Below are 57,671 nucleotides of genomic sequence, written 5' to 3'. Positions count from 1 at the left end.
TTGATGTCTTGTAATGTTATGTTCATGCTGAAGGCCTTGTTTAAATGAGGGATCATCGACGTTGGACAAGTAACTGTCCCGTCGATATCAATACCAAAACGTTTTCCCATGTTGATGATCCTGCTCCTGTCTTTGCATTATTGTCTTTATATTATCAAAAGAACCGTGATTTCTAAAGACTCGAGGTCGACAATCAGTTTTTTGCCTGAAAACACAGGAAAAATGCAGACAAACATTAACATAATGAAACAGTGTAAAGTCGCAAACAATATGAATGCTCCATTATGAAAGCGAGGGATGAACATGGCGGAAAAGCAACGACAAAATAAAGGTGCAAAAACCAATCGTAATAAATCCGATCTGGGGACCAGTTATAACGATACAAATTTTCGTGAAGAAACAGCAGCTGAGGTCGCTGCTCCAGTCCGTATTGACCGGAACGTCAATAAGAATAAATCAAACGGGGGGAATTCGGGTGAAGTAGCTGCAAGCGGCCGGGGTATTGGCTATGCAGCCCTTGCGCTGTCTATTTTATCCCTGTTTGTAATGCCAATCCTGTTTGGGGCGGCCGGGATTATTCTCGGCTTTGTTGCGCTCAGAAGAGGGGCGGCCAACCTCGGCGGTTGGGCGATTGGAATAGGCGCAATCGCCATTATAGTAGGGATGTTTGTCCTGCCGTTTTTCTAAAGCTTTTCAAAGATAACGGAGCAATTGAAAAGCAAAAGACCCGGCGAATTTTTCCGCCGGGTCTTTTACCATTATGGTTGGACAACTTCTTGTTGTTCCAGAGCTCTCGCTGCAAAATATTCTTCTGCAATCTTATCAATTTCTTTCTTTAGTTCCTCGACCATAGTCTCTTCCGGAACCTTTCTGACGATCTTTCCTTTACGGAACAGAAGTCCTTCGCCTCTTGCTCCGGCGATGCCGATATCGGCTTCACGGGCTTCCCCCGGGCCGTTTACCGCACAGCCCAGCACGGCGACTTTAATCGGTGCTTTAATTTTTTGGATATACTCTTCGACTTCATTTGCAATACTGATTAAATCAATTTCAATCCTTCCGCATGTCGGGCACGAAATCAAAGTCGCTGCATTAGAGGACAGGCCAAAGCTTTTTAACAGCTCTCTGGCGACTTTCACTTCTTCAACCGGATCAGCACTTAAGGAAATACGCAGCGTGTTTCCGATCCCTTTGCTTAAAATAGCTCCAAGGCCCGCAGCACTTTTGACCGTTCCTGCGAACAGCGTTCCTGATTCGGTTATGCCGAGGTGCAGCGGGTAATCAAAAGCTTGTGCTGCCTTTTCATATGCCTCAATCGCGAGACCGACATCAGATGCTTTCATCGAAACGATGATATCGTGAAAATCAAGATCTTCAAGAATTTTTATGTGGTGCAGAGCACTCTCGACCATACCGTCCGCAGTCGGATAACCATATTTTTCCACGATTTTACGTTCGAGGGATCCGGCATTTACACCGATGCGGATCGGAATTCCTTTTTCTTTAGCCGCTTTAACAACAGCCTCCACTTTTTCACGTTTTCCGATGTTTCCCGGATTGATTCTAATCTTATCAGCTCCGCCTTCAATTGCCTTTAAGGCGAGCTTGTAATCAAAATGGATGTCGACAACAAGCGGGATGTTGATTCGTTTTTTAATTTCCGGTATCGCATTCGCAGCGCGCTCATCCGGGCAAGCCACCCTGACAATCTGGCAGCCTGCCTCTTCCAAACGGAGTATTTCGGCAACTGTCGCTTCGACGTCGTGCGTTTTTGTTGTTGTCATGCTTTGTATAAATAATTCATTGCTCCCGCCAATCGTTAGGTTACCAACTTTAACGGGGCGCGTTTTTGTGCGATGTATAAGTCCACTCAATCGAGATTCTCTCCTTTAAACATTGGATTCATAAGCTGTGTTATAACCAATATGCTTCCATTGTATCAATGAACTGCTGAATTTGACAAGGATATGACACCTGCGGGAATTAATATTCCGGGAACTTGTAGTCTTCGCCAATTTGAATTTCTGTTGGTTTCAATCCTTCATTAAGGCTCTGGAAATCGGTAATTACTTGCTCAATCGAGACGGGGACTGCTTTATCTATATTTTTTTCAATAATCGACAAAACTGTGTCGCCCGGCTTAACGCTTGATTCGAAATAAGCTAGCTGAGTTTCCATTTTCGCCTCGATTTTTTTCTCCTTAACACCCGGCAGAGTGCCTGAGCTAAGATCAAAGTAGATAACATATATGACCAAAACTACACAGATGAATCCGGCAATCCGTTTCATATTAAGCGGCCTCCAGTCGAAATGGGAGTTTGTCCAATATATATGTCACCGCTTAAGAAAATAGAACAGATTCTTTAACTTATTACATTGTGAAATTTACTCATGTTATTATAATTGTCTATGTGATGGGATAAACTTCTCACTTTCTTCACAACCTAGAAAGGATTTTTAGGAGGTGAGAAATATGTCAAATCAAAATCAAAACCAAAACAACAACGGAAATAATATGGCACAGAATGTTGCTAATAGAGTTAAAAACAGTGCTGATGTAGTCTTTGATGCAGCTCAAAATACGATCGAAGCAACAGAGAATGTTACGATGAACGCTGTTGATCAAACAGCTAACGTGATCGACCGAGCAACAAACGGTGTAAGCAAAGCGATCGGTAATCAACAAAATAGAAACCAAAATAGGCAACAAAACAACGAGTAGCTGTAATATATTACATTACCCATCTGGATCTCGCCTGTGGGATAATGCCAGATTTGAAAAAATAAGCGGGGCCTTTGGCCGCGTTTATTTTTTTACATTGTAATGGTAATGTTTCGTTAATTCGGATAATTCATCTGATAAAGTCATTAGTTTCTCACCCGCAGAATGGCTAAGCTTTACTTTTTCCATTTGCTGCTTTGAAGCTGACATCATTTCTTCTGCACTGGCAACAGTTTGCTGTGACACGAAAACGAAGCTTTCCGATGCTTGCTCCATTTTAGGCAGCGTATCGTTCAACCCTGACAGTAATGCTTGTACATTAGCAATCATTTCATTAACCGCTTCAATCTCCAGCATTAAGCTGTCAAAAGTCTGTCTGCTCACAGAGGCATTATTTAAGTGACTTTCAAGTCCTGTCAGCATTTTCTCGAATTCGTCTGAAGCTTTCAGGGAAACAGTTTCCATTTGATGAATCGTTGTCGTAATTTCGTCAGCAGCCCGTGACGACTGGTCTGCTAACTTTCTGACCTCACCCGCAACGACAGCGAAGCCTTTTCCCGACTCACCCGCCCTGGCTGCTTCAATGGCAGCATTTAGTGATAACAGTTTGGTTTGTTCGGCGATTTCTTGAATTAAGTTGATTACTTTCGCAATCGACGAGGAATGGTTCTTAACCGCGTGAATCGTTTCAGTAACTCCGCGAAACTCACCAGCAAATCCTGTTATAGACTCAGCCATCGCGGCAACACTCTTTTCTCCATGGACAGCTGAACGGTTCATCGCGGCCGCTTTATCGGTAATATGCTCAATGTTCATAAAAATATTGCTGATCGACCTTTTCATTTCATGGAACGTGTGAACACTTTCTTCTGAGCTTCCGGCTGTTTGTTCGGCTCCTGCTTTGACAACCTGAATCGCCTCCACTAACTGACGATTTTGACTGATCACATCGCTGGATATTTCCCTGAGCTCATTACCTGTTATCGACAGGTTGTTTGTTGTGCCGGAAATATTAAATAGCAAGTCCCTCATTTGCAAGACCATCGCCTGAACGCTTTTAATTAAAGAATTGATTTCGGGTGTCGACGGCTTCGCCTCTATTTGTAGATCCAAATTGCCATTTCTGATTTCCTTCATCACTTCGTGCAGGTTGGATAAAGGCTTTGTCAAACTTCTGACAAGAAGAGTGATAATAACCGAGGTCACCACAAGGCTGATCAGAACGGTAATAACCATATATGTAGCCATTTCATTGATATTTTTTAAGTATAATTTCTGCGGAATGACGATCACATAAATCCCATTTAGCTCCTGTATATTATGAAAAGAGATCGTATATAGCTCGCGATTAATCTCGCGGTGAAGAATCCCTTTTTGCTGCGAGCGAATGTCGGTCAGGACCGAATCGGGAAAAACGAGCTTAGAGTTCCGGCTAACCTGAAACGGTTCAACACCTTTTTGATTTATTAAAAAATAATCCCCTTTTAAATCGTCCTGGGCCATATCGGCATCCTGCGATTTAATGACTTGATCCATTTTTTCGCTGAATTTCTCTTCCTTGCCAACGTAAATCAACATTAAGTTCTTCGCCATTTCACTAATGGTGGCTGCTTCTTTTTCAAGGCGCTGCTCCATCAATTGCACTGTCGTTTCTTTTGATTTTACAAAGGAAATATAAGCAATGCTTGATATCGTGACAAGCAATAGGCTGAGGATGATCGCCAGCAATCTTGCCTGTAAAGACAGTCTGGAAAGCATTCCGCCCCAGATTTCGCCACTTGCCATTTTTATCTGTTTAATCCCAAGCCGATCCAATTAAATGCCCCCTCCCAAATTAAATGCAACTTTAGTATGAAGGAGGTTTGTTAAGGGATTGTTAAGATTTATTATATTTAATCTTAATTTGGATCGTTTTGCCTGCAACTTTATTCCTAAACATTTTTTAAAATGGATTGCAATGTTTTCCGCAGATATTTATTGCAAAAAAAATAAACGAGGCTGAATAGGCCCCGTTTACTCTTTTACGGTAGGTTTCGGTATTTCTTTTATTGCCAAATAGAGCATCAGCAGCGATACGAACCAGTGGATTAAAAATCCGCCTGGAACCTGGGTTTGCAGTGCTCCCATAATGGCAAAAAATATCGTTGGCAATGTAACGCTGTATGCAGCCATTCTCCACAAATGGCGGTATTGCAAATTCCTGCCTGCAAGGTTTTTTAACATTAACCCAAAGAAGGCAAGGATCGATATTTCAACAAATTTAATTGCGCTTGAAAATAAATAAATGACGACAATCATTACGGGAACAAGGATCCCCATCATTGAATCGAGATTGGTAAGTAACTGGGTTACGTCATTCTTTGTTAGATTTAAACCGAGCATTGAGTACGGGTGAACCTGATCTTGGCCGCCGGCTACTAATACCAGTTCATTTTGTAGAAGCGCAACAGCATTATCCTCGTTGCTCAAGTCTTTCTCACTTACTGCGCCCGTTGGATCGACGATGATCGTAAAACCGTCTTTATTGATTGTAACCGGACGATTCTCTTCGGAGGAAAGCTGGCCGTTCTCAATAGCGAAATCGGGCATATCCTCTTCGATCGATTCGCGGGCAGTATTCACTCCGTCAATTAATGCCGTGCTAAGAAAGTACGACGATGGAATAATCGACAAGAGGGTAAGAAAGAAAATATACAAGATCGTTTTGCCAATTCCCTGAAATCGAAATAATGCTATGTCTTTTGGAGAATACAAGCTTTTTAAAAATTGTTTAAATATATTCATTTAACTACACACCCCTACCTAAGTCTTGCTTTCTTATTGTAGCTTTATCACTTTTTAAGCACAAGCTTTGTTGCTCCTTGGGTTCGAAAATATTACACGAATCACACCAAAAACGATCAGGCAAGGTTTGTCGAAAAAAATAATAGTATATATAATAGCCATAAGTGTTTTATTATAACTGAGAAAATTTACAAAGTATTAAGCAAACCGAAAAACGAATTAATTGTCTTAATAAACGAGGACGTTTCAGTAAGAGAGGAATAGTACTGTGTGAATTTTAAATAATTGTTCGTTTTTCGATTAAAGAAAAGCTTTATAAAAATAAAAAAGTTGAAGGATGAATGGTATGGAATACGTCTATTGGGCGGCCGTTATATTAATGTTTATTGTTGCTTTTGCCGGGTTGGTTTTTCCGATCATCCCGAGCGCTTTGTTCTTGCTGGGCGGTTTCTTGCTTTATGGCTTGTTTTTCTCTTTTGAACCGTTGGGCTGGCTGTTCTGGATCATACAAGGTTTGTTTGTGATTCTATTATTTGGGGCCGATTATATCGCCAATTTAATAGGTGTAAAGAAATATGGAGGTTCGAAAGCAGGCGTATGGGGAAGTACGATCGGGCTCTTGATCGGGCCATTTGTTATTCCGGTGCTGGGAATTCTGATCGGCCCATTTCTTGGCGCGATTATTGCCGAACTGCTGATTAACAAGAAGGACATCAAATCAGCGACAAAAATCGGATTTGGCTCGGTGATCGGTTTTGTCAGCAGTGTTGTGACAAAAGCGCTGATCCAGGCCGTCATGATCATTTATTTTTTGATTTTAGTTCTGTAAAAAGGGAGGACATTTGCAAAGTGACCTATATGGAGTTTGGAAATGTCCTTTTAAGGAACCGATAGAAATAACCGCTGAAAAGCGCTAAGTCTAGACTGGCTGTCATTAATTTAAGCCGCAAATTTCAAACGGACAGTTTTGGCAGTCAACTTCCTGTCGCAAATAATTTAAGTCCTTGACTACAAATTTTTGCTGGTCATAGGAAATCACATCAAGCTCCCGCAATTCCTTCAGCATTCTTTGGATGACTTCCCTTGTACCGTATGTTAAATTGGCGAGCTCCTGGTGGGTAAGCGGAATATCGATGAGGATGCCTTCATCAGTCATCACGCCATAGCTGTTGCAAAGGCGGATCATGATCGAATAAAGGCCGCCCTTTTTTCCGTGCATAATTAAGTCCTGGCACTTCATCTGCGCTTTTAAGTAGCGGGTGCTCAGCCATACTGTCAGGGCATTTAACGCCCGGTGGTCATGTGCAATATAATGTTCAAAGTGCTCACGCTTGATCATCAGCATTTCGCAATCGCTCATCGTTTTGGCAAAGAAATGATATCGATCGGAATTCTTAAATAATTGATATTCAATGAGAAGTTCTTCTCCATTCAGGATTTTAAGAATAAATTCTTTTCCTTTTAAGTGAATTCTCCCCAGAGCAACAGTGCCTTCCAAAAGAATATAAATATGCTGGACAGGATCTTTTTCCTGAAAAAGAATTGTGCCAGCTTTCACTTTCTGAACCGTTTCTTTATCGACAAAATGTTGCAGCAGTAAACTATAAAGTGATAGATTGATCTCTCCCATGTATGCCACTCCTTTTAGTCCTTACACCTTTGATTTAAAAGAAGTATTTATAACATGTCAATATGGTTTTTCCAATTAATGGCTGTTATTTTTGGGACAAGCAACTTATATCATTGACAGGAAAGGGATTACTTGAAAAATGACAACTTTTCGAAACAATGACCCGGGTACCCAGTCGCCCCGGTTCGTTCAATAAGGAATGAGGTCAATTATCCCAAAATACACTTTTAACAATGAAAATAGTGGAAATATTATAAGCATTTTATTTGAAACGCTTACCGAACTTTGGTAATCTTATGCTGAAGTGCTTAAGATCAAATCTTGAACACTAACTTTACGATACATAAGGAGGAAATAATGATGGCTTTTGAATTACCGCAATTACCTTATGCTTACGATGCATTGGAACCAAACATCGACAAAGAAACGATGAACATTCATCACACAAAGCACCATAACACATATGTGACAAACTTAAATAACGCTTTAGAAGGAAACGAAGAGCTACTTTCAAAAACTGTAGAAGAGGTTATTTCCAATTTGGACGCAGTTCCTGAAACTGTTCGCACAGCTGTGCGCAATAATGGCGGTGGACATGCAAACCATACGTTATTCTGGCAAATCCTTTCTCCAAACGGCGGCGGAGAGCCGACTGGCGATTTGGCAGATGCAATCAACAGCAAGTTCGGCAGCCTTGAAGCGTTCAAAGAAGAATTTTCAAAAGCAGCTACAACTCGTTTTGGCTCAGGTTGGGCATGGCTTGCAGTCAACAATGGCGAACTGGAAGTATCAAGCACTCCAAATCAGGATAATCCGTTAATGGAAGGCAAGACGCCGGTTCTTGGACTTGATGTTTGGGAACATTCTTACTACCTTAAATATCAAAACCGCCGTCCAGAATACATCAATGCATTCTGGAATGTTGTAAATTGGGATGAAGTATCCAAGCGTTATAGCGCGGCGAAATAAATTTATAAATGAAGACCCCTGTCAGAGATTGTCCGGCAGGGGTTTTTATATGTATTAAAAATACTTGGCCGGTTTATGATCATAACTCATGATCGACGCGAAGAATTAAAGGAAAGACTCCGTGCTTTAACAGCAAACTCAGAATCAAAAGCATTCAGTCCTCATCCATATCCCTTTTTCGCTAGAAAGTGCATACACGAGTTGATTTTGTTGAAAACTACCCCTGTGATACAAAGGGGAGTTTTTTTATGAACTTGAAAAAATTGATCGGAGATGTCGAGCTTACAAGAGATTTAAGTTTATTGCTGTTGATTGGCGGCCTTTATTCATTGAGTGTTGCCCTTTCCAATACATTTGTTAACATTTATCTTTGGAAACAATCCGGTGAGTTTATGGATTTGGGATTATATAATTTATCGGTCGTCGTGCTTCAGCCGATCACTTTCATTTTGGCGGGCCGATGGGCGAAGAAAATTGACAGGGTAATTGTTTTGCGGATTGGCGTTATTTTTTTAGCCTCATTTTATTTAGCGGTCCTGTTTATAGGAACAGACGCGTCGAGCTTTTTACTGCTCCTCGGGGGGCTGCTCGGGATCGGCTATGGTTTTTACTGGCTCGCCTTTAATGTGCTAACCTTTGAAATTACCGAACCGGAAACGCGGGATTTCTTTAATGGTTTTCTCGGAATCTTGAACTCGATTGGCGGGATGATCGGACCGATTGCTGCAGGTTTTATTATTTCGCGGCTTGAGAATTTTACCGGCTATTCAATCGTCTTTGGTTTATCTTTAACATTGTTTTCAGCAGCCGTGTTTTTTAGCTTCTTTTTAAAAAGAAGGCCTGCGCAGGGGCGCTACTGGTTTCAGCGCATCCTTTCCGAACGAAACTATAATCGGAATTGGCGGCTGATTACAAATGCACATTTTTTTCAAGGGTTGCGTGAAGGCACATTTGTTTTTATCGTTTCTGTGTTTGTGTTTATTTCAACAGGAAGTGAAATGGCACTCGGAGCTTTTGGGTTGATTAATTCAGGGATTGCCTTTATTACATACTATATCGTTTCAAGGATGATTAAAAAGAGAAACCGGAAACAGGCGATTTTGATTGGCGGTTTGATTTTATATGGATCGATCTTCCTGATTGTCTTCGAACCTACATTTAAAAAGATGCTGGTTTACGCAGCGGTCATCGCGATTGCCTATCCGCTTCTTCTTGTTCCATATGTGTCGCTCACCTATGATGTGATTGGCAGGGGGTGGAAAGCTGCGGAAATGAGAATCGAATATATTGTTGTCCGCGAGCTCTTTTTAAATTCGGGAAGGATCGTGTCAATTTCTTTATTTCTGCTCGCAATTACCTTTTTTAACAGCGAAAAAAGCATTCCTATTCTGCTGCTCATCCTTGGAGCCGGCCATTCCCTCATCTACTTATGTGTCCGCAATATTCATTTTTCTTCACCTTGACGGGGAATTCGACAAATTCTTCGTTTTTTTTCTGGAAAATGCGGTTAGTAATAGATAAATCGATCTTTTTCTTATAGAATAAAGAATAGAAAAATGTAATCCTTTTATAAGGGAAGTGTGGAGAGTTGAACAAAAAGAAAAAGAAGACGCACGTGCCGTTTCGGTTGAATATGTTGTTCTTCGCTGTGTTTTTGCTTTTTTCATTATTGATCTTGAGATTGGGCGTTGTCCAAATTGTATATGGTGACGATTATAAACGTGAGATTGAACGGACCGAGGATAAAATTATCAACAATTCGGTGCCGCGGGGGAAAATGTTTGACCGCAACGGAAAGGTGATTGTTGATAACACGCCGCTGAATGCGATCACGTATACGAAATATCAAGGAACAAAGCAGCAGGAGATTTTGAGAGTTGCCGAGAATCTGGCCCAGCTGATTGATAAAGATACAAAAAAAATACGAGAGCGGGATAGGAAAGATTTTTGGATTATGAAAAACCCTGACCGCGCTGCTGAAAAAATTACTGATAAAGAACAAGCATTATTTGAGGGAAAAGAGCTGACGGATAAGGATCTCTACAAACTGCAGCTCGAAAGAATTACCGAAGACGAAATTAATGAATTTTCCAATGAAGAACTTGAGGTGCTTGCGATCTACCGGGAATTAAGCTCGGGTTATGCACTGACACCGCAAATTGTCAAAAACGAGGGGGTAACCCCTGAAGAATTTGCAGTTGTCAGCGAGAACCTCGAACATTTACCTGGAGTTGATACCACGACTGACTGGGATCGTTATTATGCATTCGGCGATACGCTGAAGTCCGTGCTTGGGAAAGTATCCGATGCGGATAAAGGTTTGCCTGAGGAGCAGCTTGATTACTACCTGTCACGCGACTATAATCGGAATGACCGCGTCGGAATCAGCTATATCGAACAGCAATATGAGGATGTTTTGCACGGCCAAAAAGCGAAGGTTAAAAATATTACCGATAAAGCGGGCAATGTCCTTAAAACAGAAATCATTTCCGAGGGACAGCGCGGCAAAGACTTAGTCCTCTCCACTGATATGGATTTGCAGCTCGCAGTTGAGAAAGCGATCGAAGAAGAGCTTTGGGCTGCAAAAGGTCAAGCAGGGACCACCCTATTGGACCGGGCCTATGTTGTGATGATGGATCCGAATACGGGAGAAATCCTATCCATGGCAGGTAAACGAATTGTAAAAAATGAAGAAACGGGCCAGGATGAAATGCAGGATGATGCGCTCGGAAATATCACGACCACCTACAACGTTGGGTCTGCTGTCAAGGGTGCGACGATTTTGACAGGTTATCAAAACGAGGCAATTGCACCTGGAACACGCCACCATGATGCACCGATGTATATTAGAAGTACACCAGTAAAAAAATCGTGGACAAACATGGGTACTGTTGATGATCTCTTTGCGTTAAAAAGATCTTCGAACGTCTATATGTTCAAAACGGCGGTCACGATCGGCGGCGGCCAATATATTCCGCAGGGCCCGCTTAAGCTGAACACAAAGGCTTTTGACACAATCCGTGATTCATTCAGCCAGTTTGGCCTGGGCGTCAGAACCGGGATTGACCTGCCGAATGAAACGATTGGCTTTAAAGGAATGGACACAAGACCCGGTTTCCTGCTTGACCTCGTGATCGGCCAGTATGATACTTATTCCAATATGATGCTCGCCCAGTATGTTTCAACGATTGCCAATGGCGGCCACCGCCTTGAGCCGCATTTGGTGAAGCAAATCAGGGAGCCGGTTATGGAAAATAACCAGCTTGGCCCAGTCATGCAGGAAATCAAACCAAAGGTTCTTAATAAGCTGCCGATGAAAGAAGAGTGGATAGAGCGTGTCCAGGAAGGCTTCCGCCAGGTCGTCCAGGAACCGGGGGGTACAGCATACAGTTGGTTCCCGCTCGAATATTTGCCGGCTGGGAAAACGGGAACAGCTGAAGCTTTTTATGACGGGCCACTAAGAAAGAATTTTGGTAAAGAAGCTCCTGAAGTCATGAACTTAAGCTTTGTCGGTTACGCGCCACATGAAAACCCTGAGGTTGCCATCGCCGTGTTAGTGCCGTGGGCATTCCAGGGTGACAAAGACCATAAAGCCAACCTTAAAATAGGAAAAAAAGCATTTGATGCTTACTTTAACTTAAAGAAACAGCGTGTCGAACAAAATATGAACCAAGCAAACCCTGTCCAGCAAGTGGAAAACATTGAAGAGGTTCAGGCGGGCCAGGAAATAGCAAGGGAAGTAAATGAACAAAGTGTCGAAAATTAATATGGGAATACAAACAAAAAAACTGCTTTCGAAAACTGAAAGCAGTTTTTTTATTAGGGTATAATAAGTTAAATTTCACTGATTTCTGGTGTGTTTTTAATTTTGGCGATTTTAATTCAGCGATTTTGGGTATAGTAAAAAAAACTTTAAATATCCAGATCAGACAGCGCATGCAAATTATTAATTTTACCTGCTTTCGACATTTTTACACAGATTTCAGCTAAATTTACAAAACCTTTACAATGTGTTAAAACGCGATTAATAGTTTAGCTTTAATGTATTACATGTAGGACAAAACAACCATATCTCTTAGGGGGACCAAAAGAAATGAAAAAGTTTAAGTTCTTGGCACTATCAGCAGTGATGAGTACATTGCTCGCAGTTACTGCAGCATGTGGAAACGGAACTGAAGGGGACAATGAAAACACCGATTCAGGCACAGGTACTGAAAACGCACAATTATCAGGTGACATTAATATCGACGGATCTTCAACTGTATATCCAATCATGGAGGCAGTTGCTGAAGAATATCAAATGGAACAGCCGGATGTGAAAGTATCTGTAGGATTCTCCGGGACAGGCGGCGGATTTGAAAAGTTTATTGCCGGCCAAACCGATATGGCCAACGCATCCCGTCCAATTAAAGATGAAGAAAAAGCCCAATTAGAAGAAAAGGGCATTGAATTCACAGAATTTAAACTTGCGAACGACGGCCTTTCAGTGGTTGTAAACCCTGATAATGACTGGGTTGATAATTTAACGGTAGAAGAACTAAAAAAAATGTGGGTCAATGATGGTACAACAAAGAAATGGTCCGATATTCGTGAAGGATGGCCGGAAGAAGAAATTAAGTTTTATTCACCGGGAACAGACTCCGGAACTTATGATTATTGGAACGAAGTGATCCTTGAAGACGAAGAAATGGTTCAAGGCGCAACACAATCTGAAGACGACAATGTTCTCGTTCAAGGCGTTGGCAATGACAAGAATGCGATCGGATTCTTCGGTTACGCATACTATGTTGAAAATAAAGACAGCTTAAAAGTAGTACCGATTGATAATGGTGAAGGTCCGGTTGAACCGACAAATGAAACGGTTGAAAGCGGAGAATATGCACCACTTTCCCGCCCATTATTTACTTATGTAAGCAATGAAGCAGTAAAAGAAGAGCATGTGTACGATTACATGACATACTTACTTGAAAACGCTGGCGCGCTTTCAGAAGACGTTGGTTATGTAAGCCTTCCTGAAGAAGACTATACTGCAGGATTGGAAACACTTGAAGGATTGAAGTAATACTGGTTTTGACAAGATGGGAAGCCCTTCCTTGGTGCTTCTCATCTTGTCATGTGGATGAAAGGGGTTTTTTATTTTGGCTGGCAATAAAATGTCAACAGCACAGTCTCTCTCAGTACGCGAGCTGATTCAAGCAAAAAAGCAAAGAAAAGGCACGCTGACCATCATGGAAAAAGTAGTCCCGATTATTCTGTTGGGAACAGCGGTTATTTCTGTTTTAACAACCTTTGGTATCTTATTTACACTTATTTTTGAAACATTTGAGTTTTTCAGCCGTGTTTCAATCGCGGAATTTTTCACATCTACTAAGTGGTATCCGTTTTCGGAAACATCGGGGTCATACGGAATTTTACCGCTTGTTGCAGGTACGTTAAAAGTAACGGCAATCGCATCGCTTGTCGCAGTACCGATTGGCATCGCATCTGCCATTTACTTGAGTGAATATGCTTCAGACAAAACCCGACGGATTATCAAGCCGATTTTAGAAGTGCTGGCCGGTATTCCAACGATTGTATACGGTTTTTTTGCATTGACATTTGTAACGCCACTTTTGCGCAGTTTCATACCTGGACTGGATTTCTTCAACGCACTAAGTGCAGGGATTGTTGTCGGAATTATGATTACGCCGATGGTGACCTCTCTTTCGGAAGATGCAATGTCATCGGTGCCGAGAACGATGCGTGAAGGAGCGTTTGCACTTGGTTCTACTAAATTTGAAGTAGCAATAAAAGTCGTGTTGCCTGCAGCTGTTTCCGGCATTGTGGCTTCTGTTGTTTTAGCTCTTTCCCGTGCCATCGGTGAAACGATGATCGTGACATTGGCAGCCGGGTCAACTCCGAGCCTGGAATGGGATGTAACTTCATCCATTCAAACGATGACAGCCTATATTGCGCAGGTTAGCTCCGGAGATGCCGGTTTTGGGACGACGATCTATTACAGCATTTATGCAGTGGGTATGACTTTATTTGTTTTCACGCTCGCGATGAACCTGCTTGCACAGTTTATCTCTCGCCGCTTCAGGGAGGAATACTAATATGAAACTAGTGGATCAAAAAATTGTTGAAAAGAAAATGCCGGCTCGGATTATGCGAAATAATCTTTTCAAAGGAATCTTCTTCATTGCTACATGCTTTGGATTAGTGGTTCTGGCGATTCTACTATATCGGATATTCACTCAAGGAATTGGCTATCTGAACTTGGACTTTTTGCAGAACTTGCCTTCAAGAAGACCTGAACAAGCTGGAGTAAAAACAGCGTTAATCGGGACAATATGGCTGATGGGGGTCATTGCGCCTGTTTCTTTGTTTCTTGGGGTAGGAACGGCATTATATTTAGAAGAGTATGCCAAGAAAAATAAGTTTAATGCATTCGTTAAAGTAAATATTTCGAACTTGGCTGGTGTGCCATCGATCGTATTTGGTTTGCTTGGTTTGACCATTTTTGCGCGTGCGCTTGCTTTGGGTAATAGCGTACTTACAGCCGGGCTGACGATGAGCTTGCTTGTTTTGCCTGTTATTATTGTCGCATCCCAGGAAGCGATTCGCGCCGTGCCAAGAGAGCTTCGTGAAGCGTCTTATGGGATGGGAGCGACAAAATGGCAGACAATCGTCCGTGTTGTACTTCCGGCTGCGATTCCGGGGATTTTAACTGGGGGGATTCTCGCGCTTTCACGTGCGATTGGCGAAACCGCCCCATTGCTTGTAGTCGGAATTCCATTGTTTATTGCGTTCACACCAACATCGATTTTCGACACTTTTACCGTTCTGCCAATGCAGATATATAACTGGACGAGCCGTCCGCAGGAAGAGTTTCATGCCGTTGCCGCGGCGGGGATTCTGGTGCTTCTTGTCCTATTATTGTTAATGAATTCAATTGCGGTAATCATCCGCAATAAATTTCAAAAGAGATATTAAGACCTGGACGATAAAGTTACTTTTCTTTTTGGATGAAGGAGGAAATCATATGAGTACGACAAAAGAGAAGACAGTTGTAATGAATATGGGGAACGATCAAAGAAATAACGTGGAAAATGCCGAAAAATCCATCGTTTATAAGACTTCAGGTTTGAACCTCTGGTATGGTGAAAACCAGGCTTTAAAGAATATTGACCTTGATATTTTCGAAAATGAAGTAACAGCGATTATCGGCCCTTCCGGGTGTGGTAAATCCACATATATTAAAGTTCTAAACCGGATGATTGAGCTCATTCCTGGCGTGCGCACTTCAGGAACGATTTCTTACAGAGGGCGCAATATTCTTGATCGCGATTATAAAGTAGAGGAATTACGCACGCAGGTTGGCATGGTGTTCCAAAAGCCTAATCCTTTCCCAAAATCAATTTATGAAAATGTAGCATACGGACCGAGGATTCATGGTATTCGTGATAAAAAGATCCTTGATCAAATTGTTGAAACGAGCTTAAGAGGAGCAGCGATCTGGGACGAAGTAAAGGATCGCTTAAACCAGAATGCTTATGGTTTATCAGGCGGCCAGCAGCAGCGTTTATGTATCGCGCGCTGTCTTGCGATTGAGCCCGATGTCATTTTAATGGATGAACCAACATCAGCCCTTGACCCGATATCAACACTAAAGGTCGAAGAACTTGTGCAGGAGTTAAAGAAAAACTTCAGTATCATTATCGTAACGCATAATATGCAGCAAGCAGCACGTATTTCTGATAAAACGGCTTTCTTCCTGAATGGAGAGGTTGTTGAATTTTCTGATACGGATAAAATATTCTCAACTCCGGCGGATAAACGGACGGAAGATTATATTACTGGTCGATTCGGGTGATAAGAAAAATCGTGCGAAACATCGCGCGATTTTTCATAATATAACTATTGTCTGCGTTTAAAAAACTGAGCGTTTCGAGGTACACGACTTACTGTTTGGCGACAAACCAGGGGTGGGGCACGCTTAGTGGGCCCGGCATTTGTCTGCTTTGAACGACAGGCTCACAAGGCATTCGCACTTTTCTTATATCATGGCGTGATGAAGGGAGACAATCACATGGTTGTACGGGAAAAATTTCAGGAAGAACTGAATGATTTACAAAGCAAGCTTAATGAATTGGGGCAATTGGCAAGTGAGGCGTTAACAAGATCTCTTGAGGCTTTGGAAACAAAAAACATCGAGCTTGCGCTGGAAATTATGGAAGACGATACGAAAGCTGATATTTTGGAAGAGGAAATCAATGATCTTGCCATTTTGCTGATTGCCAAGCAGCAGCCGGTAGCGATTGATCTGCGCAGAATTATCGTAGCCATTAAGATTGCGACTGACATCGAAAGGATTGCGGATTTTGCTGTCAATATTGCTAAATCGACGATCAGGATTGGCAATGAGCCGCTCGTAAAACCAATCGAGCACATCAAGCAAATGCACAAGCTGAATTTAGAGATGTTACAGATTGCTTTAGAAGGTTATACGGAAGAAGATGTTGTAAAGGGCAAGAAGGTTGCCGAAATGGATGATCACGTTGATGATTTATATGGGGAAGCCATTAAGGACCTTCTCCAGCTAAGTATTCAAAAGCCTGAATTCTTACCGCAAATTACCCAGCTGTCATTTGTATGCCGCTATCTGGAAAGAGCTGCTGATCATACTACGAATATTGCCGAAAGCATTATTTATTTAGTTAGAGGACGCCGCTACGATTTGAATAGTTAATAAAAAAAGGAGCAAGCGCAAGCTTGCTCCTTTAATTTTTTGTAATCAATTTCCCGATCTCCTCATAATCCATGTCCGTATGTATTTCAAAGGTTCCGACCTGGATTTTCGTGCTGTAGCCGGAACGACTCATAAATAACTCGAATTCACTAGGGTTTTCGATAATGCTCTGCTCGGCAAGGAGGCTGGCAATTTCCGAAGAGGTCATGCCGCTGGTAACTTCAAGCTGATACTCAGGTGCAGATTGCTCGGGAATCTGTTCTGGTTGTTCTGTACTTGCCGCTTCTTGTCTCTCTTTTTCGATCGTCTCAGGCGGACTCGCTTCTGTTCGTTCTTTACCAGTCCGTTTCAGTTCCATAAAATGATTTTGCGATAAAACGACATAGCCTTCAGCTTCGAGCTTCTTGATCGATTGATCAACAGACTGGGCCTGTTGTCCATCAATAAAAAAATAATATGAACCGATGCAGCTTACTGTGAATAAAATTCCAACTGCAAATGATCTTACACTTCGCTTATTCATAACGCGTCCCCTTATCCTAATTCCTGAAGAATCGAATCTACTTCACTCGTCGATAGAGACGATTGCCTGGCAATTTGTTGAGTCGTTAAGCCTTGCTGGGCAAGAGAAATAACCTGATTTTTTAAAATCGCGTGGACTTCCCTTCTTTCCGGAACAAACGAAGGCTGCAAATCTTCATAAACAAGAAGTTCTTCCTCGAGAACAGCCAGTTTCTTTTTGATTTGGTAGATTTCCTGCATTTGCTGCAATGAAAATTCATCCAGTTCATCGCGGATCTCCTTGTGCGGATCTTTCAGAAATATCGAAACAATGATTAATAGTATTGAAAGGGCAAGCATCCCTAACATCAAATACTCCATTATATACACCTCAGTTGTGTTCATTTATATATGACAAAAATATTTTACCATTAGAAACAGCAAATTTCGATGTTATTCGCATCAATAATTTTTCAGAAAAAGGATTGTCGGAAAAAGAAGATTAAAAAACGGCCGTTGTCGGAACATGTGTTAGTCATGAAAGATTCCTAAAAAAAATTGCAGGTTTTACATCAGTTCCACTGCACTCATCCAGGTTTATACAAGATCCGACAAAATGCGTTTATTGTGGGCTTTTCCTTTCAATGCTAACATAAAAGTAATCCTTTTGGTCATCATTCAGAAGCGTTCATGAATATATTATCCGTTTTAGTCATAATGAAATGAGGTGCTGCAATGATTGAGGAAATTATAAAGCTTCGCAGGAACGGGCTTTCGTTTCGTAAAATAGCCCTCGAGCTGGGCTCAACTGTCGGTAGGGTCCAATACCAGTGGAAAAAATATATACATGAAGAACGTAAAGGTTTGCGGACTGGCATCGTATCCAGACCGGAGCAAATCGACGTCAGAGCTGGAAACGGCTTTTCAGGGCTGGGTGATTCTGCTCCTCTTACAACGCAAGACGAGCTTGTTTTGTGGAGCGTTTCTGCTGACAAAGTTTATGCCTTTTGGAGACTTTCTCGCTTTATAAAGAACCTCGTCCAACAATACTTTGATCAGGATTATCACGATCTTTCAACAGTGCTGCGCCTGTATGATATCACTTCAATTATTTTTAATGGACATAATGCACATGGACACCATGAAATCATGATCGCGGAAGATGTGCAAAACTGGACTTTTAAAGGGCTGAAACCAAATCGTTCTTACTGTATAGAACTTGGCGTGAAACTGTCTGGAACGAAATTTTTCCCTTTGTTGCGATCTAATTCGATTCATATGACAAGAACTTCGGCACAACAGAGCGGAAAATTATTGAAGGACATTACAACATTTATGGAAAAATATGATTCTCCTCCTAATTGGATTGAACATGTCAGCACCTACAGCTATTATGAGAAAACGATTAGAAAAGAGGAGAGGGAATGACAAAAGTGAATTTTCAGCTTGTCTTATACTCAGACTTTTCCTATCTAGATATTGAGAGTTGCTTAGAAGCACAGCAAGTACCAGCCTATAAGTTTTCTGCAGAACTAATTCGCTTTCTTGACTATTTGCAAACATGCAGCCATGATGCAGTATTCCAGCTAGCTTTACCAGCTGTTTATTATGAACTGGCCGATCAGCCTGTTTTTCGACAAGCGTTGACGGAATATTTAGAAAAAAATGACGAACATCAACATATTCTTAAAGCATGGGCAAACTGGGAATATCGGATATCTGTACCAATTCGTCAGCTGATAAAGGATGGAAAGCTTGAGTTACTTGCCAGCCCGGCGACAGGGGCATTGCTGCCATTTATTTCTACACCGGCCGGCATGAAGTCACAAATAAACGAGGGGCTTTCGATTCTCGAGGATTACTTCCATGTAAAGCCGAAAGGATTCTGGTTTCCGCAATGTGCACACACGCCGGGGCTGGATTTGTATTTACTGAATGAAGGGTTCCAGTTTAGTTATCTACATGAACATGCGATAAAGTATGGGGACCCGCTCCCGAAGGCCGCAGGAGCTGAGCCGGTTCAGACTCCAAGAGGACTGACGGTTTTTCCAATCAGTGAACTTATCATCGATGACCTGTCGATGGAGATCGGCAGGAAAGTAAACGAGTTGGCTTCTATCAGCAACCAGCCGATATTGTCAACCGCGTTCGAACTCACTTTTTTTACAAGCGATCTTGCCAACTATATCGGGCAAATTACCGATCTTGCCGATGAAAAAATCATTTGCTGGCAGCAGGCAGGTGTTGTTCAGAAAGAGCCTGAACAAATCCACCTGAGCACCTCGGCATTGCCTTTTGGCCAATCCGAACAGCTGGTGGAGGAAAGACTTCTTCCTTATTTTGAAGAAAGCTTTTTAATTGAAAAAGAGCTTGAACAAATAGCTGGTAAGATTGAGGGGACCAGCGATCAGAAAACGGTCATGAAACAAATGATTGTTGAATGGACTTTATTAACCGGGCAAATAGCAAGCAAGAAGCACTTCAATAAAGCAGATGCTGATAAGCATATTTTCAACTACAAGCAATTAAAATCAGCTCTTTTGACAGGGGCAATTGGCAATCGCTTCGAACTCCCAAAAGGGTTTCCGCCAGCTGTGTTAACCTCCCTATCTGTTGATACATGGATAAATGAAGTGAAACCGGAAAAAGGGCATCAAATGCGCAATCAAAAGTGTAAAATTCTCATGTTAACGTGGGAGTATCCCCCCAATATTGTCGGGGGCCTCGCAAGGCATGTGCATGGATTGTCGGTCAGCCTCGCAAAGCAGGATTACGAAGTGCATGTGATCACTGCAATGGCTGATGGTTTGGTCCGCTTCGAATTAATGGAAGGTGTATATGTCCACAGGGTAACAGCATATAACGAAAAAGACAGTGATTTCCTGGCGTGGATGGGAGGCTTAAATGTAGCAATCGCTTCAAAAGCAGCCGAACTCTCATCACTCTTCCATTTCGATGTTATTCATGCCCATGATTGGCTAACCGGCAGTGCTGCCGCCGCTCTGAAAAAGTTGCTGAAGCTTCCTTTAGTAGTGACGATCCATGCAACCGAGCATGGGCGCAACAATGGCATTTATACCGAAATGCAGCGGTCGATTCACAGAAAAGAAACAAAACTGCTTGATGTATCGGACCATGTTATTGTCTGCAGTGAATTTATGAAAGAAGAACTTGGCCTTATTTTTGGGACGAATTCGACAAAGATATCTGTCATTGCCAACGGGATCGAGAAAGCACCCCGTACAGACACTGATAGTTCAGGATTGAACGGGCTTCCAATCTGCCATGATAAAAAACTTATTTTCTCGATTGGGAGAATGGTGGCTGAAAAAGGATTTGAAACACTAATTGAAGCCGCCAGCAAAATGAGACACCTTGAGGAAGATATTTACTTTATTATTGCAGGCAAAGGTCCGATGCTTGAGGTTTATCGAAAAATGGTAAAAGATTATCAACTCGAAAATTTTGTGTATTTACTCGGTTTTATTAATGACGAGCAACGGAACGCGCTAATGGCAGAATGTTCGATCACCATCTTTCCGAGCCTGTACGAGCCGTTTGGGATTGTTGCCCTTGAAGCAATGAGCTTTGGAAAGCCGGTGATTGTTTCAGAAACAGGTGGTTTGAAAGGATTTGTCCAGCATGGTAAAACTGGCTTGCTGATGGATCCGGGCAGCTCTGAGAACCTGATCCAACAAGCAGAATGGCTTCTTGAAAATGAGCAAAAGGCATTTGAAATTGGCGAACAAGGCAGAAAAATGGTTGAAAGCTTATTTAGCTGGAACCGGATCGCCGAGGAAACAAAGCGAGTGTTTGACGAAGCCCTTTTAAACTTTAGAATCTAGTTGTTCATTGATCTGAAAGATATGATCACATTTCTAGTAAAAAAAATAAAAACATAAAAGGTGTAAACATGAAAACAAAAGATGGTCCATTCTTTCGAGGAAACGTGCCAGCAGAATATAGGGAAACGGAACAACTTAAAGCAAAGCCGGGGATTTGGGTAAACGGAAAGATGTATTGGGTAGATAGCGGTTATGAAAAGCTTATACCAGAACAATTGCTTTCAATTAAAATGAACAGACACCATCCCCACTCTAAAATTCGTTTTTATGATATGTATGTAACAAATCATTCTCTCGAGCCAACCGAAATCAAAGTTCTCATGATGCATTCTTATGAAAATGCAACAAAAGACCATGTTACATTTATTTCCCCCGTAAAAAAAGTAATTTTTCATCTGACCGAAGACCATGTTTTTTTAATAAACGGTCACTATAACGGTGAACCAATGGAGGAGTCGACTGTCCAGCCACTCTGGAATATTGGTTCAGAAGCTTTTTGGAGCTGCGCTGAAAAAGGACGGCTCCGCTATCAGCCGATGGCAAAAGGATTGGCAGTCAGCATTTTCTCCCTTTCTTTGAAATTGGCAGCTAGGCAGACAGTCACAGCCAATGCATGGATGATGAAAGGATCGTCACAGGACGAGCTGTTTTATTTCAATCAGGCAGTTTTAAAAAATAGACTAGCATTTCCCTGCAAATAATGCTATTATAGAAAAGTCGTATGCACGAACTAGTTACACATAGTTTGGAGGGAAATAACATGCGTGTAAACATTACATTAGCTTGCACAGAGACTGGTGATCGCAACTATATCACTACAAAAAATAAACGAAATAACCCGGACCGTCTTGAGCTAAAGAAATATAGCCCAAGATTGAAACGTGTTACTTTACACCGCGAAACAAAATAAGCAGTGGGAGTTATTCCTGCTGTTTTTTTGTATAAAAAAATCGACTTTTACGTTATAGAAAGTCAGCGGCGAGACTGAGCATTTTAAATTCAACGAGAAAACAGGGAGCCCATTTTTAATCCATGCTTCCTGATTAAAAAACCCGCTGTTATCGAGCGGGTTTTCTTTTTGTACAGCTTTATAAACAGGGGGTGTGTGTTCATGAACAGGAAAAATGAGATTCGGAAAATAGTAAAAGAGCAGCTCGCTATTCTGAACAAACCATTATATGAGGATAAATCGTATCGGATCGCGACACAGCTGTATCAAGATAGGAGCTGGCGGGCAGCGAAGACGATCGGTGTAACGATATCAAATTTTCCAGAGGTTGATACATATCAAATCATTCGAAAAGCTTGGGAGCTTGGCAAGCGTGTCGTTGTGCCGAAATGTATTCCGGCGCAAAAGCAATTAATCTTCCGCACGATCGAAAGCTTTACCGATCTGGAAACAGTGTTTTTCGGATTATACGAGCCTGTTGAGGAGCTGACAACTGCAGTTGATGCCGAAAGCATCGATTTATTAATTGTCCCGGGCCTTGCTTTCGACCGGTGCGGTTTTAGAATTGGCTTTGGCGGTGGTTATTATGATCGATTTTTAGCTGATTATCATGGCGAGGCAATATCACTCGCGTTTCAAGCGCAACTGTTCGAAGAACTTCCAGTTGAGGAACACGATATTCCGGTTGCAAAAATTATTACTGAGACAGCAGTAATTGTTGCCGATGAGTAATACAGTGATTTTAGCGTTGTTCGTTGTCGCGTCTGCTATCCTCGCTTATTTATCTCATTCATTATCAAAAAGCGGGGCAATAGCCTCTGTCCTGACCGGCATTGCCATTGCTGCGGGAACTGGTCTGGAAGGATTAATCTTGTTGGGGGTCTTTTTTGTCAGTTCAAGTTTATGGTCAAAATATCGGGCCGGAGAGAAAGCTTTTGCCGACAAACACGAAAAGGGTTCCAGGAGAGATTGGAAACAAGTACTTGCGAACGGAGGCATTCCGGCATGTTTGGCCTTGGTTCATTATTACACGCATGATCCAGTCTGGATCGTCGGTCTTTCAATCGCTTTTGCCGCCGCTAATGCCGATACATGGGCGTCTGAAATCGGCTCACTCAGTAAAACCCAGCCAGTGCTGATCAGGAATTTCCAGCGGGTTGAGAAAGGGACCTCAGGTGCTGTTACCGTTAAGGGGACGGTAGCTGCTTTGTGCGGCTCTCTGCTGATTGCCATTTTAGCTGCATGTTTATTTCAATTTAATTTTACCCTTGCCTTGTTGGTTTTCTTACTGGGGTTCACAGGGAATCTTATCGATACTCTCTTAGGCGCATATCTTCAAGCAGCTTATCAGTGTACTCACTGCCGCTCAGTGATCGAAAAAAACAGCCATTGCGGCAAACAGGCGCAGCTTATTAAGGGCTTTCGGCTATTTGATAATGACGCCGTCAACTTTTTATCATGTTTGATCGCGGCGGCAGCGGGAATGCTCTTATATTAGTGGGTTCGCAGCCAAATGGAGTAAAGACGCGTTTACACTGCCAGCAATTGGTGAAAATAGATTAAAGTACGATGTACAGTCCAGTTCATATCACTGTATACAGGTCATTGATAATTATGTAAACAAAGGGGTAATGGTATGCAAAAAGGAGTAAACCGGGTAGCGCTTATCGGAACTGGATCTGTCGGGTCCAGCTATGCTTTCGCTCTTTTGAATCAAGGGGTTACCGAAGAGCTTGTCTTAATTGATTTAAATAAGGAAAAATCTGAGGGGGATGCGATGGATCTTAACCACGGAATGGCATTTGCCCCATCCCCGACGAAAATATGGTATGGAGATTATTCGGATTGCCGCAACGCCGACCTGGTCGTTCTATGTGCCGGAGCAAACCAGAAGCCGGGAGAAACGAGGCTTGACCTTGTTGAAAAGAACACGCGGATTTTTCAATCGATTGTCGAACAGGTGATGAAGAATGGTTTTGACGGAATCTTTCTCGTCGCGACCAATCCGGTTGACATTTTAACCTATGCGGTTTGGAAATTTTCAGGGCTTCCAAAGGAACGGGTAATCGGGTCTGGAACGCTCCTGGATACTGCGCGCTTCCGTTTTCTGCTTGGCGAATATTTTCACGTTGATACCCGAAATGTTCATGCGTATATTATTGGTGAGCATGGTGACACAGAGCTTCCGGTCTGGAGCCATGCTGATATTGCAGGCAGATCTGTCTCCGATTGGATTGAGAGCCATGCCGAGATTCGCAGTGATGATTTAGAGGATTTATTTATCAATGTGCGTGATGCTGCATACCACATCATCCAGCGAAAGGGTGCCACTTATTATGGTATTGCGATGAGCCTGGTCCGGCTTACTAAGGCTATTTTACAAAATGAAAACTCTGTTTTAACGGTTTCCGCTTATTTGCACGGCGAATACGGGCATAAAGATATTTATATTGGCGTTCCGGCCGTTGTCAATCGAACCGGAATAAGAGAAATTGTTGAACTTGATTTGACCGAAGAGGAGAATGAGAAATTCACCCATTCTGTAGATGTGCTGAAAAAGGCAATGGACCCTGTCTATAAAAGGAAAAGTTAATTGAAGGGACCATTGGCCTTGTTCATGAATAGCCATGTTCTTCTATAGTGCCGGCGATTTCAGCGCGGATAAAAAAAGCGGTTATTCATCAAACTAGTGCAAGGAGGGATGTTTATGATCAGGATAATGTCTTCAATTTTTTTAATTGGAACCGCAGGTTATTTTGTGTTTAAAAATCGTTATAAGTTAGTCAATTCGGCGATGCGAAGTCCAATAGGCCGAAGGTTTTTCGTTGCTTCCCTGATGAGTATTCCGGGAGTCAAAAACAAAATGATGCAAACCGTATTCTCAGGACCTGCCGGCGGTAAATGAAAAGACCGATGCAGGTCTCTTTTCAGAAAAAAAGTAATCAGAATTGTTACACATACCCTTATGATTTTCTTAAAAACGGAATATACGATTTGTATTTATACGATAAAATAAGTTTTATCAGGGCCCGTGCTGAAACAAAGAAAGTAGGGGGAAAATTGAGCTTTCGGGAAGATTATTTATTTTGGAGACTCGCTCTTTATTTCATTTCCAAGCAACATTACCGGATCGTTCAGCTATCCAATGAGCAAACCGAGCTTTGGCTTGAAAAAACTGAACAAAAACAGGCGCAAATCATCAGACTGGTGAGATACAATCTTGATTGGGGAAATTGGCTGCAACGCGATATTGAATTAACGGCGACGAATGGGGAAAGGATTCGCAAGCAGCTTCGCCACCGTGAATTGAAGGTTGTTAATATTTATGTAACCCCATATCCCCCTGTAGATGATTATTCGTTTCATATTGAGAAGCCGTATTCACACCCGGATTTACCGAAGACCATGGTCTCAACCCATATCATCGACCGGGCGAACGGGCTTTCGGCACTCGAAGCTGTTGGACAATATTTTCACGATTCAATTTCATTCACTGCCAATGGGGAATATACGGAACAGGACGTCGAGGCGGTTAAGCAAGCGGCATTGACCGAGGCTGTAAATAAGGCCAAAAAAGAAAAAGCCGTTTTTGAGTACGGCAGACCGTTCTTCTCCTACATTTTTATCGCTATTCAAGTGATGATGTTCCTTATTCTTGAATTGAATGGAGGCAGTACAAACACTGCAACGCTTATCGAATATGGTGCGAAGTCCAATCCGCACATCATTGCAGGCGAATGGTGGCGGTTTTTCACACCGATTGTCCTTCATATCGGCATCCTTCATTTATTCATGAATACGCTCGCTCTTTTCTATCTCGGCCCATTGATAGAAAGGATTTACGGCAACATACGGTTTGTTGTGATTTACTTATTTGCAGGGTTTACCGGGTCGCTTGCCAGCTTCGCATTCAGCCCGAGCCTATCTGCCGGGGCAAGCGGAGCCATTTTCGGCTGCTTTGGCGCTCTCCTTTATTTCGGGCTCATTCATCCAAAGCTATTTTTTCGGACGATGGGCATGAATGTCATTGTTGTGATCGCAATCAATCTTGGATTGGGATTTGCTATTCCGGGAATTGATAACGCCGGTCACATCGGTGGTCTTGCTGGCGGCTTTTTAGCAGCGGGTGTCGTTCATTTTCCGGAAAAGAAAAAACTTTTAATGCAGCTGCTATTTTTAATTCTAAGTATTGGCTCGATCCGATGGCTGTTAAATTACGGATATGAAGAAACAGCAAGAACGAGGGATGAACAATTGGTGCTCTCACTTGCAGGGAAATATGCCGAATCGCAACAATACGATCAGACATATAAAACACTTTTAAACTATCCAGAAAGTGAAAATCGTTCAGCCCAATTTTTGTATGCACTGGCCTTTACGGAATTAAAACTGGGAATGAATGACGAGGCGAAAGGCCATTTGCTCGAAACGATTGAAAAGGAGTCACGCTTCGATGAGGCTCATTATTATTTAGCATGGGTCTTATTTACAGAACGAAAAGTTCAAGAAGCACAAACCCATGCAGAAAATGCAGTGAAAATCAAACCATCCAACGAGGAATATCAACAGTTATTAAAAAGGATTAACGATTATCCTGAATCCGCTGCCGGAGGATAACGGGTTCCCCGTCAGCTGTTTCAAAAGCAGCCAATAAATGAGATTTATCTTTTGCAATCAAAATCACAGGCATGGAACTATCAGTTGGATCAATGATAGTTCCATCCTTTTTTTTGATGCCTAAAAAATAGTTTTATCGGACGAAACAAAAAGAATAAGGAAGCCGTTATTATTAAAAAAGCAGAATCTGACCCTTTCTTTTCATAAAAACACCTCATTTATCTACCGGGGTGATTGGTTGTCCTTTACAAGAAAAATATATGTGAAGCTATCGGAAGAAATGCTGACGCGTATGTTTTTTCTGATACATGTCAATGATGGAAGTATCAATAAGGAAAACTTTGGATTTGTTGGATACTGTTTTTAGAGGTGAAGTATGGATTTAAGACCAAAAGTACCGGTGAATGCACGAATAGGCGAAAATATTGCCTTTATGCGGAAAGAGCTGGGAGTCGGCAAAAGTTTCGACGTGATCCAGATTGATGTTGAATACGCTGAGAGGAAGATGGCGTTTTATCTGATAGACGGACTGGTAAAGGATACAATTCTGCATTTCATCATGGGGCAGCTGGCGAAACTTGAAAAGGAACAGCTTGAAAATGAACCATTGGAACAGCTCCTCAAAAAGTATATTCCCTATATAGAAGTGGAAACGACCGATGATCTTAATTCAGCGGTCGATACCGTTTTGGCGGGACCGACGGCACTGTTGGTCGACGGCGTCGATAAGGTGATCATGATTGACGCCCGTACGTATCCGGTTCGGGGACCTGAGGAACCAGATATTGAAAGAGTGGTCAGGGGTTCAAGAGATGGATTTGTCGAAACAATTGTTTTTAATACCGCATTAACAAGAAGAAGGGTCAGGGACCGCACGCTAAGAATGGAGTACATGCAAATCGGCCGTCGTTCTAAAACAGATACGGCGATCTGCTATATAGAGGATATTGCCGATCCGGACACCGTTAAAAAACTGAAAGCTTCCTTGTCAAAAATCGACACTGATGCATTGCCGATGGCGGAGAAAACGATTGAAGAATTCATAGCGGGACGGCATTGGAATCCATATCCGATGGTCCGTTACACTGAGCGCCCGGATACTGCAGCAGCCCATTTATATGAAGGACATGTAATCCTGATAGTTGATGGCTCACCAAGTGTAATCATTACGCCAACTACTTTCTGGCATCATCTCCAGCATGCCGAGGAGTATCGAAATAAACCGCTGATTGGAGCCTATTTAAGATTGGTCCGCTTTATAGCTGTATGGGCTTCAATCTTTCTGTTGCCTCTTTGGTACCTGTTCGCTGCAAATCCGGAGTTGCTGCCTGAAAATCTCTCTTTTATAGGTCCGAATGAAGAGGGCCAGGTTCCGCTCCTGTTACAATTTTTACTCGCTGAAGTGGGAATCGATTTGCTGCGAATGGCGGCGATTCATACACCATCATCATTGGCGACCGCTCTGGGACTGGTAGCAGCGCTAATGATCGGTGAAGTTGCGATTGAAGTCGGGCTATTTATAAACGAAGTGATCCTTTATCTCGCTATTGTTGCAATCGGTACATTCGCGACCCCAAGCTATGAGATGGGCCTTGCAAACCGCATTGTCCGCATTATCCTCATGCTGGCAACAGCTATGTTTGGTGCTTACGGATTTGCAATTGGTGCTACACTCTTCATTATTATCCTGGCGCGATTGCAATCGTTTGGGGTTCCATATTTATGGCCATTCATTCCATTCAACGCACGGGCATTTCGTGAAGTACTGGTCCGTGCACCTATTCCTTTGAAAGACAGGCGGCCGCGCATGTTGCATCCAAAAGACCCTGACCGGTAACCGGTTTGGTCCAGTTACATAAAAATTTTGCCATTAAAAAGTCTTCTTATTGAAGGCTTTTTTATTTACTGAATCGGGTCACATTCTTCTTGAGCAAGCCATCGCTTTAGACTATACTTAAATCGTGATCGCATGTTCTATTATTCACAATCAGCGAGGTTAAAAAATGAAATCGATATACGATGTCCAACAATTTCTGAAAAAGTTTGGAACGATCATTTACATAGGGGACAGACTGGCAGACCTTGAATTTATGGAAGCTGAATTAAAGGAGCTAAAACAATCACAGCTAATTGATGAAAAACAATTTCAATCAGCACTGCTCTTGCTTCGCAACGAAATAGCCAGAGAATATGATAAACGAAAAAATCGCTAAAAGAAAAGGTGAAGAGGATGTCAGAAAAATGGATCGCGGGTGTTGACCTGGGTGGAACTACCACTAAACTTGCTTTTATCAATCTTTACGGTGAAATTATACATAAATGGGAAATTCCAACCGACATCGCAAATGGCGGGAAAAATATAACGACAAATATCGCAAAAGCGATTGATCAGAAACTGGTTGAGCTTGACCAGCCGAAAGAAAAGCTTCTCGGCATTGGGATGGGCGCTCCAGGCCCGGTCAATTTAACAACCGGCGTCATCTATGAGGCGGTTAATCTCGGCTGGAAAAACGAATATCCGTTAAAGGATTTACTTGAAGTGGAAACTTCCCTTCCTGCAGTCATAGATAATGATGCAAACTGTGCAGCACTGGGGGAAATGTGGAAAGGGGCGGGGAACGGGGCGAAGGATCTCGTGTGCGTCACTCTTGGTACCGGTGTTGGCGGCGGCGTGATTGCAAATGGTGACATCGTCCAGGGCGTTAACGGGGCAGCAGGAGAAATTGGCCATATTACGTCCGTTATCACCGGAGGAGCTCCTTGTAACTGTGGAAAAACAGGATGCCTCGAGACCGTAGCATCCGCGACAGGAATTGTCCGGCTTGCTTCTGAAAAGCTTAAAGGCGCAGAAGACAAGGGCGAGCTTGTTGATATCTTTACCCGCAATGGGGAGATTACGGCAAAAGATGTTTTTGAGGCAGCCACTAAACAGGATCCGCTTGCTGAAGAAGTTGTTGCCGAGGTTGCTTTTCATCTCGGACTGGTGTTAGCCAGCATTGCCAATACATTGAACCCGGAAAAGATCGTGCTTGGCGGCGGTGTTTCAAAAGCCGGAGACATTTTGCTCAATTCCGTCCAGAAGCACTTTGTAAACCATGCCTTTCCCCGGATCGCTAAATCAACGCAATTAGCCCTCGCAACGTTGGGAAATGACGCCGGGGTTATCGGTGCCGCCTGGCTTGTCAAAAATAAAATCGATTAATATTCGGGTCTTATTGTAGAAGAGCTCGGGAATTTTGGCTGGCTAGTCCAAAATTCCTTTTTTTTATCCAAACCGCAGGTAAGACACGTGTCAGGCAGACTGCAGACAGCCATGAATAAAGTTTCAATTTTCTGAAATTGGACAAACGTGAAACTTTTTTGTGTTTCAAACGTCTAATGATTTGGGTATGAAAAGAGAGCTTAATATATAATTCTATAATATTAGTTTAAAATGGCATTTGATTTTTTGTAAAAAAAGTATTAAGATTATGTTTGGTTACTTCACAGTAAATCCTTATTTTGTAAAAACAAATGTAACATTCCATATCTGTGCATGTAACAGGGAGGGTTAAAACAGAATGCGAAAATTTAACTGGTCAAAGATATCGTTGATTGCGATTGCGACGGTGCTGCTTTGGCTTAAAACCTATATCGTCTATAAAACTAGCTTTGATATTAAAATTGAAAACTGGAAGCAGGAGTTTATCTTATTTATCAATCCGCTAAGCTTCCTGTTATTTATTTTCGGAATCAGCTTATTTATGAAGGAAAAGAACAGAAACCGCTACATCTTAATTTCCAGCTTTTTCATTTCGTTTGTGTTGTTTGCCAACGTAGTATTTTACCGTTTCTTTAATGACTTTTTAACGGTCCCTGTACTGTTCCAAACAAGCAATATGAGCGATTTGGGAAGCAGTGTCAATGAATTGCTTTATGTAAGTGATTTACTTTATTTTGCAGACTTTGTTATTTTGGCTCTGCTCATTAAATTTAAGCCGAAATTCATCATGGTTAAGGAATATTCAAAGGTGAACCGCCGCGTGTTTTTTCTTGTCTCGATTGCGATAGCCTTTTTTAATCTGGGCCTTGCCGAAACGGAACGGCCACAGCTGCTGACACGAACCTTTGACCGTGAAATTCTTGTCAAAAATATCGGTACTTACAATTACCATCTTTATGACATGTTTTTGCAATCGAAATCGTCTGCACAGCGTGCTCTTGCTGACGGCAGTGAATTAGTCGACATCGACAATTATGTCCATGCCAACTATAAGGAGCCTAAAGATGACATGTTCGGGATTGCGAAAGGCAAAAATGTAATTGCAATCTCAATGGAATCGATGCAAAACTTTGTGATCAACGAAACGGTAAATGGAGAAGAGATTACACCGTTTCTCAATGATTTTATCGGAGAGAGCTATTACTTCGATAATTTTTATCACCAAACGGCCCAGGGGAAAACGTCAGATTCAGAGTTTCTTTTGGATAACTCCCTTTATCCGTTAAGCCGTGGTGCAGTTTTCTTTACACATTCCGGAAACGAGTTTACGGCCACACCGGAAATTCTCGGCAATAACGGCTATTATACGGCCACACTGCACGCAAACAATAAAAGCTTCTGGAATCGGGACATTATGTATGATTCCCTTGGCTATGACCGTTTTTATTCAATGATCGATTATGACATCAGAGAGGAAAACTCTGTCGGCTGGGGCTTGAAGGATATTGATTTCCTTGAGCAGTCTGTCCAGCATTTAAAGGATATGCCGAAGCCGTTCTATTCAAAATTCATCACACTGACGAACCATCACCCTTTCGAATTGGGGGAAGAAGATAAATTTATTCAGCCTTATACGTCAGGTAATAATACGGTAGACAATTATTTCCCTACAGTCCGTTATACGGATGAAGCGATTAAGAACTTCGTCCAGAAATTAAAGGATGATGGGCTCTATGAAGATTCAGTTATTATCCTTTATGGCGACCACTATGGAATTTCTGAAAACCATAATAAGGCGATGACCGAATTTTTAGGAACAGAGGTCACACCGTTTGTCAGCACCCAATTGCAGCGTGTTCCTTTAATCATCCATATTCCTGGTCAAGAAGGAAAAACGATCTCGACTGTATCAGGTCAAATCGACTTGAAGCCAACAATTCTGCACCTTCTCGGCATTGATACGAAAAAGGATATTCAGTTTGGGGCAGATTTGTTCTCGGCAGACCGGATGGAATTCACTGTACTGCGTGATGGCAGCTTTATCACGAAAGACCATGTATACACTCGGGAAACTTGCTATGACAAGAGTACTGGCGAGCCGGCAGCAGACCAAAATGCGTGTGAGCCTTACATGGAAAAAGCGAAGAACGAACTTGAATACTCTGATAAAATTATTTACGGTGACTTGCTTCGCTTCTATGAGAATGAGAATTATCGAAGTGAAGATAGTGGATTGAAAGAAAACAACGAATAAAATCGAGGCCTGTATCTTATTAATCGGATGCAGGCCCTTTTTCTGCAGAAAAATCTGGCTGCTATCCATTTAGAGGCTCAGGTAAGTTGCTTCAATGTTGAGAAATCCCGGCCATCGGCAGTCATTTTAAAAGCCTTTCGATCATAAATTATGGTGTAATGGAAGGGGTGAAAAAACAGTGAAAGTTCGCGTCCGCGCGGGGGATTCCCTCTGGTATTATAGCCAGCTATTTCGCATGCCGCTGAACTTGATTGTCGATTCAAATAACCTGGCTACAGCAACCTCTTTACAAATTGGGCAGGAAATCAATATTCCCGGGTTTACTGCAGTCACATATTCAGTAAGAAGAGGGGACACTTTCTGGCGATTGGCAGCTGCGAGGAATTTGTCAGTAGATGCTTTGCTCCTTTTAAACCAAACTGTAAATCCAAATGTTCTTACGATTGGGCAGACGGTCTTTTTGCCGAGAAGGTTAACTGAGCCAATTGTGTTCGGGAAGAAACCATACGACTTTAATACATTAGCCACGGACATAGAAAAATTGCTGAATGTTTATCCGTTTATGATCATAAATACGATCGGTTCAAGCGTATTGGGAAAGCCGATCCAGGAAATTAAGCTTGGCCGCGGCAGGCGTAAAGTTCATATAAATGCCTCCTTTCATGCTAATGAATGGATTACAACCGCTATATTAATGAGTTTTCTAAACACCTATCTGCTGTCTTTAACGAATATGAATCCGGTCCAAGGCGTTACTACCATGAACTTATACAACAGTGTTGATCTGTCCATCGTACCAATGGTCAATCCTGACGGTGTCGATCTGGTCGTAACAGGGCCCCCTGAGGAAGTGCGGGCAAGAGTGATCGAAATAAACAGGGGGAGCACGGACTTTACTGGCTGGAAAGCAAATCTTCGCGGTGTTGATTTAAATAATCAATTCCCGGCAAACTGGGAAATCGAAAAAACACGAAAACCGAAATCACCGGCGCCGAGAGATTATCCCGGGGTTGCCCCGTTAACTGAACCGGAAGCGGTTGTGATGGCAGAACTCGCCAGAACCAGATCTTTTGATCGTCTGCTTGCTTTTCATACACAAGGGAAGGAATTTTATTGGGGATATGAAGGGCTCGAACCTCTGGAGTCTGGGATAATCGCAAATGAATTCGCGAGGGTAAGCGGTTACAGAAAAGTTCAATATGTCGACAGCCATGCTGGCTATAAAGACTGGTTTATTCAGGATTTTCGCCGGCCTGGATTTACGATTGAGCTTGGTAAAGGGATAAACCCGCTGCCATTATCCCATTTTGACGAAATCTATACAGACGCGCTCGGTATATTTCTGGCAGCCCTGTATATGTGAAAATCCACTATTATTTCCAGAAATAGCTTGTATTTTTCGCCTATTATCATTAACATAATTGTGAAAGCGGTCTATGATCATGAAACGATCTAGGAAAAAGCCGATAGCCGGCTTTTTTTCTTTTAACATTTTTCAAAATCTGTAACATTCACGGTTCTGTAACGTACTGATTATTAACTGATAAAGGCGGTGTGGGAATGGGGAAAAGGAAGACAACGAGAAAAAAATATTATAATTTTATTTTTTTGTTTTGCATCATCATTTTCACAACGATATTATCTTCCTGTTCACAGGAAAAAGAATCAGAACCCCATTCGGATATAGAGGAAAAGGATATCGGCAAAAACCCTCCAGCCCCATCCTTTTGGGATGAACAAGCGATTACTCCTATTAAAATACCCGACGGCGCCTTCAATAGAGTCAATGGATGGATTGATAATGAAACGGTACTGTTTACAACAAATCTTAGCCAGGGATCCAACGTCTATACATATAATTTAAGATCAGGTGAGAGCAGCCTGCTATATGAAAGCCGGAACCCGATTGTTGATGTCCACATTAGTCCATCAAAGCGTCAGTTCCTGATTCATTCAGCACCTTCAACATATGCAGGAGTCATCACTGTCCTCGATCGTTCTGGAAAAGAAACGTTTTCCAAGCAGATAGAATCATTTGAGCTTGCCCTTGAATGGAATCCATATGATGTAAATGCTATTCTTGTATCGTCTTTCGCCGAGGACTGGACTTACAGTACTTATTTATTAAATGTCTCAGGCGGCGAGCTAACAAAGGTGAATTTGCCGGAACCGTTTGCTCATTGGCTGAACAACAAAGAGCTTGTGTTTCTGGACTGGGATGAAAACAATCCCGGACTGCTTGCTCCACTCGTTAAAAAAGAAATCGACAAACCCGGGGAGACCGCTTTATTTGAAAATATCATAGAAGTTTCGACATTCAAGAATTTGTTAATCACGGTATCAGTAAACAGGGAGAAGCCGGATCAGGCCATTTATACCTTTTTATCAAATGATTTAAAGAAAGTAGCCTCCATCAGTTTTCCACACTTATCAACGTTTTCAGGCTGGCTTGTCCCCCATTTTGACTTTATGGAGACAGCACGGCGCTTTATTACATTCCGACCGCTCTCAAGTGGTGAAGCGGACAATTATGCAAGCGGATTTCAGCTCGTTTCCCATGATCTGAAAAGCGGAGATGAAACCATTTATTTTCAGGGGATGGATAATGAGCCTATCAGTTGTTCCCCGGACGGGATGATGTGTCTTGTCGGCTACCAGCTGGAAAAGCTGCTTATTTTGAACGCAAAGAAGGTCATTCCGTTAACCAAAACCGACGTTTGACTTGAGATTTTTTCTCTCTTATGAAAAGATGAGTAAAAAGCAGTGAGGTGATCAAATTGGCAATTGCAGATGTAACCGTTATCCCGATCGGAACCGATTCTCCCAGTGTCAGTGAGTATGTTGCAGACATTCAAAAGGTATTACAAAGATATGAAACAACAGGGAAAATCAGATACCAGCTGACCCCAATGAATACGATTATTGAGGGGGAACTTGCTGATTTATTTGAAGTGATTCAGGCGATGCACGAAGCCCCCTTTGCGAAAGGGCTTGCCCGGGTAGCCACAAATATTCGCATTGATGATAGACGGGATATAGAAAGACGCATGGAAGAGAAGGTAAAAAGAGTCGAGGCCCTGCTCGAAAGTGAAGGGATTTTCTAACTATATAAAAAAGGATTGCCTGTAATAAACGGGCAATCCTTTTTATAAAGCTTTTGCTTAGTGCGCAGTTGGAAAACCATGGTGGATGACCGTCATAATCGAAAACCAGCCAAATACAACGAACGTTCCAAGCGCGAAAAATAATCCGAGCAGATTTTTGTTCTTAAGAGAAGTGTAGCTGGCGTAACCTGCCAGGAGTGTAACTAAAGCAAAAATAATAACAAGTCCCATAATAAAACCTCCTTCACTTTAAAGCCGCGGTAAGCCTTTTTTCGTTCAGGTTTCAATTACCTGTATGTAACGGTTTTTTTATACATTCGTATTTATTTTATAATTTTTCAATGGGTTTGTCGAGATCTAAAAATGACACTTCTATGTTATACGCTTTTGCAATTCTGCCGATCAATTCCTGGTCATGCAAAGTAATAAAAAACAGTTCAACGTCATTTGTTTTTGTTCTGGCAACTAGGTGTTCTTCCATCTGCAGTTGGGCCATTTCTATTGCTATTTTATCACCATTGATAATCAGAAAACAGCTTACCATGCTTTTAAATAAGTAATGATTTTGTTTCTTGCTGACAAAGCCATAATCGGGAAAGACATCCTCGGTCGTTGCGTTTGCCAGCAGAATGAGCATATGGACATCTTCATAAAGCTCACCTTCAATCAGAAGGTTTTTGGCAAGAGTACATGCATCAGTTGACCGATAAATAAATATTGAGTCATGCTCATCCGCCGGGCTTGTTTCAAGCCGCACCAGCTCAATAAATTCAGGGACGTGTCCAATAAGATGATTTGCTTCAACACCATAATGAATAATCATGCCGATCTCCTTCCTCCTTATTTTCAGATAGTGTAAAATAATATTAGCATAAACAGCAAATGGAGGGTTTAATTGTGAAATGGATTCAAATACCGCTTGGCCCGCTGCAAACGAATTGCTACATCATTTATACTGACCGTAAATCATGTTTAATCATTGACCCTGGTGAAGAAGCCGGGAAGCTGTTCAGCGCAATTGAGGCGGAAGAATTGAAGCCTCAGGCTGTTTTGCTAACACATGCGCACTTTGATCATATTGGTGCCGTAGATGCGGTTAGAGAAATGTTTGATATTCCCGTCTATGTTCATGAAAAAGAAGCGAACTGGCTTGGCGATCCGACTTTAAATGGCTCTGAGTTTTTTATGGCTGGAAAAATCCGTGCAAAAGCGGCAGACCATTTTCTTGCTGCAGCAAATGAACGAACGATCGGTGATTTTAATTTTCAGGTGTTCGAGACACCCGGTCATTCACCTGGAAGTATTTCCATTTATTTTAAGGAAGCAGACTTCGTTGCAGCAGGAGATGCCTTATTTAATGGCAGCATCGGCCGCACTGACCTCCCCGGAGGAAATCATGATCAGCTCATTAAAAGCATTCATGACCACTTGTTAACATTGCCTGAAGAAACCGCAGTCCTGCCAGGCCATGGGCCGACAACGACAATTGGCGCTGAAATGGACGGAAACCCGTTTCTTAACGGGTTTTAAGACTAGACAAAGAAAACCCCTTCTCAAGAAGAGAAGGGGTTTTCTGGGGGATGTTCTATTCATAATGGGAGGGGATAAGTTTAAGCTATAATCTTACAATATAATAAAGATAACACTATGTCAATGGTGAAAACATAATAAAGGAGTAATGATGTTGTTAAATTATCTAAAAAATATGATTTTTTCGACTTCTTCAAAAATGATTACATATGCTGACTATATTTCAACAGCATTGTACCATCCGGAACTCGGCTACTATATGAAAGAAGGAAAAAAAATCGGTACGGGCGGAGATTTTATCACCTCAAGCAATATATCCGACGTGTACGGAAGGGCAGTGGCGAAATGGTACAGTGAGATTGTAAAGGAGATTAACTTGCCAGCGAAGGTTTGTGAACTTGGAGCAGGGAATGGAAGATTTGCCACAGCATTCATCGATGAGTGGAAGAAGTTGACTGACACACCACTCACTTATTTTATTGTGGAAACCAGCCCATATCATCGAAGCATCCAGCAGGAACTAATTGAGCTTGGGCCGGTTTGTCAGCAAATCAGCGCTCTTGACGAAATAGAGCCATTCTCTGGAATGATTTTTTCAAATGAGTTATACGATGCATTGCCAGTGCATGTAATCGAAAAAAAAGACGGCGAATTTTCCGAAATCATGGTTGCGGAATCAACCGGAAAGCTAATTGAACTAGCAGTCCCTTTGCAAAATTCACAAATCACAACGTTTCTAAACGAATATGACCTCGAACTTCAGGAAGGCCAGCGAATTGAAATTCCCCTTCAGATGGCGGAAGTCGTTTCAGCAATCGCGAAAACATTGGAAAAAGGTATTGTGGTCACTGTTGATTATGGTTATACAAATGAGGAGTGGGAGGAACCATCAAGGAGAAAAGGCAGCCTGAGGGGTTATTTTCAGCATCAAATGGTCGATAATGTTTTGGAAAGGCCCGGTGAGATGGATATTACAAGCCATGTTCACTTCGATGCGTTGATTAAACAAGGCAATGAGAGGAACCTGAAGTTTATCGCAAAGCTGAGACAGGACGAATTTCTGCTTTCTGCCGGCATATTGGACGTGCTTCGCGACCATTTTGACCCAAACCCATTCTCTGCTACAAGTAAGCGGAACAGGGCGATCCGCAGCCTGATTATGCCTGATGGGATGAGTGCTGCTTTTCATGTAATTGCCCAGGCAAAGGGGCTTGATTTTCCGGAAGAAAGGATTCTAATTGAAAGGCTTTCATAGCGGGCATATGGAATCGTGCGGACGGGTTATGATTTTTTGGCACAAAAAAAGCGCCAAGCTTGCCAGCGCTTTTTTCGTATTCACATTTAATGGCCGCCAGCACCCGGCGTCATCATAAAGGTCGTCCAGTAGGTAAAGCCGGCGAAGAAAATTGTTAAATAGGCACCAAAAACATAAATATACATGCGCTCGGAAAGCTTTAAATAACTTAAAAGTACGAAAAATCCTGTTTGACCAAAGAAAATTAAGGACATCGCATACATGTCACCTAAATAAAACATAACTGCAAATATACCCGTCCAGAATCCTAACACTCTGTACATACGATCCATATGTATCCCTCCTTTACCCTACAAGTCCCATCATTACAATATTATAAAATAAATGCAAGCAAATTGTAAATATCGGATTGTAGTTAGTTGGTGACGAATGCCTGGTAGGTGCATGATTCACAGCCGGAAAGCATGTTTTCTTTTTCCACAAGATCAACGGATTCAAACAAAGATTCAAACATTCCTTTTAAAAATTCGTAATGCATATTGCAGACCGCCTCAGTATGCTCAACGGCAACCTCCTTAAACGGACAGTTAAATATTTGAAAGTAAATTTTTGTTTTGTCCTCGCCAGCTTCCAGTTCTGGATAAAATCCAGCCATCGTTGAAGCACTCTTCAGTATATTTACTTTCTGGTCGAAGCTGAGCTCTTCACTGGAATGGGAGTTTCTTGCTGTTTCCTGTTCAATCAATTCGGTTCCAAATTGCTTCCCTGTCAAATACAGGGCTTTTTTCCCTTCTTCACCGAGGTTAAGCATCGTTTGCAGAGCAATTTTTGAAAGGAGCTGGTAGTCACGGAACGGAAAATGGAGTTGGATCACATCGTCACTTAAACGATATAATCTGCTCGGCCGTCCGCCTTTCCCCGTTTTCTTTGTCTCGGAAACTAGCATATTCACATCTTCAAGCTTTGATAAATGGAGTCTTGCTACGTTAGGGTGGATGTCAAATTCGTCGGCAATTTCCTGGACTGTCACTTCTCTGTGCCACTTTGTAATGTATTGATAAATATAATACCTTGTTGGATCGGATAAAACATTTGTAACTCTTAATGTTTGTTCCATCAAAGCTCACCTCAGTCAGATTTTTTTCCCTTAAGGGTGGCAAGTCCGTCATTTTCCCCGAGCACGCATTACCGCCCGTAAAATTTGATTCGCTCCACTACCCATCCGCGGGATGGATAAGCCCCCGAAGCGGAGGTTTAAATTAGTTCCATTATAATACAGCGCTCGTAGCATTGGAATGAGGTTAACACTGTTATCACTATATGTTTAGAAAATGTTCACATTTACAGAGCTAGTTTAGGAGTAAATATTATACATATATTATATAAAAAGTATACATTGTGTATAATAGAGGTTTATTTGCTGGAACTTCGAAGAAAGCGGAAGATGTGATGAGTGAATTAACTATTGATTTGCCTTATTAAACTTTAATTAATACTCCAATTGATAGCCGTATTAATAAAACTGGGCTAGCTGGATTCGAACCAACGCATGACGGAGTCAAAGTCCGTTGCCTTACCGCTTGGCTATAGCCCAATAGAGGGATTTTGCGATTATGGAAAGGTACACAAATCACCATGTTAATTGCGTAATAACTATTATGGAGTTTTTCGAAAAAAAATATACAAAAAAATTGTCGATAAAGAAGGAGAAGTAAATAAGTTTGTCGAATAAAACTAATGATCTAAAAGAAAGGCGGTGTTTAAGGTTGTGAAATCAATCAAACAGCTGGCTGATCGGATTATCAAGGATGCAGTCCAGCATCATGCTTCAGATATTCATATCATTCCCCGGAAAGAAGACACCCTGATCCAGCTCCGCATGGCAAACAAACTGATTCCAAGACAAACTCTCCCCAAAAAAGATTGTGACCGATTAATTGCCCACTTTAAATTCACAGCATTAATGGATATTGGCGAGCGAAGGCGTCCCCAAAGCGGTGCTTATTCATGTTTGATCGACGGCCAAAAAATCGGGCTCCGGCTCTCCACACTCCCTGCCAGCAATCGAGAAAGCCTTGTTATCCGGCTCCTGCCCCAGAACAAACAAATTCCCTTCTATCAAATTTCCTTATTCCCGTGCATGACCCGAAAATTGACCGCTCTATTAAAGCATGCACACGGCCTGATCATCTTCACAGGTCCAACCGGCAGCGGCAAAACGACTACCTTATACTCAATGCTGAACGAATCTTCCCACGTTCTTAACCGCAATATCATTACCCTTGAAGATCCAATTGAAAAGGAAACAGAATCTGTTTTGCAAGTACAAGTCAACGAAAAGGCTGGTATCTCTTATTCAAGTGGATTAAAAGCGGTTCTCCGTCACGATCCCGATATCATTATGGTTGGGGAAATCCGCGACGGCGAAACCGCAAAAATAGCTGTACGAGCGGCGCTTACTGGTCACCTTGTCCTGTCGACCATGCACACGAGAGATTCCAAAGGTGCCATTTACAGGTTGATGGAATTCGGCGTTAATTGGCTAGAAATTGAACAGACGCTTGTCGCTGTTACCGCGCAGCGGCTGGTTGAATTGGCCTGTCCATTTTGCGAAGGAGAATGTCCGCCAATGTGCTATTCCTATAGCAAATGGAAAAGAGCAAGCGTCTTTGAAATGCTGACGGGCAACGATCTTTATGCTGCTTTAAAGGAAGCAAAAGGCGAGACTTCCGAGCCGGCTCCCTACCGGACAATAAAAAAAGAAATTATGAAGGGAATCGCGCTGGGATATGTAGTCGAGTCGGAATATGAGCGCTGGATTTTCGCAAATGAAGAGAAATAGCTGGACTGTCGAAGAGCAAGCCTATTTTTTAAAGCGCACAGGTGAACTTCTTGGGCGCGGTTACCCATTGACTGAAGCCATTGAATCACTTATTTTTTACTTGCCGGAAAAGAAACAAAAACAGATTCAAAACTGCCTCGCTGAGTTAAAGGAAGGTTACCCGCTTTTTCAAATACTGGCCGGGCTTCATTTCCATAAAGATCTTGTTGGTTACGTGTTTTTTGCTGAACAGCATGGTGGCTTGGCCGCGGCTTTTCAGGATGCAAGCGAGATTATGTTGAAAAGAAACAAGGATTTACAACGGCTTCTCAAGCTCCTCTACTATCCGGCAGTGTTAATTTTTATCACGATTGTCTTATTTTTCTTCGTCGAAAATCTGTTGCTTCCAAAGTTTATCACTTTATTTCGCTCGATGAATCTCGAAGAAAACTTTTTCACACAGGTCGTTTATCTGTTTGGAAAGCTCCTTCCGCTTTTTTTGGCTGGGGTGATAATTGTCTCAGCAAGTACATTTCTTTACCACTTTGTCTTTTTCCGAAAGAAAACTCCTCTTGAACAAAAGAAAAAGTTGATTGTTCTTCCCTATGTTGGACCACTATTAAAAATGCTGTATTCCCATTATTTCTCTGTGCAATTGAGTTATTTGCTGTCAGGGGGCCTGTCAATTTTCGAAGCGTTACACCTTTTTGAACAAAATTCACAGCAGCCGTTATATAAGCAGGCAGGCGCAGAAATAAAAAGAAAGCTGATCGGAGGCGAGAGGCTGGAGACAATTTTGGCTTCTTTGCCGATCTTTGAGAAAGAATTGGCAACGATCATTAAACATGGCCAAGAAAATGGGAGGCTTGATAAAGAGCTGTATTTTTATAGCCGCTTCTGCCTGGAAAGACTCGAAGCACTCACGGAAAAAACGTTAAAGATCCTCCAGCCTCTTTTGTACTTGTTAATCGGCTTGCTTATTGTATCTATGTACTTGGCAGTACTGCTTCCGATGTTTCATTTGCTGGATGGTATATAAGAAAGGGGCACTAATAATGAAAAAAGAAGATGGTTTTACATTAATTGAAATGATGATTGTCTTACTTGTCATTTCTGTTTTGCTGGTTATTACGATTCCAAATATTACAAAGCATACTTCGAACATCCAGGATAAAGGCTGTGAAGCATTCATAAAAATGGTTCAGGCACAGGTACAAGCTTATGAAATTGAAAAAAACGCCCTGCCTGAAACAGTAGCTGATCTTGTTGCAGCACAGTATTTGAATAGCAATGAAACATCGTGTCCGAACGGAAAGCCGATCCAGATCGTTGGTGGGACTGTCAAGGAGAGCCCTTAATGTTAAGAAACGAAAGCGGATTTACTTTAATAGAATCTTTATTTGTATTATCAATTTTCCTCGTTGTCGCTTCTGTCTTAGTCTTCACAAATAAACCCCACTATGTCAACACACAGAAATCAATATTTTTCTCTGAATTATCAGGTGATCTTTATTTCGCACAGCAATATGCCATTGCCCATCAAGAGGAAGTGTCGGTCAATTTTATCCCCGGCGATAACTATTATTATATTCGCAACCGTGAACAGATCATTCTCAAACGCGATTATCCGAAAGGAATCACTGTGTATGAAGGAACACTTAAATTACGGTTTCAGTTTCAGGCAGATGGCAGCATCGCTAAATTCGGTTCATTTTTTGTTGATATTGCCAGCAATACCTATCGAGTAACGTTTTTAATTGGAAAGGGGCGCTTTTATATTGAAGAAGAGTAATGGCTTCTTTTTGGCTGAGTTGCTGCTGTCACTGTCTGCATGGGTCCTTGCTGCCAGCTTTCTCCTTCCAGCCGCAATGAAATTAGCTTGGCAGTCGAGCACTTTGCAGCAGGAAAACGCAGCACTCCAGCTGCTATATGAAGAGCTGCAAATGCTCGTTACTGATGGAGCCTCTCCTCGCGATTATGAAGTAAGTAAAAACGGAACAAATTTTCACGTTTACCCAAAGATGAATGCAACAGGGACGGAGGTCTGTGTTGAATTTGAAAGCCACTTCAGTAAAAAAATCAGTAAATGTGCTGCTGTTGAGCAATAAAGGATTTACGATGCTCGAAATGCTTTATGCTTTTGCTGTGTTCTTGATCATTGTCTCCTTTGTGCCCTTAAGCTATAAACTTATTTTAAATGATGAATCAATGGGATCCCGCTTGCAAACAATGGAATGGGAAGTATTTGCAAGCCAGGCAAAAAAAGAAATAAGAATGAGCGAACGAATTGAAATACAGGGTGACAAACTGTTAATTGGAAAAGGGGGGAGTATCATTTCATATGAGAAATATGGATCAAAGATCAGAAGAAGGGTAGATAATGCAGGTCATGAAATACTGCTGCAAAACGTTGCAACTGTTGAATTTAAAGGATTGCCACAGGGGGTGGTGATTTTGGTTAAGGACATATATGGCCGGGAATATTCTCTTTCGGCCAATTCGTTTATCGGGCTGGAGGTTGGCTGAGTGTCAATGAACGAACATGGGTTTACTTATCCGCTTACGCTCGGGATTTTTCTGTTGCTGTCGTTGATGCTGACGCTGAATGCCGAGCATTTCCTGGCAGAACAGCGCTTATTAAAGGAAACCGAATCCATATTGGAGCAGGAATATTACTTGATGAGTGCAGTAAAAAAGGTCGAGAACTCACTGCAAAGCGACATGCCAATCGAGCCAGCGGGGACATATTTCTTTCGGGACGGACAGGTTGCATACAAAATAGAGCCGTTGGCCGGTTCTGTTCTGCAAGTAACTTTTATATTAACGATGAAATCCGGTATCGAAACAACGAGCTACGGATATTATGACAGCTCCTTAAAAAAGATGACAAAATGGATCGAGAAAAATTAAGTGGAATGCTTCATAGAAATCGATCAAGGAAATGTTCATCAATGAAGATAGTTTAAAAAAGCAGCGATCGGGCAGACTTTTAAGAGAATAAGAAGGGAGGCAGTGTCCCGGTGAAAACAAATGATTATGTGAAATACATCACACAAAATGTCGTCAAATATATTGACCAGCCGAAGGATGTGCGAAAAAAGATCAAAGACGAACGGAAAGAGACGAAACAGCCTTTCCTGATCAGATGGTTTGGAATTTTGCCATATCTTTTTCAGCTTGGAAAAAACAATAGAAAACACGAGGCTCGAAGCAGAAAGTAATTCTGCTTCTTTTTCCGTCAATTCCCCGAAAAAAGGCTAAAAAGTGTTAGTTAAATAAAACAATCCCCCATTAATGATCGATATTTTTATTATTGGTTCATACTGCTCCCTTAACGCTTCTTTTTCGGTTTCATAACTTTCCTGTTTGTCTACTTCATCTTCATAAAAATGGTCCAGCAGTTTCAAATCCTTTTGCCAGCGTTCTGTCGCTTCCTCTGCCCAGCTGTGGTCTTCGGATTCGATGACGTTGGCCAAATAATTTTCAATGCGCTTAAGTCCGCTTTTCGGCATGATCATTGACGATAATGTGAAAGTATAGTCGGGTAATTTTGGTGTCAGCTCGGTATTAAGCAGTTTGTCGTGAAACTGCTCGACAAGCTGCCCATTTACCAGTTGCAAGCCAATCGATTTGAAAATGTCCCTTTTCCGGTCACACTGATAAGAAATCTTTAAGTTCACAGCGAGCCATGGCAGCAGCGGAGTATGATTTGGAAACGATCCTGCCGCATTTTCGTACAGCCGAATATAAGGTGCGAGCTTTTTCGTTGATTGAAAGATTTGATGCAGTCGAGGTGAGCCGAAATGAATGGTTTCTCCTTTAATTTGCTCGGGCACTTGCTTCGGGTTCGTGATAAGCGTCAGTTTAGCCGGATTCGGAGTTCCGCCGGTTTTCTCCAGGTATAGCCAATAATAAGGCCGGTTCATAAGCTCTTTATCGAGTTCGATTGTTAATTGCACCGTCATGTAGGCGGGGTGGTCTTCTTCAATATGACAGCTGTTTGCAATAAAATAGCGTTCAAGATATTGATGTATTTCCTGCTGCTGCACCGCTTTCACCTTCTTTCAATTCTTCAGCAAATTGAATCATCGATGCTAAGTTCTCCATTTTAATTCTCATTTCGCCTTCGGAAGTAGATTGGCCAAAGATTTCGATTAAATGATCTTCAATATTTCCAAACTCGAGCTTTGATAAAATATCATCCAGCTCGCCGATGACCTTTTCGAATAAATGAATCTTTTCATAGAGAAGTTTTAAAATATTTTCTTCGACAGTGCCTTTCGTCGCAAAATTGTATATGATAACATCCTTCTCCTGGCCAAGGCGGTGAATCCGGCCGATCCGTTGTTCAAGGCGCATCGGATTCCAGGGCAGGTCAAAATTAATAATATGATTGCAAAATTGTAGATTGATTCCTTCACCGCCAGCTTCTGTCGCGATTAATACTTGAACTTGTTTCTGGAACAGCTCTCTCATCCAATCCTTTTTACCGCGTTTAAAGCCGCCGCGAAACGGGACCGAGCTGATTCCGTATTGCTGTAAAAACCATTGCAAGTACATTTGTGTGGCCCGGTATTCGGTAAATATAATCACCTTATCATTAATTTTTTGGATAAGTTCAACGGCTTTCATAGCCTTCGTATTGGTGTTGACCGCTTCTGCCTTACTTGCTAAATAACGAATTTGGTTATCAAATGCTGCGGATGGATTTTCTTTTCGGTTATACATATTATTCAAAGTGAAGAATACAGCTTCCTTGCTGCTGCATGCTTCGCGCTGCAAAGTCATCACAGAAAACTGGCTTGACGTAACCCAGTCCCCTTCACTGCGCAATTCCGTAATGGCATCATACAATTCTTGTTCTTCTTTTGAAAATTCAATCGGAACGGTTTCAACATGGCGCTTGGTCCATTCGATGCCAGTGTCTGCCCGCCGGTTTCGAATCATTACTTTATTGACAAGTTCGCGCAAATGCTCGTCTTCATTAATAGATCGGGAATCTTTTTTATACTTTCCATAAAAAGCAGATTCATTCCCGAGATGCCCGGGCTTTAGCAAGGAAACAAGATTAAAGATTTCTTCAATACGATTTTGAATAGGGGTTGCCGTCAGCAACAAACAAAACCGTTTTTTCAAGCTTTGTACAAATTGATAGTTTTTTGTTTTGTTGTTTTTAAGCTTATGGGCTTCATCGATGATGATCAGGTCATAATTTTGTTCGTAAATAATTTCGCGATGGGGACTGCGCTTCGCCATGTCAATGGAGGAAACGACCACATCATACTGTTCCCATACATAGCTTTTCCTCTGCGTACCGGCAGGGATGAAAAATTTATTTTTCAGTTCCTCTGCCCATTGGGTTACCAATGAAGCCGGCACTAATATCAATACCTTTTTTACAAGGCCACGAATCATATATTCTTTTAAAATCAAGCCAGCTTCAATCGTTTTGCCAAGTCCGACTTCATCAGCGAGGATTGCTTTACCATTCATGTTTTCAATTACCTGCTTGGCGACCTCCAGTTGGTGAGGCAAAGGGGTTAAGTGAGGAAGGTGTGCAGGTGCGATCAAGCCTTCAAAGTCTGGAATCACTGTATGTTGTTCGATCTCAACGGCGAGCTTGTACAATTCCCAATTGCCCCACGGACCATCTTCCGAAATTCGCTGTAAAAACTCGTCATGCCAGGTGGAATCAAATTTGATCTGTACGGTCATGTTTACAGCTCCTTTTCTTCCATAAAATAATATTGCCCGAACACGGTTTTTAATGTAGGATAAAAATAGCTTTGAAAGTTTAGAAATTTTGCACATTATGAAATCTGTTTAGAAGTTTCTGGTTATGATGTCAATATAAAGATTAGTATGGACAACTTGATAAATTTTATAAATGCGAATGATAACAAGGGGAGAGACTGCGTTTGCAGCGCCGAAGGAGCAAGCAATCAGATTGTGAATCTCTCAGGCAAAAGAACTCTTGTTTGACGCAGCTCTGGAGAGTGCTTCGAGCCATTACGAAGCCACCAAAGGGGAAAGCCTTATTTAATAAGGTAAACTTTCAGGTGCAAGGACAGAGACCTTCTCGATTCATTGGAGGGGGTTTTCTGTCCTTTTTTGCTTGGTTCAAAGCGTAAGTGTTAAAGCGAACTTTACTCGCGGTTCCGAATCGAAATCGAGCGGACGTGGCTGGATTGAACCAGGCGTGCCGGTTTCGATCTTGGCATAATCAAATTTTGATAAAACCGGACTTATGAGGGGGAGCAAACATGTCACAGTTAAAACGCACACCGTTATTCAATCTGTACAAGGAGTATGGCGCTAAAACGATCGACTTTGGCGGCTGGGATCTGCCAGTTCAATTTTCAAGCATTAAGGAGGAACATGAGGCAGTTCGGACAAGAGCCGGTTTGTTTGATGTCTCTCACATGGGTGAAATTGAAGTAAAGGGGAAAAGCAGTCTCGCATTCCTGCAAAAAATGATGACAAATGATGTGGAGAAGTTAAAAAACGGTGCAGCCCAATACACGGCAATGTGTTATGAAACAGGCGGCACAGTAGACGATTTGCTCGTTTATAAACGGGGTGATGATCATTATCTTCTTGTGGTTAACGCCGCGAACATTGAAAAAGATTATAAGTGGCTTGACGATCATCTGATAGACGGTGTTGAGCTGACAAATCTGTCGGAGACTACTGCCCAGCTTGCATTGCAGGGTCCGCTCGCGCAAGCGGTGCTGCAGAAGCTTGCTGGCAATGTGGATCTGTCAGAAATCGGATTCTTCAAATTTCAGGAGGACGTGGACTTAAACGGCAAGAAGGCACTCGTGTCGAGAACGGGATACACTGGGGAAGACGGCTTCGAAATTTATTGTCGTGCAGAGGATGCAGCAGCTTTATGGAATGGGATTTTGGCTGCCGGGAAAGAAGCTGGTGTCGTTCCGTGCGGGTTGGGAGCAAGGGACACGTTGCGATTTGAGGCAAATTTAGCCCTGTACGGCCAGGAATTATCGGCACATATTTCCCCGCTTGAAGCTGGAATTGGCTTTGCTGTGAAGCTCAACAAGCAAGCTGATTTTATCGGTAAAGAAGCCCTTTTAAAGCAAAAGGAGAACGGGGTGCCAAGAAAGCTCGTCGGTGTCGAGATGATTGATCGGGGTATACCGCGCCATGGCTATCCTGTTTATAAAGGGGAAGAAAAGATCGGTGAAGTAACAACAGGAACACAATCACCAACATTGAAAAAAAACATTGGACTTGCCCTGCTTTCGGCACAGCATGCAGAGCTAGGAAATAATGTTGAGGTCGAGATTCGCGGCAAGCGCCTGAAAGCACAGGTGGCAGCTACACCTTTTTATAAAAGAGAAAAGAAATAGATTTGAGAGGAGAATCAGTCATGAAGCATCGTTACTTACCGATGACAGAGCAAGATAAACAATCGATGTTGGATGCAATAGGCGTTACGGCAGTTGAGGAACTGTTCGGCGATATTCCCGAGCGTGTCCGCTTTAAACGTGAATACAAAATAAAGGCTGCGAAACCGGAATCCTCACTGATGAAGGAGCTAAGCCAGCTTGCAGATAAAAATGCCGACTTAAAAAAGAACACATCTTTCCTCGGCGCGGGTGTTTATGACCATTACATGCCTGTTATCGTTGACCATGTTATTTCACGTTCCGAGTTTTACACGGCGTATACGCCGTACCAACCGGAAATTTCCCAGGGTGAATTGCAGGCTATTTTCGAGTTTCAAACGATGATTTGTGAGCTGACCGGCATGGATGTTGCCAACTCTTCGATGTATGACGGCAGCACTGCTTTTGCAGAAGCGGCCATGCTCAGTGCAGGCCAGATGCGCCGGAAAAAGATATTGATCTCAAGCACTGTTCATCCGCAAACAAAGGAAGTTGTCAAAGCGTATGCAAAAGGGCAGTATGTTGAAGTCGTTGAAGTGCCGCATCAAAACGGTGTTACTGATATCGAAGCACTTAAAGAGATGATATCGGATGAAATTGCTGCAGTGATGATCCAGTATCCAAACTTCTTTGGACGGATTGAACCTTTAGACAAATTAGAGAAAGTGATTCATGCTGAAAAGGCTTTATTTGTTGTCTCCAGCAATCCTCTTGCACTGGGCGCGTTAACACCGCCCGGAAAATTCGGTGCCGATATCGTTGCCGGCGATGCCCAGCCTTTTGGGATCCCAACCGCATTCGGCGGCCCGCACTGCGGTTATTTTGCCGTTACAAACAAGCTAATGAGAAAGGTACCGGGACGCCTTGTCGGGCAAACAACCGATGAAGAAGGGCGCCGCGGCTTTGTACTGACCCTGCAAGCGCGCGAGCAGCATATCCGCCGCGATAAAGCGACATCCAATATTTGTTCCAACCAGGCGCTGAATGCTCTCGCTGCATCAGTGGCGATGACGGCACTTGGCAAAACGGGAGTCAGAGAGATGGCTCTATCCAATATTCAAAAAGCCTACTATGCGAAAACAGCTTTTGTGAAAAATGGTTTCGACATTGTTTTTGATGGCCCGTCCTTTAATGAGTTTGTTGTCAAGCTTAGTAAGCCAGTTAAAGAGGTCAATAAGCTCCTTTTACAACAAGGGATTATCGGCGGCTATGACCTTGGCCGCGAGTACAGCGATATGGAAAATCACATGCTTATCGCCGTAACTGAACTGAGAACAAAAGAAGAGATTGATACATTCGTCAAAGAATTGGGGGATTACCATGCATAACCAAGACCAACCGCTGATTTTTGAACAGAGCAAGCCTGGCCGCATCGGTTATAGCCTCCCGGAATTGGATGTTCCGGAATCAGATTTAAGCGAGTTAATTCCAGCTGGCTATTTGCGTGAAGAAGAACCGGAATTGCCCGAAGTATCGGAGCTTGATATTATGCGCCACTACACGGCGCTGTCAAAGCGCAACCATGGTGTCGATTCAGGCTTTTATCCACTCGGTTCTTGCACAATGAAATATAACCCAAAGATCAATGAAAATGTCGCCCGCTTTAATGGTTTCGCCCATATCCATCCCCTTCAGGATGAAAGCTCAGTCCAGGGGGCGCTTGGCTTATTGTATGACTTACAGGAGCATTTAATTGAAATTACCGGCATGGATGAAGTAACTTTGCAGCCAGCGGCAGGTGCGCATGGCGAGTGGACTGGACTAATGATGATCCGTGCTTACCATGAAGCAAACGGTGATACAAAGCGGACGAAAGTCATTGTCCCGGATTCTGCGCACGGAACAAACCCTGCGTCGGCAACGGTTGCCGGCTTTGAAACGATTACCGTTAAATCAAATGAACACGGCCTCGTCGACCTTGCGGATTTAAAACGTGTAGTCGGTGACGATACAGCGGCTCTCATGCTGACTAACCCTAATACGCTCGGCTTGTTTGAAGAAAATATTTTGGAAATGGCGGAAATTGTTCATAGTGCCGGCGGAAAACTTTATTATGACGGCGCCAACCTGAATGCGGTTCTATCAAAGGCACGTCCGGGAGATATGGGCTTTGACGTTGTCCATTTAAATCTTCATAAAACATTTACAGGTCCACATGGCGGTGGGGGTCCCGGTTCAGGCCCGGTTGGCGTTAAAAGAGACCTGATCCCATTTCTTCCAAAGCCGATTATAACAAAACGCGGTGACGAATATGTACTTGATTATGACCGCCCGCAATCTATTGGCCGGGTGAAACCTTATTACGGAAACTTCGGTATCAATGTCCGCGCCTATACGTACATTCGTTCAATGGGCCCTGATGGATTAAAAGCGGTAACGGAATATGCCGTGCTAAACGCGAATTATATGATGAGAAGGCTGGCGCCGCATTTTGACCTTCCGTTTGACAGGCATTGCAAGCATGAATTCGTCCTAAGCGGAAAACGCCAGAAGAAGCTCGGCGTCCGGACTCTTGATATTGCGAAAAGACTTCTTGATTTCGGCTATCATCCGCCGACCATTTATTTCCCGCTCAACGTTGAGGAGTGTATGATGATTGAGCCGACTGAAACAGAGTCGAAGGAAACATTGGATGCATTCATTGACGCAATGATTCAAATCAGCAGGGAAGCGGAGGAAAATCCTGAAATTGTCCAGGAAGCACCGCATACCACTGTGGTGGGACGCTTGGATGAAACAACAGCGGCAAGGAAACCGATCCTGCGTTATCAAAAAGCATAAACAATAAAAAGGAACCCGGAGACTGTTTTCCCAGTCTCCGGGTTCCTGCTTATCCGAGATTATTTTTTTGCTTTGACTTTTCCCGACCATTTTTTAAAACCGCCTTGTAAATGAGACAAGTCTTTATAACCTTTTCGGTTTAAAAGCTGGGCGGCTCGGCCGCTTCTCATCCCGCTCTGGCAGTATAAATAAACAGGCTTGTCCGGACGGATTTCCTTCAATCTCATTTTTAGTTGCGAAAGAGGAATATTTCTGGCTCCAAGGATATGTCCGGCGTCATATTCATTCGGTTCGCGGACATCGATAAGCTGGGCTTTACGATAACCCTCACGAAATTGATCTTCAGTAAGCGTTTTAACAATTCTCCGCTGATACAGCCACATCACGGTAGAGTATATGATGATCGCTCCAGCGACAATTACAAGGAAATAAAGTGTATCCAATCTATTCTTGCTCCTTTCAGACAATGCTAGCCAATCTTTATTATATAAGCCCGTCGTCCTATCAGTAAAGGAAATCAGATTAAAAACTTTTAAAATGAGAAGGCAATTCATCTTTCTTTTTTTTCTTAACAAATTTTGATAGACTAAAAATCATATTTCCTAAAAGAGGTTTTACATATGACAAAAGAAGTTTGGCGCTTTATTGATTCAGGAAACGGGTCTCCTGCCTTTAATATGGCACTTGATGAGGCCTTGCTTGACTGGCATAGCGAGGGGAAAATCCCTCCGGTGATCAGGTTTTACGGCTGGAATCCGGCAACGCTGTCTGTCGGTTATTTCCAGAAGGTTGAGAAAGAGATTGATATGGAGGCTGTCCGTCACCATCGTCTTGGTTTCGTGCGGCGCCCAACAGGCGGGAGGGGAGTTCTTCATGAACATGAGCTCACCTACAGTGTGATTGTGTCCGAGGAGCATCCCGACATGCCGAAAACAGTGACAGAGGCATACCGCGTTATTTCTGAAGGAATCTTAAAAGGGTTTCATTATTTAGGGCTTGATGCTTATTTCGCCGTCCCAAAAACAGCAGCAGAAAGAGATTCGCTCAAAAACCCGCGTTCGGCGGTCTGTTTTGATGCGCCGAGCTGGTATGAGCTAGTTGTCGAAGGCAGAAAAGTGGCCGGAAGTGCACAAACAAGGCAAAAAGGCGTGATTCTGCAGCATGGCTCTATTTTGCTTGATCTTGATGAGGATAAACTTTTCAGCTTATTTAAATATCCGAATGACCGCGTCAAAGAAAGAATGCAGAAAGCGTTCAAGAGTAAAGCGGTTGCGATCAATGAGATCAGCTCCCGCACGATTTCGTTAGCCGAAGCAAAAGATGCATTCAGAAAAGGATTTGCAGATGGGCTTAATATTGACTTGGAACCGTACGAGCTTTCTGCGGGTGAACTGGAGTATGTTACGAAGATTGCAAAAGACCGGTACGAGAGTAATGAGTGGAATTTTAAGCGATGACAAAGCAGCATGGGTTGCTTTGTCATTTAAAAAAAATTAGGAAAATATGACGATAAGTCTTTTTACCTAGTCGAAGAAAGTGCAAGTTGCGAAATTTGTTAAAATTTATCGATTTAGCACGGAAATCTATTTATTGCTCTCTTATTCTCCTTTTTTTAAGTTTTCTTAGGTTTGACAAAAAATTAAATTATGGTCTTAATCACAATATATAGTGGTATTAAAAATAATTTTGCTACTATATATTGATTTTTTATGTTTCGGTATGATAACGTTAGGGTACTTGAAAAACAACTAGAATTTACATCCTGAGTTGGGATTCTTCCCTATTCAACGTTGAAAAAGCTTTAGAAAGATAAAGGAGTTGTGTTGTATGTCTGTTGTGTTACGACAAAAAATGAGTATTGATGTAGAACGATTGAACAAGGATATTGGGCTATTTCCCCAAGTACACCCCATCACCGCTGATATGAAAATCTCACATAAAGGGGTTTCACGTTTGGTTATGCTTGACCGTTACACGTTCAAGGATACTGAAAAAATTACGCTGTCAAACGGAGACTTCGTCGTTCTTACTATCAAAGAAGATCCAAAATTCCCGGCGCGCGGCCTTGGTTTTATCCTCGAGATTGACTGGGAAAGCAAAGCTGCAAAAGTATTGGTCGATGAAGAATTCAGAGCAGTTCTCGACGACCCGGAAGAAGCGCGGACAGGTGTCATTAAGCGTTCTCTTGATGTTATTGAAAAGCCGCTGGAAATTTACTATGAACAAATTGCAAAACGAAACGCAACAGGCTTGGCTTCAGTAGAAAAAACAGAAGAAAAAAGGCAAGAGTGGTTCGAAAAGTTTTACCGCGAGCTTGTGAGCTTAAATTTTATCCCGGCAGGCCGTGTTCTTTACGGAGCCGGAGCTGAAACGGATGTAACTTACTTTAACTGTTATGTAATGCCGTTTGTAGCAGATTCACGAGAAGGCATTTCCGAGCACCGCAAGCAGGTAATGGAGATCATGAGTCGCGGCGGCGGAGTAGGAACAAATGGTTCTACATTGAGACCGCGCAACACTCTGGCAAAGGGTGTAAATGGAAAGTCGTCAGGTTCCGTATCCTGGCTCGATGACATTGCGAAATTAACGCATCTTGTCGAGCAGGGTGGCTCAAGACGTGGTAAAGCAGCATAACAGTGTGCCTCGTCTATAAATAAACCTCGTGAATTGCTGGAAACTCTTTATGGTTGTGAAAAACACATCCTAAATGACTTGTTGGCTACAACGTAACTGGAAACGGTAAGCGTGAATGCTTGAAAACAACAAGTGGCTAAAGACAATCAGCAGCCAAGCACCGTACAGGTGAAGGTTCAACGGCCATCGAAAGCACACTGAATAAGTGGAAGCGAGTAGAGTAGGAATCAAGTGATTCCGAAGTGCGAGGACACTCTGATTTGAGTGTAAGATATGGTCTGAACTCTAAGGCGACTTAGAGAGTTGATCTAACGAATCAACGTAACATTTTTCTGGCACAAATGATCATGCTTGCGGACTGGCATCCAGATATTGTTGAATTTATCATTTCAAAAATGCAAAACCCTCGAATTCTAAGGTTTTTGATCGAAAATACAAACGATGAACTGATTAAAAAGCTCGCAAAGGACAAGCTTAAATTTACTCCATTAACCGAGCAGGAAAAAGACATGTACCAGGGAATCATCAATTACAAACAAATTCCAGGGCTTGGCGGTTTCAATGAACAGATCATCCGAGATGCGGAATTGAAGCTGCAAACGGGTGGAAATTACACGGTTCACAACACGGAATTTTTAACTGGTGCCAACATTTCTGTCTGTTTAACGAAGGAGTTTATGGATGCTGTCGAAAACGAAGGCGATTACGAGCTTCGTTTCCCGGATGTTGAAAGCTATGACGCGGAAGACATGAAATATTATAATGAAGAGTGGCATAAAGTCGGTGATGTCCGAGAATGGCAAAAGCTCGGCAAAAAGGTCCGCACCTATAAAAAAATCAAAGCAAAAGAGCTTTGGAATTTAATCAACATTTGTGCAACTTACTCAGCGGAGCCAGGCATTTTCTTCATCGACAATGCCAACGACATGACTAATGCACAAGCGTACGGACAGAAGGTTGTTGCAACTAACCCGTGTGGTAGAGTAGCTTAATTTGCCTCACGTAAAAAATTGCGGAATGAAGCGGGAACCCTGAGATGGGAATCCGAACCGAAGGCCAGGTTTAAAAACTTGGTCAGGGGCAACGCATAGATGGTGAACCTGCAATGCAGAATATAATCCATCCAAGAGGCCGCAACATTACACACTTATCGAAAAATCTGAGTATCTGTTCAGAGGAGAAATAGAGATGAATAGGGGCTATGCAGGTTTTTATAAAGGATTCTATTTGAGGAGTTCATATGAGTATGCATATGCCAAATATCTTGATTTTTATGCGATCCCTTGGAGTTACGAAGATCAAACTTTCGATATTGGTTACAAATTATATAAGCCCGATTTTTTCTTGGTGAAGATCGAGGGAGAAAAGCGCTTATATTATTCTTGAAAAAAGTGTGTAATGAAAAGATATGCTGAACTAACGGAAACTTGAACCGTTAGAACTAAGGGATAAAAAGCCTTTAGGATAACAAAATTGGAACAACCTCTCGCACCATTCAGCGTTTGTAACTTGGCTGCTGTCAACCTCGCTGAAATGGCTGATAAAGAAACGAAGACTGTTAACTTTGAAAAACTAAAGCAGACTGTTGAAGTTGGAGTCCGCATGCAGGATAACGTCATTGATGCAACCCCATACTTCCTTGAAGAAAATAAAACGCAGGCACTTGGCGAGCGCCGTGTCGGTCTTGGCGTAATGGGGCTACATGATCTATTGATTTATTGTGAAACAGAATACGGTTCCGAAGAGGGCAACAAGCTGGTCGACGAAGTATTCGAGGCGATCGCTACCACGGCTTACCGTGCTTCTGTTGAACTTGCAAAAGAAAAAGGCAGCTTCCCATTCCTGCAAGGTCAAACAGACGGCGACACGAACCGCTTAAGAGAAGCGTTCACACAAACAGGTTATATGAAAAAAATGCCTGAGGATATTCGCGACTCGATTAAAGAACACGGAATCCGTAATTCACATTTACTCACAGTTGCTCCGACCGGATCGACTGGAACAATGGTTGGGGTTTCAACCGGTCTTGAACCATACTTCTCGTTCTCCTATTTCCGCAGTGGACGCTTAGGGAAATTTATCGAAGTGAAAGCCGATATTGTTCAAGAATATTTGGATCAGCATCCGGAAGCAGACCCAGAAAATCTGCCAAGCTGGTTTATAGCAGCTATGGAATTGGCGCCTGAAGCACACGCGGACGTCCAGTGTATCATTCAACGCTGGATTGACAGCTCAATCAGCAAGACCGTTAATGCACCAAAAGGCTATAGCGTGGAGCAAGTGGAACAAGTGTATGAGCGCTTGTACCGCGGCGGCGCAAAAGGCGGCACAGTCTATGTTGACGGCTCACGTGACACTCAAGTGCTAACCTTAAAAGCAGAAGAAAATACATTCGAAGAAACGCAAGCTGAAAAACTGGAAAAGAAAAAACAGCATGTCGTTCTCGTCGACACCATCAATGAGCTTCGTTCAACAAACGTAACAATCGGTTCCGAAATTGGCGATACTTGCCCGGTATGTCGGAAAGGCACAGTAGAAGAGATCGGTGGTTGCAATACATGCACAAACTGTAATGCACAATTACGGTGCGGTCTATAATCGTTTTTATATAAAAAGAGGATGGGGAATTTCCCCTATCCTCTTTTTTATATTCTGTTTCCTGTTGCTCATCATACAGATGAAAATCGACAAGCTGAAAGGAGGGCAGGGACTATGAAGGCATTTATGCCACAATTAATTTTTTACGAGCAACAGCGCTTGATTGTCCGCTTCCGACTTGAAATAAAGGACAAACTGGAAATATCATCCTGTAAATGCGGAAGTGCAGTATTTTATGTGAGTTCTTAAAATAATCAACTTGTCTGCCGTACTATTTTCAGCTGCTGCTGCTTAAAGATGTAATAATGACGACATCGACAGGAGTGGCGGCTATGTATATAGACGGCGTTTTTTCCGGCGGCGGCATTAAAGGTTTTGCCTTGATCGGTGCTTACAAGGAAGTTGAAAAACGGGGCTTCCGGTTTGTCAGGGTTGCCGGCACAAGCGCCGGTTCGATTGTAGCCGCCCTAGTTACGGCAGGTTATACCAGTGACGAGATTTTTAAACGCTTGGATGAACTTGATTTATCTGCCTTCATGGATCCAAGAACGACGCTGCTCCCTTTTCCGATTGCCAAGTGGCTCCTCATCTACTGGAGGCTCGGCTTGTATAAGGGAAATGCACTTGAAAAATGGATTGCCGAACAACTAATGGTAAAGGGATTGCGGACTTTTTCCGACTTGCCCCCAAATACACTGAGAGTGATTGCCTCCGACCTATCTAATGGGCGGCTTCTTGTCTTGCCGGACGACTTGCCAAGATTCGGAATTGACCCTGGCTCATTCCCGATAGCTAAAGCGATCAGGATGAGCTGCAGTCTGCCATTCTTTTTTGAACCTGTTAAGCTGAAAACCGGTTCTGAAACCAATATTATTGTCGACGGCGGTGTTCTCAGCAATTTTCCAATGTGGCTGTTTGATAAGGAACACATCAAAAAAGTTCGCCCGGTTTTAGGGATAAAAATAAGCCACCATGTTCTGGACCGTCCGAAACACAAAATCAGTAATGCGCTTCAGCTGTATGAGGCCCTGTTTGAAACGATGAAGGATGCACATGATGCCCGCTACATTTCACGTAATTATGCCCGCAATATTATTTTCATTCCAACAAAGGGCTTTCTGGCTACCGAATTTCAATTGACTGAGGAAAAAAAGCGGGCCCTGATGCAACTGGGCAAGGAATGCGCCCAAGACTTTTTCCAGTCATGGAGCTATTGAGATTTGTTTGGTTGTTTTTTATGTAAACAAAAATAGATGCACAAAGTGCCAACTAAAAATAGAGTAGGCGCATGAACAATTTCATGCGCCTCTCACAGATCCGTACGTGCGGGTCATC

The 57,671-nt window shown here is 42.5% G+C and carries 57 protein-coding genes, 1 tRNA gene, 3 pseudogenes and 1 riboswitch (1 of these 62 running past the window's edge); of the genes and pseudogenes, 45 read left to right on the top strand and 16 right to left on the bottom strand.

Features of this window, described 5'->3' with window-relative positions; translation table 11 throughout:
• A protein-coding gene (locus tag CVD23_RS01695; RefSeq protein ID WP_101575593.1) for a hypothetical protein crosses the window boundary here: on the bottom strand, nucleotides 1-110 show its beginning. 454 nt of this gene lie to the left of the window's left edge; 110 of the gene's 564 nt are visible here — the first part of the coding sequence; it begins with the start codon at nucleotides 108-110; its stop codon lies off the left edge, out of view.
• Nucleotides 111-303: 193 nt separating this feature from the next.
• Here CVD23_RS01695 and CVD23_RS01690 point away from each other — a divergent pair, with 193 nt between their 5' ends.
• Nucleotides 304-687 (top strand): hypothetical protein, encoded by a 384-nt coding sequence (locus CVD23_RS01690; protein ID WP_373270847.1) that lies wholly within the window; start codon nucleotides 304-306, stop codon nucleotides 685-687.
• Between the two features lie 71 nt (nucleotides 688-758).
• On the opposite strand, the gene ispG is transcribed toward CVD23_RS01690, so the two are convergent.
• Complete coding sequence (ispG, locus tag CVD23_RS01685; protein ID WP_101575595.1) at nucleotides 759-1,874, bottom strand: flavodoxin-dependent (E)-4-hydroxy-3-methylbut-2-enyl-diphosphate synthase; 1,116 nt, start codon at nucleotides 1,872-1,874, stop codon at nucleotides 759-761.
• 109 nt (nucleotides 1,875-1,983) lie between these two features.
• Nucleotides 1,984-2,289: a hypothetical protein gene (locus tag CVD23_RS01680; RefSeq protein WP_101575596.1), complete on the bottom strand. Its 306-nt coding sequence runs from the start codon at nucleotides 2,287-2,289 to the stop codon at nucleotides 1,984-1,986.
• A 184-nt stretch (nucleotides 2,290-2,473) separates the two neighbouring features.
• On the opposite strand from CVD23_RS01680, the gene CVD23_RS01675 reads away from it, so the two are divergent.
• Nucleotides 2,474-2,722, top strand: coding sequence for a hypothetical protein (locus CVD23_RS01675; RefSeq protein WP_245917286.1), 249 nt, complete (start codon nucleotides 2,474-2,476; stop codon nucleotides 2,720-2,722).
• A gap of 84 nt (nucleotides 2,723-2,806) precedes the next feature.
• Here the strand turns inward: CVD23_RS01675 and CVD23_RS01670 are convergent, their stop codons facing one another.
• Nucleotides 2,807-4,507, bottom strand: a complete 1,701-nt coding sequence (locus CVD23_RS01670) for a methyl-accepting chemotaxis protein (RefSeq protein ID WP_101665032.1) — start codon at nucleotides 4,505-4,507, stop codon at nucleotides 2,807-2,809.
• 228 nt (nucleotides 4,508-4,735) lie between these two features.
• On the bottom strand, nucleotides 4,736-5,506 hold the full coding sequence (locus CVD23_RS01665) for a DUF1189 domain-containing protein (protein WP_101664958.1): 771 nt from the start codon (nucleotides 5,504-5,506) through the stop codon (nucleotides 4,736-4,738).
• A 346-nt stretch (nucleotides 5,507-5,852) separates the two neighbouring features.
• Between CVD23_RS01665 and CVD23_RS01660 the strand changes: the two genes are divergently transcribed.
• Complete coding sequence (locus CVD23_RS01660; protein ID WP_101575598.1) at nucleotides 5,853-6,335, top strand: DUF456 domain-containing protein; 483 nt, start codon at nucleotides 5,853-5,855, stop codon at nucleotides 6,333-6,335.
• 105 nt (nucleotides 6,336-6,440) lie between these two features.
• Here CVD23_RS01660 and CVD23_RS01655 read toward each other — a convergent pair whose 3' ends face one another.
• Nucleotides 6,441-7,136 (bottom strand): Crp/Fnr family transcriptional regulator, encoded by a 696-nt coding sequence (locus CVD23_RS01655; protein ID WP_101575599.1) that lies wholly within the window; start codon nucleotides 7,134-7,136, stop codon nucleotides 6,441-6,443.
• 360 nt (nucleotides 7,137-7,496) lie between these two features.
• Here CVD23_RS01655 and CVD23_RS01650 point away from each other — a divergent pair, with 360 nt between their 5' ends.
• From CVD23_RS01650 to phoU, 8 genes are all read left to right on the top strand, one after another.
• Nucleotides 7,497-8,105 carry a superoxide dismutase gene (locus tag CVD23_RS01650; protein ID WP_101664956.1) on the top strand — a complete coding sequence of 203 codons (609 nt, stop codon included), beginning with the start codon at nucleotides 7,497-7,499 and terminating at the stop codon, nucleotides 8,103-8,105.
• 248 nt (nucleotides 8,106-8,353) lie between these two features.
• A complete protein-coding gene (locus CVD23_RS01645) occupies nucleotides 8,354-9,568 on the top strand; it encodes an MFS transporter (RefSeq protein ID WP_101664954.1) in 1,215 nt (404 codons plus the stop codon).
• A 170-nt stretch (nucleotides 9,569-9,738) separates the two neighbouring features.
• Nucleotides 9,739-11,871, top strand: coding sequence for a peptidoglycan D,D-transpeptidase FtsI family protein (locus CVD23_RS01640; protein ID WP_374702609.1), 2,133 nt, complete (start codon nucleotides 9,739-9,741; stop codon nucleotides 11,869-11,871).
• A gap of 327 nt (nucleotides 11,872-12,198) precedes the next feature.
• Nucleotides 12,199-13,167: a PstS family phosphate ABC transporter substrate-binding protein gene (locus tag CVD23_RS01635; RefSeq protein WP_101575603.1), complete on the top strand. Its 969-nt coding sequence runs from the start codon at nucleotides 12,199-12,201 to the stop codon at nucleotides 13,165-13,167.
• Nucleotides 13,168-13,258: 91 nt separating this feature from the next.
• Nucleotides 13,259-14,200 (top strand): phosphate ABC transporter permease subunit PstC, encoded by a 942-nt coding sequence (gene pstC / locus CVD23_RS01630; protein ID WP_101575819.1) that lies wholly within the window; start codon nucleotides 13,259-13,261, stop codon nucleotides 14,198-14,200.
• 1 nt (nucleotide 14,201) lies between these two features.
• A complete protein-coding gene (pstA, locus tag CVD23_RS01625) occupies nucleotides 14,202-15,080 on the top strand; it encodes a phosphate ABC transporter permease PstA (protein WP_101575604.1) in 879 nt (292 codons plus the stop codon).
• A 79-nt stretch (nucleotides 15,081-15,159) separates the two neighbouring features.
• Nucleotides 15,160-15,960 (top strand): phosphate ABC transporter ATP-binding protein PstB, encoded by an 801-nt coding sequence (gene pstB / locus CVD23_RS01620; RefSeq protein WP_219619904.1) that lies wholly within the window; start codon nucleotides 15,160-15,162, stop codon nucleotides 15,958-15,960.
• A gap of 216 nt (nucleotides 15,961-16,176) precedes the next feature.
• A complete protein-coding gene (gene phoU, locus CVD23_RS01615) occupies nucleotides 16,177-16,836 on the top strand; it encodes a phosphate signaling complex protein PhoU (protein ID WP_101575820.1) in 660 nt (219 codons plus the stop codon).
• A 31-nt stretch (nucleotides 16,837-16,867) separates the two neighbouring features.
• Here the strand turns inward: phoU and CVD23_RS01610 are convergent, their stop codons facing one another.
• Both CVD23_RS01610 and CVD23_RS01605 read right to left on the bottom strand, forming a co-directional pair.
• The gene (locus CVD23_RS01610) at nucleotides 16,868-17,359 is read right to left on the bottom strand and encodes an endolytic transglycosylase MltG (RefSeq protein WP_101664949.1); all 492 of its coding nucleotides are present in this window, start codon (nucleotides 17,357-17,359) and stop codon (nucleotides 16,868-16,870) included.
• A gap of 11 nt (nucleotides 17,360-17,370) precedes the next feature.
• Nucleotides 17,371-17,718: a hypothetical protein gene (locus CVD23_RS01605; RefSeq protein WP_101575607.1), complete on the bottom strand. Its 348-nt coding sequence runs from the start codon at nucleotides 17,716-17,718 to the stop codon at nucleotides 17,371-17,373.
• Nucleotides 17,719-18,072: 354 nt separating this feature from the next.
• Between CVD23_RS01605 and CVD23_RS01600 the strand changes: the two genes are divergently transcribed.
• From CVD23_RS01600 to CVD23_RS01525, 16 genes are all read left to right on the top strand, one after another.
• Nucleotides 18,073-18,765 carry a DUF4912 domain-containing protein gene (locus CVD23_RS01600; protein ID WP_101664947.1) on the top strand — a complete coding sequence of 231 codons (693 nt, stop codon included), beginning with the start codon at nucleotides 18,073-18,075 and terminating at the stop codon, nucleotides 18,763-18,765.
• Nucleotides 18,762-21,182 (top strand): glycosyltransferase, encoded by a 2,421-nt coding sequence (locus CVD23_RS01595; protein ID WP_101664944.1) that lies wholly within the window; start codon nucleotides 18,762-18,764, stop codon nucleotides 21,180-21,182. Before CVD23_RS01600 ends, CVD23_RS01595 begins: the two co-directional genes overlap by 4 nt.
• A gap of 68 nt (nucleotides 21,183-21,250) precedes the next feature.
• The gene (locus tag CVD23_RS01590; protein WP_101664942.1) at nucleotides 21,251-21,883 is read left to right on the top strand and encodes a hypothetical protein; all 633 of its coding nucleotides are present in this window, start codon (nucleotides 21,251-21,253) and stop codon (nucleotides 21,881-21,883) included.
• A 59-nt stretch (nucleotides 21,884-21,942) separates the two neighbouring features.
• Nucleotides 21,943-22,092, top strand: a complete 150-nt coding sequence (rpmG, locus tag CVD23_RS01585; protein ID WP_101575611.1) for a 50S ribosomal protein L33 — start codon at nucleotides 21,943-21,945, stop codon at nucleotides 22,090-22,092.
• A 201-nt stretch (nucleotides 22,093-22,293) separates the two neighbouring features.
• A complete protein-coding gene (locus CVD23_RS01580; protein WP_180955493.1) occupies nucleotides 22,294-22,863 on the top strand; it encodes a 5-formyltetrahydrofolate cyclo-ligase in 570 nt (189 codons plus the stop codon).
• Nucleotides 22,856-23,629 carry a DUF92 domain-containing protein gene (locus CVD23_RS01575; protein WP_101664938.1) on the top strand — a complete coding sequence of 258 codons (774 nt, stop codon included), beginning with the start codon at nucleotides 22,856-22,858 and terminating at the stop codon, nucleotides 23,627-23,629. Before CVD23_RS01580 ends, CVD23_RS01575 begins: the two co-directional genes overlap by 8 nt.
• A gap of 138 nt (nucleotides 23,630-23,767) precedes the next feature.
• A complete protein-coding gene (locus CVD23_RS01570) occupies nucleotides 23,768-24,724 on the top strand; it encodes an L-lactate dehydrogenase (RefSeq protein WP_101575614.1) in 957 nt (318 codons plus the stop codon).
• 114 nt (nucleotides 24,725-24,838) lie between these two features.
• Nucleotides 24,839-25,036 (top strand): hypothetical protein, encoded by a 198-nt coding sequence (locus tag CVD23_RS01565; protein WP_101575615.1) that lies wholly within the window; start codon nucleotides 24,839-24,841, stop codon nucleotides 25,034-25,036.
• A gap of 155 nt (nucleotides 25,037-25,191) precedes the next feature.
• A complete protein-coding gene (locus tag CVD23_RS01560; protein ID WP_101665030.1) occupies nucleotides 25,192-26,748 on the top strand; it encodes a rhomboid family protein in 1,557 nt (518 codons plus the stop codon).
• 376 nt (nucleotides 26,749-27,124) lie between these two features.
• Nucleotides 27,125-28,585, top strand: coding sequence for a spore germination protein (locus CVD23_RS01555; protein WP_101664936.1), 1,461 nt, complete (start codon nucleotides 27,125-27,127; stop codon nucleotides 28,583-28,585).
• A 166-nt stretch (nucleotides 28,586-28,751) separates the two neighbouring features.
• Entirely contained in the window at nucleotides 28,752-28,961 is a 210-nt protein-coding gene (locus tag CVD23_RS01550) for a YqgQ family protein (RefSeq protein ID WP_101664934.1), read from the top strand.
• A 17-nt stretch (nucleotides 28,962-28,978) separates the two neighbouring features.
• Entirely contained in the window at nucleotides 28,979-29,950 is a 972-nt protein-coding gene (locus CVD23_RS01545) for an ROK family glucokinase (protein WP_101664932.1), read from the top strand.
• Between the two features lie 358 nt (nucleotides 29,951-30,308).
• On the top strand, nucleotides 30,309-32,204 hold the full coding sequence (locus CVD23_RS01540) for an LTA synthase family protein (RefSeq protein ID WP_101575618.1): 1,896 nt from the start codon (nucleotides 30,309-30,311) through the stop codon (nucleotides 32,202-32,204).
• 178 nt (nucleotides 32,205-32,382) lie between these two features.
• Nucleotides 32,383-33,567, top strand: a complete 1,185-nt coding sequence (locus tag CVD23_RS01535; RefSeq protein WP_101664930.1) for a M14 family metallopeptidase — start codon at nucleotides 32,383-32,385, stop codon at nucleotides 33,565-33,567.
• A gap of 197 nt (nucleotides 33,568-33,764) precedes the next feature.
• On the top strand, nucleotides 33,765-34,925 hold the full coding sequence (locus CVD23_RS01530) for a hypothetical protein (protein WP_101664928.1): 1,161 nt from the start codon (nucleotides 33,765-33,767) through the stop codon (nucleotides 34,923-34,925).
• Nucleotides 34,926-34,981: 56 nt separating this feature from the next.
• Complete coding sequence (locus CVD23_RS01525; RefSeq protein ID WP_101664926.1) at nucleotides 34,982-35,308, top strand: MTH1187 family thiamine-binding protein; 327 nt, start codon at nucleotides 34,982-34,984, stop codon at nucleotides 35,306-35,308.
• Nucleotides 35,309-35,365: 57 nt separating this feature from the next.
• On the opposite strand, the gene CVD23_RS01520 is transcribed toward CVD23_RS01525, so the two are convergent.
• Together CVD23_RS01520 and CVD23_RS01515 are read right to left on the bottom strand one after the other, a co-directional pair.
• Nucleotides 35,366-35,539 carry a DUF2759 domain-containing protein gene (locus CVD23_RS01520; RefSeq protein ID WP_101575622.1) on the bottom strand — a complete coding sequence of 58 codons (174 nt, stop codon included), beginning with the start codon at nucleotides 35,537-35,539 and terminating at the stop codon, nucleotides 35,366-35,368.
• 97 nt (nucleotides 35,540-35,636) lie between these two features.
• The gene (locus CVD23_RS01515; protein WP_101664924.1) at nucleotides 35,637-36,131 is read right to left on the bottom strand and encodes a hypothetical protein; all 495 of its coding nucleotides are present in this window, start codon (nucleotides 36,129-36,131) and stop codon (nucleotides 35,637-35,639) included.
• Between the two features lie 74 nt (nucleotides 36,132-36,205).
• Here CVD23_RS01515 and CVD23_RS01510 point away from each other — a divergent pair, with 74 nt between their 5' ends.
• On the top strand, nucleotides 36,206-36,838 hold the full coding sequence (locus CVD23_RS01510; RefSeq protein WP_101575624.1) for an MBL fold metallo-hydrolase: 633 nt from the start codon (nucleotides 36,206-36,208) through the stop codon (nucleotides 36,836-36,838).
• A gap of 154 nt (nucleotides 36,839-36,992) precedes the next feature.
• Complete coding sequence (locus tag CVD23_RS01505) at nucleotides 36,993-38,093, top strand: class I SAM-dependent methyltransferase (protein WP_101664922.1); 1,101 nt, start codon at nucleotides 36,993-36,995, stop codon at nucleotides 38,091-38,093.
• Nucleotides 38,094-38,179: 86 nt separating this feature from the next.
• Here CVD23_RS01505 and CVD23_RS01500 read toward each other — a convergent pair whose 3' ends face one another.
• The 3 genes from CVD23_RS01500 to CVD23_RS01490 all read right to left on the bottom strand — a co-directional run bounded on the left by CVD23_RS01500 (nucleotide 38,180) and on the right by CVD23_RS01490 (nucleotide 39,687).
• Nucleotides 38,180-38,425 carry a DUF2626 domain-containing protein gene (locus CVD23_RS01500; RefSeq protein WP_101575626.1) on the bottom strand — a complete coding sequence of 82 codons (246 nt, stop codon included), beginning with the start codon at nucleotides 38,423-38,425 and terminating at the stop codon, nucleotides 38,180-38,182.
• Nucleotides 38,426-38,508: 83 nt separating this feature from the next.
• Nucleotides 38,509-39,210, bottom strand: coding sequence for a helix-turn-helix transcriptional regulator (locus tag CVD23_RS01495; protein ID WP_101575627.1), 702 nt, complete (start codon nucleotides 39,208-39,210; stop codon nucleotides 38,509-38,511).
• Nucleotides 39,211-39,615: 405 nt separating this feature from the next.
• Nucleotides 39,616-39,687, bottom strand: a tRNA-Gln gene (locus CVD23_RS01490).
• 174 nt (nucleotides 39,688-39,861) lie between these two features.
• Between CVD23_RS01490 and comGA the strand changes: the two genes are divergently transcribed.
• The 8 genes from comGA (at nucleotide 39,862) to CVD23_RS01450 (ending at nucleotide 44,135) form a co-directional block, all read left to right on the top strand.
• Nucleotides 39,862-40,935: a competence type IV pilus ATPase ComGA gene (gene comGA / locus CVD23_RS01485; RefSeq protein ID WP_101575628.1), complete on the top strand. Its 1,074-nt coding sequence runs from the start codon at nucleotides 39,862-39,864 to the stop codon at nucleotides 40,933-40,935.
• Nucleotides 40,922-41,953, top strand: coding sequence for a competence type IV pilus assembly protein ComGB (gene comGB, locus CVD23_RS01480; RefSeq protein ID WP_101575629.1), 1,032 nt, complete (start codon nucleotides 40,922-40,924; stop codon nucleotides 41,951-41,953). Before comGA ends, comGB begins: the two co-directional genes overlap by 14 nt.
• 16 nt (nucleotides 41,954-41,969) lie before the next feature.
• On the top strand, nucleotides 41,970-42,272 hold the full coding sequence (gene comGC, locus CVD23_RS01475; RefSeq protein ID WP_101664920.1) for a competence type IV pilus major pilin ComGC: 303 nt from the start codon (nucleotides 41,970-41,972) through the stop codon (nucleotides 42,270-42,272).
• Nucleotides 42,272-42,706, top strand: a complete 435-nt coding sequence (gene comGD, locus CVD23_RS01470) for a competence type IV pilus minor pilin ComGD (RefSeq protein ID WP_101575631.1) — start codon at nucleotides 42,272-42,274, stop codon at nucleotides 42,704-42,706. The genes comGC and comGD overlap by 1 nt, the downstream gene beginning before the upstream one ends.
• Entirely contained in the window at nucleotides 42,693-43,022 is a 330-nt protein-coding gene (locus tag CVD23_RS01465; protein WP_101575632.1) for a hypothetical protein, read from the top strand. The genes comGD and CVD23_RS01465 overlap by 14 nt, the downstream gene beginning before the upstream one ends.
• The gene (gene comGF / locus CVD23_RS01460; protein ID WP_257987838.1) at nucleotides 42,964-43,440 is read left to right on the top strand and encodes a competence type IV pilus minor pilin ComGF; all 477 of its coding nucleotides are present in this window, start codon (nucleotides 42,964-42,966) and stop codon (nucleotides 43,438-43,440) included. Before CVD23_RS01465 ends, comGF begins: the two co-directional genes overlap by 59 nt.
• 6 nt (nucleotides 43,441-43,446) lie before the next feature.
• Nucleotides 43,447-43,824, top strand: a complete 378-nt coding sequence (gene comGG / locus CVD23_RS01455) for a competence type IV pilus minor pilin ComGG (RefSeq protein WP_257987866.1) — start codon at nucleotides 43,447-43,449, stop codon at nucleotides 43,822-43,824.
• 110 nt (nucleotides 43,825-43,934) lie between these two features.
• Nucleotides 43,935-44,135 (top strand): YqzE family protein, encoded by a 201-nt coding sequence (locus CVD23_RS01450; protein ID WP_101575634.1) that lies wholly within the window; start codon nucleotides 43,935-43,937, stop codon nucleotides 44,133-44,135.
• A gap of 36 nt (nucleotides 44,136-44,171) precedes the next feature.
• On the opposite strand, the gene CVD23_RS01445 is transcribed toward CVD23_RS01450, so the two are convergent.
• The gene (locus CVD23_RS01445) at nucleotides 44,172-44,963 is read right to left on the bottom strand and encodes a YqhG family protein (RefSeq protein ID WP_101664916.1); all 792 of its coding nucleotides are present in this window, start codon (nucleotides 44,961-44,963) and stop codon (nucleotides 44,172-44,174) included.
• Nucleotides 44,932-46,629 (bottom strand): DEAD/DEAH box helicase, encoded by a 1,698-nt coding sequence (locus tag CVD23_RS01440; RefSeq protein WP_101575636.1) that lies wholly within the window; start codon nucleotides 46,627-46,629, stop codon nucleotides 44,932-44,934. The genes CVD23_RS01445 and CVD23_RS01440 overlap by 32 nt, the downstream gene beginning before the upstream one ends.
• Nucleotides 46,630-46,807: 178 nt before the next feature.
• Nucleotides 46,808-46,898: riboswitch (glycine riboswitch) on the top strand.
• Nucleotides 46,899-47,177: 279 nt separating this feature from the next.
• On the opposite strand from CVD23_RS01440, the gene gcvT reads away from it, so the two are divergent.
• Genes gcvT through gcvPB form a run of 3 tightly spaced genes read left to right on the top strand, consistent with a single transcriptional unit; the run spans nucleotide 47,178 to nucleotide 51,104 of the window.
• On the top strand, nucleotides 47,178-48,284 hold the full coding sequence (gene gcvT, locus CVD23_RS01435; protein ID WP_101664914.1) for a glycine cleavage system aminomethyltransferase GcvT: 1,107 nt from the start codon (nucleotides 47,178-47,180) through the stop codon (nucleotides 48,282-48,284).
• A gap of 20 nt (nucleotides 48,285-48,304) precedes the next feature.
• On the top strand, nucleotides 48,305-49,651 hold the full coding sequence (gene gcvPA / locus CVD23_RS01430; protein WP_101664912.1) for an aminomethyl-transferring glycine dehydrogenase subunit GcvPA: 1,347 nt from the start codon (nucleotides 48,305-48,307) through the stop codon (nucleotides 49,649-49,651).
• Nucleotides 49,644-51,104 carry an aminomethyl-transferring glycine dehydrogenase subunit GcvPB gene (gene gcvPB / locus CVD23_RS01425; protein WP_101575639.1) on the top strand — a complete coding sequence of 487 codons (1,461 nt, stop codon included), beginning with the start codon at nucleotides 49,644-49,646 and terminating at the stop codon, nucleotides 51,102-51,104. The genes gcvPA and gcvPB overlap by 8 nt, the downstream gene beginning before the upstream one ends.
• 59 nt (nucleotides 51,105-51,163) lie before the next feature.
• Here the strand turns inward: gcvPB and CVD23_RS01420 are convergent, their stop codons facing one another.
• Nucleotides 51,164-51,547 carry a rhodanese-like domain-containing protein gene (locus tag CVD23_RS01420; protein WP_101664910.1) on the bottom strand — a complete coding sequence of 128 codons (384 nt, stop codon included), beginning with the start codon at nucleotides 51,545-51,547 and terminating at the stop codon, nucleotides 51,164-51,166.
• A 177-nt stretch (nucleotides 51,548-51,724) separates the two neighbouring features.
• Here CVD23_RS01420 and CVD23_RS01415 point away from each other — a divergent pair, with 177 nt between their 5' ends.
• From CVD23_RS01415 to CVD23_RS01390, 5 genes and pseudogenes are all read left to right on the top strand, one after another.
• Nucleotides 51,725-52,561, top strand: coding sequence for a lipoate--protein ligase family protein (locus CVD23_RS01415; protein WP_101664908.1), 837 nt, complete (start codon nucleotides 51,725-51,727; stop codon nucleotides 52,559-52,561).
• A gap of 370 nt (nucleotides 52,562-52,931) precedes the next feature.
• Nucleotides 52,932-53,726: pseudogene (locus tag CVD23_RS01410) on the top strand (ribonucleotide reductase N-terminal alpha domain-containing protein); the annotation flags it as partial.
• Between the two features lie 338 nt (nucleotides 53,727-54,064).
• Nucleotides 54,065-54,718: pseudogene (locus tag CVD23_RS01405) on the top strand (vitamin B12-dependent ribonucleotide reductase); the annotation flags it as partial.
• A 496-nt stretch (nucleotides 54,719-55,214) separates the two neighbouring features.
• Nucleotides 55,215-56,336 (top strand): annotated as a pseudogene (locus tag CVD23_RS01395) (vitamin B12-dependent ribonucleotide reductase); the annotation flags it as partial.
• A gap of 332 nt (nucleotides 56,337-56,668) precedes the next feature.
• On the top strand, nucleotides 56,669-57,553 hold the full coding sequence (locus CVD23_RS01390; protein WP_101664902.1) for a patatin-like phospholipase family protein: 885 nt from the start codon (nucleotides 56,669-56,671) through the stop codon (nucleotides 57,551-57,553).
• The last annotated feature ends 118 nt before the right edge of the window (nucleotides 57,554-57,671 follow it).

This window comes from Bacillus sp. V33-4, assembly GCF_002860225.1.
GTDB classification, from domain to species: domain Bacteria; phylum Bacillota; class Bacilli; order Bacillales; family Cytobacillaceae; genus Bacillus_BJ; species Bacillus_BJ canaveralius.
The sequence above is the reverse complement of the archived record's forward strand: the minus strand, read 5'-3'. Positions and strand labels throughout refer to the sequence as shown.

Bases quoted from the DNA above. Each gene is read 5' to 3' on its own strand.
- CVD23_RS01680 (WP_101575596.1), bottom strand. From the start codon at position 2,289: ATGAAACGGATTGCCGGATTCATCTGTGTAGTTTTGGTCATATATGTT.
- CVD23_RS01440 (WP_101575636.1), bottom strand. From the start codon at position 46,629: ATGACCGTACAGATCAAATTTGATTCCACCTGGCATGACGAGTTTTTA.
- CVD23_RS01665 (WP_101664958.1), bottom strand. From the start codon at position 5,506: ATGAATATATTTAAACAATTTTTAAAAAGCTTGTATTCTCCAAAAGAC.
- CVD23_RS01550 (WP_101664934.1), top strand. From the start codon at position 28,752: ATGAAATCGATATACGATGTCCAACAATTTCTGAAAAAGTTTGGAACG.
- CVD23_RS01415 (WP_101664908.1), top strand. From the start codon at position 51,725: ATGACAAAAGAAGTTTGGCGCTTTATTGATTCAGGAAACGGGTCTCCT.
- CVD23_RS01655 (WP_101575599.1), bottom strand. From the start codon at position 7,136: ATGGGAGAGATCAATCTATCACTTTATAGTTTACTGCTGCAACATTTT.
- CVD23_RS01520 (WP_101575622.1), bottom strand. From the start codon at position 35,539: ATGGGACTTGTTATTATTTTTGCTTTAGTTACACTCCTGGCAGGTTAC.
- CVD23_RS01590 (WP_101664942.1), top strand. From the start codon at position 21,251: ATGAAAACAAAAGATGGTCCATTCTTTCGAGGAAACGTGCCAGCAGAA.
- pstA (WP_101575604.1), top strand. From the start codon at position 14,202: ATGAAACTAGTGGATCAAAAAATTGTTGAAAAGAAAATGCCGGCTCGG.
- pstB (WP_219619904.1), top strand. From the start codon at position 15,160: ATGAATATGGGGAACGATCAAAGAAATAACGTGGAAAATGCCGAAAAA.
- CVD23_RS01555 (WP_101664936.1), top strand. From the start codon at position 27,125: ATGGATTTAAGACCAAAAGTACCGGTGAATGCACGAATAGGCGAAAAT.
- phoU (WP_101575820.1), top strand. From the start codon at position 16,177: ATGGTTGTACGGGAAAAATTTCAGGAAGAACTGAATGATTTACAAAGC.
- CVD23_RS01640 (WP_374702609.1), top strand. From the start codon at position 9,739: ATGTTGTTCTTCGCTGTGTTTTTGCTTTTTTCATTATTGATCTTGAGA.
- CVD23_RS01515 (WP_101664924.1), bottom strand. From the start codon at position 36,131: ATGATTATTCATTATGGTGTTGAAGCAAATCATCTTATTGGACACGTC.
- CVD23_RS01390 (WP_101664902.1), top strand. From the start codon at position 56,669: ATGTATATAGACGGCGTTTTTTCCGGCGGCGGCATTAAAGGTTTTGCC.
- gcvPA (WP_101664912.1), top strand. From the start codon at position 48,305: ATGAAGCATCGTTACTTACCGATGACAGAGCAAGATAAACAATCGATG.
- comGG (WP_257987866.1), top strand. From the start codon at position 43,447: ATGAACGAACATGGGTTTACTTATCCGCTTACGCTCGGGATTTTTCTG.
- pstC (WP_101575819.1), top strand. From the start codon at position 13,259: ATGTCAACAGCACAGTCTCTCTCAGTACGCGAGCTGATTCAAGCAAAA.
- comGD (WP_101575631.1), top strand. From the start codon at position 42,272: ATGTTAAGAAACGAAAGCGGATTTACTTTAATAGAATCTTTATTTGTA.
- CVD23_RS01600 (WP_101664947.1), top strand. From the start codon at position 18,073: ATGATTGAGGAAATTATAAAGCTTCGCAGGAACGGGCTTTCGTTTCGT.
- CVD23_RS01670 (WP_101665032.1), bottom strand. From the start codon at position 4,507: ATGGCAAGTGGCGAAATCTGGGGCGGAATGCTTTCCAGACTGTCTTTA.
- CVD23_RS01575 (WP_101664938.1), top strand. From the start codon at position 22,856: ATGAGTAATACAGTGATTTTAGCGTTGTTCGTTGTCGCGTCTGCTATC.
- comGB (WP_101575629.1), top strand. From the start codon at position 40,922: ATGAAGAGAAATAGCTGGACTGTCGAAGAGCAAGCCTATTTTTTAAAG.
- gcvT (WP_101664914.1), top strand. From the start codon at position 47,178: ATGTCACAGTTAAAACGCACACCGTTATTCAATCTGTACAAGGAGTAT.
- CVD23_RS01495 (WP_101575627.1), bottom strand. From the start codon at position 39,210: ATGGAACAAACATTAAGAGTTACAAATGTTTTATCCGATCCAACAAGG.
- CVD23_RS01565 (WP_101575615.1), top strand. From the start codon at position 24,839: ATGATCAGGATAATGTCTTCAATTTTTTTAATTGGAACCGCAGGTTAT.
- gcvPB (WP_101575639.1), top strand. From the start codon at position 49,644: ATGCATAACCAAGACCAACCGCTGATTTTTGAACAGAGCAAGCCTGGC.
- CVD23_RS01545 (WP_101664932.1), top strand. From the start codon at position 28,979: ATGTCAGAAAAATGGATCGCGGGTGTTGACCTGGGTGGAACTACCACT.
- CVD23_RS01580 (WP_180955493.1), top strand. From the start codon at position 22,294: ATGAACAGGAAAAATGAGATTCGGAAAATAGTAAAAGAGCAGCTCGCT.
- CVD23_RS01595 (WP_101664944.1), top strand. From the start codon at position 18,762: ATGACAAAAGTGAATTTTCAGCTTGTCTTATACTCAGACTTTTCCTAT.
- CVD23_RS01605 (WP_101575607.1), bottom strand. From the start codon at position 17,718: ATGGAGTATTTGATGTTAGGGATGCTTGCCCTTTCAATACTATTAATC.
- CVD23_RS01540 (WP_101575618.1), top strand. From the start codon at position 30,309: ATGCGAAAATTTAACTGGTCAAAGATATCGTTGATTGCGATTGCGACG.
- CVD23_RS01570 (WP_101575614.1), top strand. From the start codon at position 23,768: ATGCAAAAAGGAGTAAACCGGGTAGCGCTTATCGGAACTGGATCTGTC.
- rpmG (WP_101575611.1), top strand. From the start codon at position 21,943: ATGCGTGTAAACATTACATTAGCTTGCACAGAGACTGGTGATCGCAAC.
- CVD23_RS01650 (WP_101664956.1), top strand. From the start codon at position 7,497: ATGGCTTTTGAATTACCGCAATTACCTTATGCTTACGATGCATTGGAA.
- CVD23_RS01690 (WP_373270847.1), top strand. From the start codon at position 304: ATGGCGGAAAAGCAACGACAAAATAAAGGTGCAAAAACCAATCGTAAT.
- CVD23_RS01645 (WP_101664954.1), top strand. From the start codon at position 8,354: ATGAACTTGAAAAAATTGATCGGAGATGTCGAGCTTACAAGAGATTTA.
- CVD23_RS01530 (WP_101664928.1), top strand. From the start codon at position 33,765: ATGGGGAAAAGGAAGACAACGAGAAAAAAATATTATAATTTTATTTTT.
- CVD23_RS01635 (WP_101575603.1), top strand. From the start codon at position 12,199: ATGAAAAAGTTTAAGTTCTTGGCACTATCAGCAGTGATGAGTACATTG.
- comGC (WP_101664920.1), top strand. From the start codon at position 41,970: ATGAAAAAAGAAGATGGTTTTACATTAATTGAAATGATGATTGTCTTA.
- CVD23_RS01610 (WP_101664949.1), bottom strand. From the start codon at position 17,359: ATGAATAAGCGAAGTGTAAGATCATTTGCAGTTGGAATTTTATTCACA.
- CVD23_RS01675 (WP_245917286.1), top strand. From the start codon at position 2,474: ATGTCAAATCAAAATCAAAACCAAAACAACAACGGAAATAATATGGCA.
- CVD23_RS01500 (WP_101575626.1), bottom strand. From the start codon at position 38,425: ATGGATCGTATGTACAGAGTGTTAGGATTCTGGACGGGTATATTTGCA.
- CVD23_RS01660 (WP_101575598.1), top strand. From the start codon at position 5,853: ATGGAATACGTCTATTGGGCGGCCGTTATATTAATGTTTATTGTTGCT.